Source organism: Serratia sp. BNK-10, assembly GCF_047456065.1.
GTDB lineage: Bacteria > Pseudomonadota > Gammaproteobacteria > Enterobacterales > Enterobacteriaceae > Serratia > Serratia ureilytica.
Genome location: NZ_CP179894.1, coordinates 4,882,527 through 4,938,748 on the forward strand (window position 1 = coordinate 4,882,527; position 56,222 = coordinate 4,938,748).

The 56,222-nt window shown below is 58.1% G+C and carries 55 protein-coding genes and 1 pseudogene (2 of these 56 cut by a window edge); 37 read left to right on the forward strand and 19 right to left on the reverse strand.

What is annotated here, in order from left to right:
* Both rbsD and kup read right to left on the reverse strand, forming a co-directional pair.
* Positions 1–116, reverse strand: partial view of a D-ribose pyranase gene (gene rbsD / locus ACMGG9_RS23435; protein ID WP_033645162.1) — the 5' end (the start) only. Its footprint begins 304 nt before the window's first position; the window shows 116 of its 420 coding nt (coding positions 1–116); the start codon lies at positions 114–116; its stop codon lies off the left edge, out of view.
* Positions 117–286: 170 nt separating this feature from the next.
* A complete protein-coding gene (gene kup, locus ACMGG9_RS23440; protein WP_213587979.1) occupies positions 287–2,155 on the reverse strand; it encodes a low affinity potassium transporter Kup in 1,869 nt (622 codons plus the stop codon).
* Positions 2,156–2,438: 283 nt separating this feature from the next.
* Here kup and ravA point away from each other — a divergent pair, with 283 nt between their 5' ends.
* On the forward strand, positions 2,439–3,947 hold the full coding sequence (gene ravA, locus ACMGG9_RS23445; protein WP_414161752.1) for an ATPase RavA: 1,509 nt from the start codon (positions 2,439–2,441) through the stop codon (positions 3,945–3,947).
* A gap of 2 nt (positions 3,948–3,949) precedes the next feature.
* Positions 3,950–5,413: an ATPase RavA stimulator ViaA gene (gene viaA, locus ACMGG9_RS23450; RefSeq protein ID WP_108682227.1), complete on the forward strand. Its 1,464-nt coding sequence runs from the start codon at positions 3,950–3,952 to the stop codon at positions 5,411–5,413.
* 6 nt (positions 5,414–5,419) lie between these two features.
* On the opposite strand, the gene asnA is transcribed toward viaA, so the two are convergent.
* The gene (asnA, locus tag ACMGG9_RS23455) at positions 5,420–6,412 is read right to left on the reverse strand and encodes an aspartate--ammonia ligase (protein ID WP_033652329.1); all 993 of its coding nucleotides are present in this window, start codon (positions 6,410–6,412) and stop codon (positions 5,420–5,422) included.
* Positions 6,413–6,567: 155 nt separating this feature from the next.
* Between asnA and asnC the strand changes: the two genes are divergently transcribed.
* The 23 genes from asnC (at position 6,568) to ACMGG9_RS23570 (ending at position 29,196) form a co-directional block, all read left to right on the forward strand.
* Positions 6,568–7,029, forward strand: a complete 462-nt coding sequence (gene asnC, locus ACMGG9_RS23460) for a transcriptional regulator AsnC (RefSeq protein ID WP_004933786.1) — start codon at positions 6,568–6,570, stop codon at positions 7,027–7,029.
* 100 nt (positions 7,030–7,129) lie between these two features.
* On the forward strand, positions 7,130–7,570 hold the full coding sequence (gene mioC, locus ACMGG9_RS23465; protein WP_015379470.1) for an FMN-binding protein MioC: 441 nt from the start codon (positions 7,130–7,132) through the stop codon (positions 7,568–7,570).
* Between the two features lie 380 nt (positions 7,571–7,950).
* Complete coding sequence (gene mnmG / locus ACMGG9_RS23470) at positions 7,951–9,840, forward strand: tRNA uridine-5-carboxymethylaminomethyl(34) synthesis enzyme MnmG (protein ID WP_047573257.1); 1,890 nt, start codon at positions 7,951–7,953, stop codon at positions 9,838–9,840.
* Positions 9,841–9,978: 138 nt separating this feature from the next.
* On the forward strand, positions 9,979–10,599 hold the full coding sequence (rsmG, locus tag ACMGG9_RS23475; RefSeq protein ID WP_025304738.1) for a 16S rRNA (guanine(527)-N(7))-methyltransferase RsmG: 621 nt from the start codon (positions 9,979–9,981) through the stop codon (positions 10,597–10,599).
* Positions 10,600–11,238: 639 nt separating this feature from the next.
* A complete protein-coding gene (gene atpI, locus ACMGG9_RS23480) occupies positions 11,239–11,622 on the forward strand; it encodes a F0F1 ATP synthase subunit I (RefSeq protein WP_004933796.1) in 384 nt (127 codons plus the stop codon).
* A gap of 22 nt (positions 11,623–11,644) precedes the next feature.
* The gene (gene atpB, locus ACMGG9_RS23485; RefSeq protein ID WP_015376132.1) at positions 11,645–12,424 is read left to right on the forward strand and encodes a F0F1 ATP synthase subunit A; all 780 of its coding nucleotides are present in this window, start codon (positions 11,645–11,647) and stop codon (positions 12,422–12,424) included.
* A gap of 49 nt (positions 12,425–12,473) precedes the next feature.
* Complete coding sequence (gene atpE / locus ACMGG9_RS23490; RefSeq protein ID WP_004093904.1) at positions 12,474–12,713, forward strand: F0F1 ATP synthase subunit C; 240 nt, start codon at positions 12,474–12,476, stop codon at positions 12,711–12,713.
* A 57-nt stretch (positions 12,714–12,770) separates the two neighbouring features.
* Positions 12,771–13,241, forward strand: coding sequence for a F0F1 ATP synthase subunit B (gene atpF / locus ACMGG9_RS23495; RefSeq protein ID WP_004933804.1), 471 nt, complete (start codon positions 12,771–12,773; stop codon positions 13,239–13,241).
* A 14-nt stretch (positions 13,242–13,255) separates the two neighbouring features.
* On the forward strand, positions 13,256–13,789 hold the full coding sequence (atpH, locus tag ACMGG9_RS23500) for a F0F1 ATP synthase subunit delta (protein ID WP_025160298.1): 534 nt from the start codon (positions 13,256–13,258) through the stop codon (positions 13,787–13,789).
* A 12-nt stretch (positions 13,790–13,801) separates the two neighbouring features.
* A complete protein-coding gene (gene atpA, locus ACMGG9_RS23505) occupies positions 13,802–15,343 on the forward strand; it encodes a F0F1 ATP synthase subunit alpha (protein ID WP_033652328.1) in 1,542 nt (513 codons plus the stop codon).
* A 59-nt stretch (positions 15,344–15,402) separates the two neighbouring features.
* A complete protein-coding gene (gene atpG, locus ACMGG9_RS23510; protein WP_004933811.1) occupies positions 15,403–16,266 on the forward strand; it encodes a F0F1 ATP synthase subunit gamma in 864 nt (287 codons plus the stop codon).
* A gap of 32 nt (positions 16,267–16,298) precedes the next feature.
* On the forward strand, positions 16,299–17,681 hold the full coding sequence (atpD, locus tag ACMGG9_RS23515) for a F0F1 ATP synthase subunit beta (protein ID WP_004933813.1): 1,383 nt from the start codon (positions 16,299–16,301) through the stop codon (positions 17,679–17,681).
* Between the two features lie 20 nt (positions 17,682–17,701).
* Positions 17,702–18,121 carry a F0F1 ATP synthase subunit epsilon gene (locus tag ACMGG9_RS23520; RefSeq protein ID WP_004933814.1) on the forward strand — a complete coding sequence of 140 codons (420 nt, stop codon included), beginning with the start codon at positions 17,702–17,704 and terminating at the stop codon, positions 18,119–18,121.
* Positions 18,122–18,410: 289 nt separating this feature from the next.
* Positions 18,411–19,784, forward strand: a complete 1,374-nt coding sequence (gene glmU / locus ACMGG9_RS23525) for a bifunctional UDP-N-acetylglucosamine diphosphorylase/glucosamine-1-phosphate N-acetyltransferase GlmU (protein WP_147880977.1) — start codon at positions 18,411–18,413, stop codon at positions 19,782–19,784.
* A gap of 149 nt (positions 19,785–19,933) precedes the next feature.
* Positions 19,934–21,763, forward strand: coding sequence for a glutamine--fructose-6-phosphate transaminase (isomerizing) (gene glmS / locus ACMGG9_RS23530; protein WP_117188760.1), 1,830 nt, complete (start codon positions 19,934–19,936; stop codon positions 21,761–21,763).
* Positions 21,764–22,099: 336 nt separating this feature from the next.
* Positions 22,100–23,140 carry a phosphate ABC transporter substrate-binding protein PstS gene (pstS, locus tag ACMGG9_RS23535; protein WP_033645155.1) on the forward strand — a complete coding sequence of 347 codons (1,041 nt, stop codon included), beginning with the start codon at positions 22,100–22,102 and terminating at the stop codon, positions 23,138–23,140.
* Between the two features lie 91 nt (positions 23,141–23,231).
* The gene (gene pstC / locus ACMGG9_RS23540) at positions 23,232–24,188 is read left to right on the forward strand and encodes a phosphate ABC transporter permease PstC (RefSeq protein ID WP_004933822.1); all 957 of its coding nucleotides are present in this window, start codon (positions 23,232–23,234) and stop codon (positions 24,186–24,188) included.
* 1 nt (position 24,189) lies between these two features.
* The gene (gene pstA / locus ACMGG9_RS23545; protein ID WP_019455481.1) at positions 24,190–25,080 is read left to right on the forward strand and encodes a phosphate ABC transporter permease PstA; all 891 of its coding nucleotides are present in this window, start codon (positions 24,190–24,192) and stop codon (positions 25,078–25,080) included.
* 54 nt (positions 25,081–25,134) lie between these two features.
* Complete coding sequence (gene pstB, locus ACMGG9_RS23550) at positions 25,135–25,905, forward strand: phosphate ABC transporter ATP-binding protein PstB (RefSeq protein ID WP_016929614.1); 771 nt, start codon at positions 25,135–25,137, stop codon at positions 25,903–25,905.
* An 11-nt stretch (positions 25,906–25,916) separates the two neighbouring features.
* Positions 25,917–26,651 (forward strand): phosphate signaling complex protein PhoU, encoded by a 735-nt coding sequence (phoU, locus tag ACMGG9_RS23555; RefSeq protein ID WP_004933833.1) that lies wholly within the window; start codon positions 25,917–25,919, stop codon positions 26,649–26,651.
* Between the two features lie 168 nt (positions 26,652–26,819).
* Positions 26,820–27,659, forward strand: coding sequence for an ABC transporter substrate-binding protein (locus tag ACMGG9_RS23560; protein WP_025304747.1), 840 nt, complete (start codon positions 26,820–26,822; stop codon positions 27,657–27,659).
* A gap of 81 nt (positions 27,660–27,740) precedes the next feature.
* Positions 27,741–28,454 carry an amino acid ABC transporter permease gene (locus ACMGG9_RS23565; protein WP_033645154.1) on the forward strand — a complete coding sequence of 238 codons (714 nt, stop codon included), beginning with the start codon at positions 27,741–27,743 and terminating at the stop codon, positions 28,452–28,454.
* A 1-nt stretch (position 28,455) separates the two neighbouring features.
* Positions 28,456–29,196, forward strand: coding sequence for an amino acid ABC transporter permease (locus ACMGG9_RS23570; protein WP_033645153.1), 741 nt, complete (start codon positions 28,456–28,458; stop codon positions 29,194–29,196).
* Here the strand turns inward: ACMGG9_RS23570 and yieH are convergent.
* Positions 29,193–29,861: a 6-phosphogluconate phosphatase gene (gene yieH / locus ACMGG9_RS23575; protein ID WP_004933845.1), complete on the reverse strand. Its 669-nt coding sequence runs from the start codon at positions 29,859–29,861 to the stop codon at positions 29,193–29,195. The two genes, ACMGG9_RS23570 and yieH, sit on opposite strands and share 4 nt — an antisense overlap.
* Positions 29,862–29,907: 46 nt before the next feature.
* Positions 29,908–30,312, reverse strand: a complete 405-nt coding sequence (locus ACMGG9_RS23580) for an NUDIX hydrolase (RefSeq protein WP_033645151.1) — start codon at positions 30,310–30,312, stop codon at positions 29,908–29,910.
* A gap of 235 nt (positions 30,313–30,547) precedes the next feature.
* On the opposite strand from ACMGG9_RS23580, the gene ACMGG9_RS23585 reads away from it, so the two are divergent.
* Positions 30,548–31,885, forward strand: a complete 1,338-nt coding sequence (locus ACMGG9_RS23585) for an NCS2 family permease (RefSeq protein ID WP_033652325.1) — start codon at positions 30,548–30,550, stop codon at positions 31,883–31,885.
* A gap of 35 nt (positions 31,886–31,920) precedes the next feature.
* Here ACMGG9_RS23585 and ACMGG9_RS23590 read toward each other — a convergent pair whose 3' ends face one another.
* The 4 genes and pseudogenes from ACMGG9_RS23590 to ACMGG9_RS23605 all read right to left on the reverse strand — a co-directional run bounded on the left by ACMGG9_RS23590 (position 31,921) and on the right by ACMGG9_RS23605 (position 34,880).
* A complete protein-coding gene (locus ACMGG9_RS23590; protein ID WP_033645149.1) occupies positions 31,921–32,973 on the reverse strand; it encodes a hypothetical protein in 1,053 nt (350 codons plus the stop codon).
* Positions 32,974–33,049: 76 nt separating this feature from the next.
* Entirely contained in the window at positions 33,050–33,616 is a 567-nt protein-coding gene (locus ACMGG9_RS23595; RefSeq protein WP_033645148.1) for an NADPH-dependent FMN reductase, read from the reverse strand.
* 161 nt (positions 33,617–33,777) lie between these two features.
* Complete coding sequence (locus tag ACMGG9_RS23600) at positions 33,778–34,503, reverse strand: 4'-phosphopantetheinyl transferase family protein (protein ID WP_033645147.1); 726 nt, start codon at positions 34,501–34,503, stop codon at positions 33,778–33,780.
* Between the two features lie 275 nt (positions 34,504–34,778).
* Positions 34,779–34,880, reverse strand: a pseudogene (locus ACMGG9_RS23605).
* Positions 34,881–35,072: 192 nt separating this feature from the next.
* Here ACMGG9_RS23605 and ACMGG9_RS23610 point away from each other — a divergent pair.
* Positions 35,073–35,966, forward strand: coding sequence for a hypothetical protein (locus ACMGG9_RS23610; protein ID WP_047026000.1), 894 nt, complete (start codon positions 35,073–35,075; stop codon positions 35,964–35,966).
* 25 nt (positions 35,967–35,991) lie between these two features.
* On the opposite strand, the gene ACMGG9_RS23615 is transcribed toward ACMGG9_RS23610, so the two are convergent.
* The gene (locus ACMGG9_RS23615) at positions 35,992–36,138 is read right to left on the reverse strand and encodes a hypothetical protein (protein ID WP_226772979.1); all 147 of its coding nucleotides are present in this window, start codon (positions 36,136–36,138) and stop codon (positions 35,992–35,994) included.
* On the opposite strand from ACMGG9_RS23615, the gene ACMGG9_RS23620 reads away from it, so the two are divergent.
* Positions 36,137–37,144 (forward strand): threonine/serine transporter, encoded by a 1,008-nt coding sequence (locus tag ACMGG9_RS23620; protein ID WP_414161753.1) that lies wholly within the window; start codon positions 36,137–36,139, stop codon positions 37,142–37,144. The genes ACMGG9_RS23615 and ACMGG9_RS23620 overlap by 2 nt on opposite strands.
* Positions 37,145–37,154: 10 nt before the next feature.
* Here ACMGG9_RS23620 and ACMGG9_RS23625 read toward each other — a convergent pair whose 3' ends face one another.
* The 6 genes from ACMGG9_RS23625 to rpmH all read right to left on the reverse strand — a co-directional run bounded on the left by ACMGG9_RS23625 (position 37,155) and on the right by rpmH (position 41,942).
* Positions 37,155–37,955: an MBL fold metallo-hydrolase gene (locus ACMGG9_RS23625; protein ID WP_016929603.1), complete on the reverse strand. Its 801-nt coding sequence runs from the start codon at positions 37,953–37,955 to the stop codon at positions 37,155–37,157.
* Between the two features lie 147 nt (positions 37,956–38,102).
* On the reverse strand, positions 38,103–39,467 hold the full coding sequence (mnmE, locus tag ACMGG9_RS23630; protein WP_197752432.1) for a tRNA uridine-5-carboxymethylaminomethyl(34) synthesis GTPase MnmE: 1,365 nt from the start codon (positions 39,465–39,467) through the stop codon (positions 38,103–38,105).
* A gap of 96 nt (positions 39,468–39,563) precedes the next feature.
* On the reverse strand, positions 39,564–41,201 hold the full coding sequence (yidC, locus tag ACMGG9_RS23635) for a membrane protein insertase YidC (RefSeq protein WP_033645144.1): 1,638 nt from the start codon (positions 41,199–41,201) through the stop codon (positions 39,564–39,566).
* A 2-nt stretch (positions 41,202–41,203) separates the two neighbouring features.
* Complete coding sequence (gene yidD / locus ACMGG9_RS23640) at positions 41,204–41,461, reverse strand: membrane protein insertion efficiency factor YidD (RefSeq protein ID WP_004933881.1); 258 nt, start codon at positions 41,459–41,461, stop codon at positions 41,204–41,206.
* On the reverse strand, positions 41,425–41,784 hold the full coding sequence (rnpA, locus tag ACMGG9_RS23645; protein ID WP_004933883.1) for a ribonuclease P protein component: 360 nt from the start codon (positions 41,782–41,784) through the stop codon (positions 41,425–41,427). Before rnpA ends, yidD begins: the two co-directional genes overlap by 37 nt.
* Positions 41,785–41,801: 17 nt before the next feature.
* On the reverse strand, positions 41,802–41,942 hold the full coding sequence (rpmH, locus tag ACMGG9_RS23650; protein WP_000831330.1) for a 50S ribosomal protein L34: 141 nt from the start codon (positions 41,940–41,942) through the stop codon (positions 41,802–41,804).
* Positions 41,943–42,624: 682 nt separating this feature from the next.
* Here rpmH and dnaA point away from each other — a divergent pair.
* From dnaA to yidA, 5 genes are all read left to right on the forward strand, one after another.
* A complete protein-coding gene (gene dnaA / locus ACMGG9_RS23655; RefSeq protein WP_004933889.1) occupies positions 42,625–44,019 on the forward strand; it encodes a chromosomal replication initiator protein DnaA in 1,395 nt (464 codons plus the stop codon).
* 4 nt (positions 44,020–44,023) lie between these two features.
* On the forward strand, positions 44,024–45,124 hold the full coding sequence (gene dnaN, locus ACMGG9_RS23660; RefSeq protein WP_004933892.1) for a DNA polymerase III subunit beta: 1,101 nt from the start codon (positions 44,024–44,026) through the stop codon (positions 45,122–45,124).
* Between the two features lie 45 nt (positions 45,125–45,169).
* Positions 45,170–46,255: a DNA replication/repair protein RecF gene (gene recF / locus ACMGG9_RS23665; protein ID WP_004933895.1), complete on the forward strand. Its 1,086-nt coding sequence runs from the start codon at positions 45,170–45,172 to the stop codon at positions 46,253–46,255.
* An 18-nt stretch (positions 46,256–46,273) separates the two neighbouring features.
* The gene (gene gyrB / locus ACMGG9_RS23670) at positions 46,274–48,688 is read left to right on the forward strand and encodes a DNA topoisomerase (ATP-hydrolyzing) subunit B (RefSeq protein ID WP_004933898.1); all 2,415 of its coding nucleotides are present in this window, start codon (positions 46,274–46,276) and stop codon (positions 48,686–48,688) included.
* Between the two features lie 124 nt (positions 48,689–48,812).
* Positions 48,813–49,628 (forward strand): sugar-phosphatase, encoded by an 816-nt coding sequence (gene yidA / locus ACMGG9_RS23675; RefSeq protein WP_047025996.1) that lies wholly within the window; start codon positions 48,813–48,815, stop codon positions 49,626–49,628.
* A 25-nt stretch (positions 49,629–49,653) separates the two neighbouring features.
* On the opposite strand, the gene ACMGG9_RS23680 is transcribed toward yidA, so the two are convergent.
* Positions 49,654–50,595: an ornithine cyclodeaminase family protein gene (locus ACMGG9_RS23680; RefSeq protein WP_172755523.1), complete on the reverse strand. Its 942-nt coding sequence runs from the start codon at positions 50,593–50,595 to the stop codon at positions 49,654–49,656.
* Complete coding sequence (locus ACMGG9_RS23685; protein WP_042783385.1) at positions 50,582–51,550, reverse strand: threonine/serine dehydratase; 969 nt, start codon at positions 51,548–51,550, stop codon at positions 50,582–50,584. Before ACMGG9_RS23685 ends, ACMGG9_RS23680 begins: the two co-directional genes overlap by 14 nt.
* A gap of 462 nt (positions 51,551–52,012) precedes the next feature.
* Here ACMGG9_RS23685 and ACMGG9_RS23690 point away from each other — a divergent pair, with 462 nt between their 5' ends.
* Entirely contained in the window at positions 52,013–53,293 is a 1,281-nt protein-coding gene (locus ACMGG9_RS23690; RefSeq protein ID WP_033645140.1) for a DUF3748 domain-containing protein, read from the forward strand.
* Positions 53,294–53,323: 30 nt separating this feature from the next.
* Here ACMGG9_RS23690 and ACMGG9_RS23695 read toward each other — a convergent pair whose 3' ends face one another.
* Positions 53,324–53,671: a YceK/YidQ family lipoprotein gene (locus ACMGG9_RS23695; protein ID WP_016929593.1), complete on the reverse strand. Its 348-nt coding sequence runs from the start codon at positions 53,669–53,671 to the stop codon at positions 53,324–53,326.
* A gap of 309 nt (positions 53,672–53,980) precedes the next feature.
* On the opposite strand from ACMGG9_RS23695, the gene ibpA reads away from it, so the two are divergent.
* The 3 genes from ibpA to ACMGG9_RS23710 all read left to right on the forward strand — a co-directional run.
* The gene (gene ibpA / locus ACMGG9_RS23700; RefSeq protein ID WP_004933919.1) at positions 53,981–54,394 is read left to right on the forward strand and encodes a small heat shock chaperone IbpA; all 414 of its coding nucleotides are present in this window, start codon (positions 53,981–53,983) and stop codon (positions 54,392–54,394) included.
* A 106-nt stretch (positions 54,395–54,500) separates the two neighbouring features.
* Positions 54,501–54,929 (forward strand): small heat shock chaperone IbpB, encoded by a 429-nt coding sequence (gene ibpB / locus ACMGG9_RS23705; RefSeq protein ID WP_004933922.1) that lies wholly within the window; start codon positions 54,501–54,503, stop codon positions 54,927–54,929.
* A 167-nt stretch (positions 54,930–55,096) separates the two neighbouring features.
* A protein-coding gene (locus ACMGG9_RS23710; protein WP_033652317.1) for a putative transporter crosses the window boundary here: on the forward strand, positions 55,097–56,222 show its 5' portion. The gene runs 533 nt beyond the window's last position; the window shows 1,126 of its 1,659 coding nt (coding positions 1–1,126); it begins with the start codon at positions 55,097–55,099; its stop codon lies off the right edge, out of view.

The window sequence follows — 56,222 nt, forward strand, 5'->3', positions numbered from 1 at the left end:
CGCTGCGTCGCCGCCGGTATCGGCAAACCCGCATCGCACAAGGTGAGCTGATCGGTATGCCCCAGCCGGGCAATCACGGCAGACACGTCGGAATTCAGTAATACGCCTTTTTTCATCTTCTCACTCCGCTAGCGAAACGTTTCGCTCTCTGGAGGAGTGTAAAAAAACGGCAGGGGAAGGCAACCCGGACAATGCAGAAGTGTGATCGTCATCGAAACGTTTCGTTCGCGCACGGAGAAAGCGCAAACAAAAGGGGCTCAGCCTAGCTGAGCCCCTGTCAGGCGGGTTAGATCTCGACCTGCGTGCCGAGCTCGATGACCCGGTTCGGCGGGATTTCGAACTGATCCGGCGCGCGCAGCGCATTGCGGCTCAGAGCAACGAACAGTTTGCCGCGCAGGTAGAGGTACCATGGCCGCTTGGTGAGGATCAGCGATTCATGGGACATGAAGAACGACGTCTCCGACATGCGGCACGGCAACCCTTCCAGCCCGCAGCGGTGGAACACTTCCTCCACGTTCGGCGTTTCGCGCCAGCCGTAGCTGGCCACCACCCGCCAGAAGGTCGGCGACAGCTGCTCGATGGTCACCCGGCGCACGTTGTGCACGTAAGGCGCATCCTCGGTGCGCAGCGTCAGCAGCACCACGCGTTCATGCAGCACTTTGTTGTGCTTCAGGTTATGCAGCAGCGCAAAAGGAATGACGTTGGTGGCGCGCGACAAGAAGACCGCGGTGCCCGGCACCCGTACCGGCGGCGATTTCTCCAGCGAGGCGATCATCGCCTCCAGCGAGTTGCCGTGCTCATGCAGACGGCGCAACAGGCGGAAACGCTCGCTCTTCCAGGTAGTCATAATGATGAACATCACCAGCGCCAGGGTCAGCGGCAGCCAGCCGCCGGAGAACAGCTTCAGGGCGTTGGCGGAGAACATCGGCACGTCGATGATCAGCAAGATGGTCACGATGCCGATCGCCAGGAAGCGGTTCCAGTGCCAGTTATTAATCGCCACCGAAGTGACCAGAATGCTGGTCAGCACCATGGTGCCGGTGACGGCGATGCCGTACGCCGCCGCCAGGTTGCTGGAGTGCTCGAAACCTATGATCACCAGCACCACCGAGATATACAGCGTCCAGTTGATCACCGGAATGTAGATCTGGCCGGATTCCATTTCCGAGGTGTGAATGATGCGCATCGGCGACAAATACCCCAGGCGCACCGCCTGGCGAGTCAGCGAGAAGACGCCGGAAATCACCGCCTGCGAGGCGATGACCGTTGCCAGGGTTGCCAGAATCAGCAGCGGGATCAGCGCCCAGTCGGGCGCCAGCAGGAAGAATGGGTTTTTGATCGCTTCAGGGTTTTTCAGCAGCAACGCCCCCTGGCCGAAGTAGTTGAGCACCAGCGAAGGCAGCACCACGGTGAACCAGGCCAGGCGGATCGGGAACTTGCCGAAGTGCCCCATGTCGGCATACAGCGCCTCAACGCCGGTGATCGACAGCACCACCGCCCCCAGCGCGAAGAACGACACCTTCTTATATTCCACAAAGAAGTTGAGCGCCCATTTGGGATTCAGCGCCTGCAGCACTTCCGGGTTCGAAATGATGCTGCGCGCGCCCAGCACCGCCAACACGATGAACCACAACAGCATTACCGGGGCGAACAACTTGCCGACGCTGCCGGTGCCGTGTTTTTGGATAACGAACAGCAGGGTCAGCACCAGAATCGAGAGCGGCACGATATAGGCGTCGAGCGCAGGCGCGGCGATTTCCAACCCCTCTATCGCCGACATCACCGAGATCGCCGGGGTGATCACCACCTCGCCATAGAAGAAGCTGCCGCCGATCAGGCCCAGTATCACCAGCACTGCGGTGGTGCGCGCCGAGGTATTGCGCCCGGCCAGCGACATCAGCGTCAAAATGCCGCCTTCGCCGGCGTTGTCCGCCCGCATCACGTAGGTGAGATATTTGAGGGAAACTATCACGATCAGCATCCAGAAAATCAGCGACAGGAAGCCGAAAACCACGTCTGGACGAACATCGAAGCCGTAATGGCCGGAGAAACACTCTCTCAACGTATAGAGAGGACTGGTGCCGATATCACCGTAGACCACGCCGATGGCAGCCAGGGTTACCGCCGATAGGGACTGCTTATGCTCTGCGCTCATAATTCGTTTCTTTATCAGAACATCCGTTAGCGATGCATCCGCATCAGGCAAAATACGGGCTCAAAGATCCGTCACGCCCACCAGAAAGCCGCACAGTATGCACCATTTATACGGCTTGCCTACCCTTATATCAGAGCCGAAAAATAAACAAAATGTGAACCGGATATCCGACTCAACTGAGAAAATTTTTACTAATCAATAAGCTATACCATTAAAAATAATGGTGGTTTATCATCGAATTATCGACCAAGATTGGCTAACTCTCGGACAATACGACGATTATATGACGCCATCATCCCTTCTGGCAGAACGAATTTCCCGCCTCAGCAGCGCGCTGGAGAGCGGCCTTTATGAGCGGCAAGAGGCGATCCGCCTGTGCCTGCTGGCGGCGCTGAGCGGCGAAAGCGTATTCTTGCTCGGCCCGCCCGGCATCGCCAAGAGCCTGATCGCGCGCCGGCTGAAGTTTGCCTTCCGCAACGCCCGCTCTTTTGAATACCTGATGACGCGCTTTTCCACGCCGGAAGAGGTCTTCGGCCCGCTCTCGATTCAGGCGCTGAAAGATGAAGGGCGCTATCAACGCCTGACCGCCGGCTATCTGCCGGAAGCGGAGATCGTGTTTCTGGACGAGATCTGGAAGGCCGGCCCGGCGATCCTCAACACCCTGCTGACGGCGATCAATGAACGGCGTTTTCGCAACGGCAACAGCGAAGAACCGATCCCGCTGCGCCTGCTGGTCACCGCTTCCAACGAACTGCCCGAAGCGGACAGCAGCCTCGAAGCCCTGTATGACCGCATGCTGATTCGCCTGTGGCTGGACAAGGTGCAGGATAAACAGAATTTCCGCTCGCTGCTGGTCAACCGCCAGAGCGAAAGCCAAAACCCGGTGCCGGCGGCGCTGAGCGTCAGCGACGAAGAGTTTCTGCAGTGGCAGCCGCAGATCGATAAGGTCGCGCTGCCGGAAGCCTGCTTTGAGCTGATTTTCCAACTGCGCCAGCGGCTGGACGCGCTGGAACAGGCGCCGTACGTCTCCGATCGGCGCTGGAAGAAAGCCCTGCGCCTGCTGCAGGCCTGCGCCTTCTTCAGCGGGCGCGACGCCATCGCCCCGCTCGATCTGATGCTGTTGAAAGACTGCCTGTGGCACGATCTCACCTCGCTGAAGCTGCTGCAACAGCAGATCGATCAACTGCTGACCGAATCGGCCTATCAGCAGCAGTCGATGTTGATCCAACTGCAACAGATCCATACCCGCTGGATGCAGGACCAGCAGCAACAAAGCGACCGACAGGCCATCAGCCTGGTGAAAAAAGGCGGGATGTTCAGCCGCAAACCGCAATACGCACCGGCCACACCGTTCGCCGGCGGCACCCTCACCCTGCTGCTGCAAAAACCGCTGCAGCTGCATGACATTCAGGTCAATCATCTGAGCATCGAAAGCAGCGCGCTGGACACCTGGCTGCAAAAAGGCGGCGACGTGCGCGCCAAGTTGAACGGCATCGGCTTCGCGCAGCCGATCGATTTGGACGTCGATGACCAACTGCACCTGACGGTGTTGGACGTCAGCCGCCAGCCGTCGCTGCTGGCGCTGCCGGGCAAACAGGCTACCGCTACGCCGCAGGCGCTGCTGGATGAAATGGACGCATTGGCCCAGCGCCTGGAGGAACAGCGCCGCGCCTTCAGCCAACATCAGCCCTGCCTGTTCACGTCCGCCGCCGGTCTGGCCAAGATCGAAGCCAGTCTGCTGCAGGTCGCGGAACAGGTTAAACAGCAACAGCAGCAAATGCGCGGCCAGTAACCATGCTCAGTCTGGAGACGCTCGATCTGCTGCTGGCGATCACCGAAGGCGAGATGATCGAGGAGATGATCGTCGGCATGCTGGCCGCGCCGCAGCTGTCGGTATTCTTTAAAAAGTTTCCGGCCCTACGGCGGGCGCTGGATCGCGATCTGCCGCGCTGGAAGCTGCAGCTAAAGGAGCGTTTGCAGGAGGCCATGGTGCCGCCGGCGCTGGCACAGGAATTTTACCGCTACCAACAGTGCCAGTTGGAGAACAATACCCAGTTCTATCACAACCTCAACGACACGATGGAGCTGCTGCGCCAGCTGGTTTCCCCGTTTTATGAACAGGCGCGCGCGCTGGTGGACGCCGCCGATCTGCCCAATCATCCGTTGGACGACAGTTTTCAAACGCTGTTTCTGCAGCGCTGGCGCATCAGCCTGACGCTACAGGCCACCATGTTGCACCACCAGCTGCTGGAACAAGAGCGCGAGCAGCTGATGGCGGAACTGCAGGAACGCCTGGCGCTGAGCGGCGCGCTGGAACCGCTGCTGTCGGAAAACGACACCGCCGCCGGCAGGCTGTGGGACATGAGCAAAGGCCAGCTGCAGCGCGGCGATTACCAGCGGCTGGTGGAGTACGGCAACTTTTTGCAGCAGCAGCCGGAGCTGAAAAAGCTGGCGCAGCAGCTGGGCCGCAGCTATCAGGCCAAGGCGGTGCCGCAACAGGACGCGCAGCCGGAGCCGTTCAGGGTCATGGTGCAGGTGCCGGCCACGCTGCCGGAAGAAGTGAGCGGCATTCATCAAAGCGACGACATTCTGCGCCTGCTGCCGCCGGAGCTGGCGACGCTGGGGATTGAAGAGCTGGAATTCGAGTTTTATCGCCGCCTGCTGGAAAAGCGACTGCTGAGCTACCGCCTGCAGGGCGACGTCTGGCAGGAACAGATCCTGATCCGTCAGGTCATCCACCAGCAGCAGGATCAGCAGCCGCGCGGGCCGTTTATCGTCTGCGTGGACACCTCAGGATCGATGGGCGGCTTCAACGAACAGTGCGCCAAGGCGTTCTGTCTGGCGCTGCTGCGCATTGCGCTGGCGGACAACCGCCGCTGCTACATCATGCTGTTCGCCAACCAGATCGTACATTACGAACTCACCGCCGCCAGCGGCATTGAGCAGGCAGTGCGTTTTCTCGGCCAGCAGTTTCGCGGCGGCACCGATCTGGCGGCCTGCCTGAACGCCACCGTCACCAAAATGGCGGAGAGCGGCTGGTTCGATGCCGATGCGGTGATCATTTCTGATTTTATCGCCCAGCGGTTGCCGGAGGAGGTAATAAAGAAGGTGAAACAGCAGCAGCAAAGCCACCAGCAGCGTTTCCACGCGGTGGCGATGTCCGCCTACGGCAAACCCGGCATCATGCGCATCTTCGATCACATCTGGCGCTTCGATACCGGGTTGAAAAGCCGGTTGATGCGCCGCTGGCGGCGCTAGGCAGAATCAGAGCAGGCCTTCAACCGCGCCGCGCACTTCCGGTGACCACACGCCGCACTGCACCTGGCCGATATGCGACAGCTGCAACAGCAACATCACCAAACGCGACTGACCGATGCCGCCGCCGATGGTCTGCGGCATATCGCCGCGCAGCAACGACTGATGCCATTCCAGCTTCATGCGATCTTCATCGCCGGTCAGCGCCAGCTGATGTTTCAGCGCCGTGGCGTCGACGCGGATGCCCATGGAAGAAAGCTCGAAAGCGTCCTGCAGCACCGGGTTCCACACCACGATATCGCCGTTCAGGCCCGCCAGGCCATCCGCCGTCGGCGTGGTCCAGTCATCATAATCCGGCGCACGCACATCGTGCGATTTGCCGTGCGACAGCTTGCCGCCGATGCCGATCAGGAACACCGCGCCCAATTCTTTGGCGATCGCCCGCTCACGCCCTTTGGCGTCCAGATCCGGATAGCGCTGCAGCAGGGTTTCGCTGTGCACGAAGTGGATCTGTTCCGGCAGGAACGGGGTCAGGCCATGCTCACGGCTGACTTCCGCTTCCGTCGCCTTGATCGCGGCGTAAATGCTGCGCACGGTACTTTTCAGATAGTCCAGACCGCGCTCACCGTCGCCCATCACCCGCTCCCAGTCCCACTGATCGACGTACACCGAGTGGATTGGCGTCAGGCGGTCTTCATCCGGGCGCAGCGCCTTCATATGGGTATACAGGCCTTCGCCGGCACCGAAATCGTAGCTGCCCAGGGTTTTGCGTTTCCATTTCGCCAGTGAGTGCACCACTTCGAAGGTGGCGTCCGGCAAAGTTTTGACTTTGACCTGCACCGCTTTCTCGCTGCCGGAGAGGTTATCCTGCGTGCCGTCGCCCAGGCGGCTAAGGATCGGGGCCTGCACTTCGATCAGACCGAGCTGCTGTTCCAGCTGGCGGGAGAAGAAGGATTTGACCTGGCTGATTTGTTGTTGTTTTTGGATAAACTGTTTTTTCATTGCCGTATCTCTTGTAAACCTGTCTCTGTTGCCATCGATTAAGCAACAAAACGATACGCCAATTCAATATCCGTTAATCAATATTGCCTTTTCACTTTTAATCGTTCATTTTTACCCGGACTGAATTCAACAATCGTTAATTAATGGGGGATTAAATGGCGGAAATTTATCAGATCGATAATCTCGATCGCGGCATCCTCAACGCCCTGATGGACAATGCGCGCACACCGTACGCCGAACTGGCAAAAAACTTCGCCGTCAGCCCCGGCACCATTCACGTGCGGGTGGAGAAGATGAAACAGGCCGGGATCATCACCGGCGCGCGTATCGACGTCAGTCCCAAACAGCTGGGCTACGACGTGTGCTGCTTTATCGGCATCATATTAAAGAGCGCCAAGGACTACCCTTCGGCACTGAAGAAGCTGGAAAGCCTGGAGGAAGTGGTGGAAGCCTATTACACCACCGGCCATTACAGCGTCTTTATTAAAGTGATGTGCCGCTCGATCGACGCGTTGCAACAGGTACTTATCAACAAGATCCAGACCATCGACGAGATCCAGTCCACCGAAACGCTGATCTCGCTGCAGAACCCCATTATGCGCACCATCGTGCCGTAACCCGCCAAATTGCATACCCACATTATCCACAGGTAGATCCCAGCCGATTCACAGCGTACAATGCAGCCACTTTGAGTGAGAAGGTTGGGATCGTTGGTTCATGGCAGACATTACTCTAATCAGTGGCAGTACGCTTGGCAGCGCCGAATACGTGGCTGAACATTTGGCTGAAAAGCTGGAAGACGCCGGCTTCTCTACCGAGATGCTGCACGGCCCTGAACTGGATGAACTGCCGTTGAACGGCCGCTGGCTGGTGGTCTCTTCCACGCACGGTGCCGGCGAACTACCGGATAACCTTCAGCCGCTGTTGGAACAGATCGCTGAGCAGCAGCCGGATCTTTCCGAGGTGCAGTTCGGCGCCGTCGGTTTAGGCAGTTCGGAATATGACACCTTCTGCGGTGCGATCAAACAGATCGACGATCTATTGATCGCCAGAGGCGCTAAAAGGATCGGCGATCGTCTCGAGATCGACGTGACCGAGCATGAAATTCCCGAGGATCCGGCCGAGGAATGGGTAAAAAACTGGATTAATTTACTCTAATTCGTCTAAAGATCGCGCGAACGATTGTGGATAACTAAGCTTAAAAGCAGGGTAAAAGCCGTAGTTATCCCAATAACAACCGTAGTGCGCTTTTTGTCCTGTGCATAACAAGCCTTTTAGATCCCAGCTTATCTGCGTCGGGATCACCGATCATTCACAGCAAACGATCCTCCTTAATCTGCTGATCTTCATCGTGAATAGTCACTTATCCACAGAGGATCGCGATCCTAATAAGAGATCTAATAAAGAGATCTTTAAATAAAAAAGATCTTCTTTTAATTACCGACGATCCTGACCACTTGGTCGATCGTCTAAACTTGAGTAGAATCCCCGACCCCAGGGCAAATACGATCGTTCGCAATACGGCGAGGTGCAGTTCCATGTTTTATCCAGATCAATTTGACGTCATCATCATCGGTGGTGGCCATGCAGGTACCGAGGCCGCCATGGCCGCGGCGCGCATGGGACGTCAGACTTTATTATTGACACACAATATCGACACGCTGGGACAGATGTCCTGTAACCCGGCGATTGGCGGTATTGGTAAAGGGCATCTGGTTAAGGAAATTGATGCGCTCGGCGGCCTGATGGCGACAGCGATCGACCATGCCGGCATCCAGTTTAGGATACTAAACGCCAGCAAAGGCCCTGCCGTTCGCGCCACTCGCGCTCAGGCGGATCGCGTGTTGTATCGCCAGGCTATCCGTACCGCGTTGGAGAACCAGCCCAATCTGATGATCTTCCAACAGCCGGTTGAGGATCTGATCGTCGAAAACGATCGCGTCGTGGGCGCCGTCACCCAAATGGGCCTGAAATTCCGCGCCAAAGCGGTGGTATTGACCGTAGGCACCTTCCTGGACGGCAAGATCCATATCGGCCTGGAAAATTACAGCGGCGGCCGCGCCGGGGATCCGCCTTCGATCTCGCTGTCTCAGCGTTTGCGTGAACTGCCGCTGCGCGTCAACCGCTTGAAAACCGGGACACCGCCACGCATCGACGCCCGCACTATCGATTTCAGCGTACTGGCGCCGCAACACGGCGATACGCCGGTGCCGGTATTCTCGTTCCTGGGCGATGCCAGCCAGCATCCGGAACAAATGGCGTGCTATATCACCCATACCAATGAAAAAACCCATGACGTGATCCGCAATAACCTCGATCGCAGCCCGATGTATGCCGGGATCATCGAAGGGATCGGCCCACGTTACTGCCCGTCGATCGAAGACAAGGTCATGCGTTTTGCCGATCGCAACGCGCACCAGATCTTCCTCGAGCCGGAAGGGCTGACCAGCAATGAGATTTACCCTAACGGGATCTCCACCAGCCTGCCGTTCGACGTGCAGATGCAGATCGTCCGTTCGATGGAAGGGATGCAAAACGCGCGTATTATTCGCCCTGGTTATGCTATCGAGTACGATTTCTTCGATCCGCGCGACCTGAAACCGACGCTGGAAAGCAAATTCATTCAGGGGCTGTTCTTTGCCGGCCAGATCAACGGCACCACCGGGTATGAAGAAGCCGCCGCACAGGGGCTGCTGGCCGGTCTGAACGCCGGTCGCTTCGCTGCCGAACAAGAAGGCTGGGCGCCACGTCGCGATCAGGCTTATCTCGGCGTGCTGGTGGACGACCTCAGCACCCTCGGCACCAAAGAACCGTACCGCATGTTTACCTCACGCGCCGAGTATCGTCTGATGCTGCGCGAAGACAACGCCGATCTCCGCCTGACGGAAAAAGGCCGTGAACTCGGCCTGGTGGACGACGTGCGTTGGGCGCGCTACAGCGAGAAGCTGGAGCGGATCGAACGTGAACGTCAGCGCCTGCGCGACATCTGGATGCACCCGCACGCCGAGAACGTCGAACAGGTCAATGCGTTGCTGAAAGCGCCGCTGTCACGCGAAGCAAACGGCGAAGAGCTGCTGCGCCGTCCGGAAATGGACTACGCGCTATTGACCGCTACCGAGGCCTTCGCGCCGCCGTTGGACGATGTACAAGCCGCCGAGCAGGTTGAGATCCAGGTCAAATACGAAGGCTACATCGCTCGCCAGCAGGAAGAGATCGAAAAACAGCAGCGCAACGAGAACACCGTGTTGCCGTTGGATCTCGACTACCGTCAGGTTTCGGGGTTGTCGAACGAAGTGATCGCCAAACTGAACGATCACAAACCGAACTCCATCGGCCAGGCTTCACGCATCTCCGGCATTACGCCGGCGGCGATCTCGATTTTGCTGATTTGGCTGAAAAAGCAGGGGCTGCTGCGCCGCAGCGCATAAATCCCGCATCCAGGCGGCCGTTTGCTCAACCCGTAGCCAAACGGCCGCTGACATCACCTGCGCGCTGAATTATCATAGGCGCCTCATTGCGCCAGCTAACCATCCGCTGGTCGTTCAGCGCCTGCCAGAGGATCCGTTGTGCAAAAAAAATTAGACTCGCTGCTCGCGGCAGCAGGCATTGAGCTGCCCGATCAGCAGAAACAGCAGTTGCTGGGCTATGTCGGCATGCTGGATAAGTGGAATAAGGCTTATAACCTCACGTCGGTGCGCGATCCGCAGCAAATGCTGGTGCGCCACATCCTCGACAGCATCGTGGTCAACCCGCATCTGCAGGGATCGCGTTTTATCGATGTCGGCACCGGCCCCGGTTTACCGGGCATTCCGCTGGCGATCGTGCGTCCGGATGCGCATTTCACGCTGCTCGACAGCCTGGGCAAGCGCGTGCGTTTCCTGCGCCAGGTGCAGCATGAACTGGGCCTGAACAATATCGAGCCGGTTCAGAGCCGCGTTGAAGCGTTTCCGGCCGAGCCGCCGTTCGACGGCGTGATCAGCCGGGCGTTCGCTTCGCTGCAGGATATGCTGTCCTGGTGCCATCACCTGCCGGCGAAAGGGCAGGGGCGTTTTTACGCATTGAAAGGCGTGCGCCCGGATGAAGAATTGGCGCACCTGCCGGAGGGCGTTAGCCTGGAGTCTATCGTGCGGTTGCAGGTGCCTGAACTGGAAGGCGAACGCCATCTGGTGGTGCTTAAGGCAAACTGAGTTTGTTTTTGATCAAACAAGCGTGAATTAACGGTAGTACGGCGTGTAAAGGTAAGCAGGCTAATTAGTTGGTCGCTTTTTTTAGTTAATTTACTTTCTATTAACACAAAAAGCGCGGCTAATTAGCGACAATAGAGTAATTGCAATTAGAAATAGTCACGTTAGCAATCATGTGCGAAAGAGTGGCCTTTGCTGCTAATGTTAATTGGCTGTTGGAATATTGCCCCGTTGCTTGTCAATAAAAGGTTTTCATCGGGTATACGGATTGTTTTTGAACAGTTAACTGATAATGTTTTGATTTATATAATCTTTTGATCGCTCAAATTGCTAAAGACGGTTTGATTGTCCATCGGCTATAAATCAGTGAAGGGCATTATTGTGATCGGCTTCGCGTTTCTAAACGCAACGCTGGAATAATCAGACAATTAAATGCGCCCTATTATTCCGACCGTTTTCTTGTGAAAATAGGCTGGAATAGGGAAATTTAAATAATTGTTCACCTTTTCGCTACTTATCGATTGAATTCGTTGGTATGCCCCGTATAATTTGCTCGTTTTTTGCTGCTTGACTCAGGACAGCAAAAACAGTTGTATACGTCACTCAGCATACCCCCTCTGGGGTACGGAGAGAACAAACGTCATGTCTGTGTCCCTATACAGCGGGAAAGTCGCACGCAAACTGCTGTTTTTGCAGTTAATGACTTTTGTTCTGATCAGCGTTGCTTTCTGGCTGAAAAGCCCGGAATGGAGCGCTTCGGCGTTGGCAGGCGGTCTCGCCGCCTGGTTGCCGAGTGCAATGTTTATGCTGTTTGCCTTGCGCCATCAGGCGCAAACGCCGGCGCCCGGTAGGGTTGCCTGGTCGTTCGCCATCGGCGAGGGGCTAAAGGTCGTGATCACCATCGTTTTGCTGATCGTGGCGCTGGGGGTGTTCAAGGCGGAGTTTATACCGCTTGGCCTGACCTATTTAGCGGTGTTAGTGGTGCAGATAGTGGCACCGGCCGTGATTAACAGTTACCGAACTTAACTAAATAAGGGTAAGAGGCATCATGTCTGCAGGAGAAGTCTTGACTCCACAGGAGTATATCGGTCACCACCTGACGCAGCTTCAGGTCGGGACTGGGTTCTGGTCGATCAACATCGACTCGATGTTTTTCTCCGTCGTCCTCGGGGCGCTTTTCCTGGTGATCTTCCGCAAAGTGGCCAAAAACGCCACCAGCGGCGTGCCGGGTAAACTGCAAACCGCCGTGGAGCTGGTAGTCGGTTTCGTCGACAGCAGCGTGCGCGACATGTACCACGGCAAGAGCAAGGTGATTGCGCCGCTGGCGCTGACCGTGTTCGTCTGGGTGTTCCTGATGAACCTGATGGACTTGCTGCCCATCGACTTCCTGCCTTACGTTGGCGAACACATCCTCGGCCTGCCTGCGCTGCGCGTAGTGCCTACCGCCGATGTGAACGTCACGCTGTCGATGGCGCTGGGCGTGTTTATCCTGATTCTGTTCTATAGCATCAAAATGAAAGGCGTTGGCGGGTTCGTTAAAGAGTTGACCATGCAGCCGTTCAACCACCCTGTATTCATTCCTATCAACCTGATTCTTGAAGGTGTCAGCCTGCTGTCCAAACCTGTTTCACTGGGTCTGCGACTGTTCGGCAACATGTATGCGGGTGAGTTGATCTTCATCCTGATTGCCGGCCTGTTGCCGTGGTGGTCACAGTGGGTCCTGAGCTTGCCTTGGGCTATCTTCCACATCCTGATCATTACGCTTCAAGCCTTTATTTTCATGGTTCTGACGATCGTCTATCTGTCGATGGCATCTGAAGAGCACTGATTTTCTTAAAACACTTGCACTTTTAAACTGAAACAAACTGGAGACTGTCATGGAAAACCTGAGTATGGATCTGCTGTACATGGCTGCCGCTGTGATGATGGGTTTAGCGGCAATCGGTGCTGCGATCGGTATCGGCATCCTGGGTGGTAAATTCTTGGAAGGCGCTGCTCGTCAGCCTGACCTGATTCCTCTGCTGCGTACACAGTTCTTTATCGTTATGGGTCTGGTCGACGCCATCCCGATGATCGCTGTAGGTCTGGGTCTGTACGTGATGTTCGCCGTCGCGTAAGTAGAGTAACCCTCTACGACGTAACCAAACTATTAACATTTAAAGAGGCATTGTGCTGTGAATCTTAACGCAACAATCCTCGGCCAGGCCATCGCGTTCGTTCTGTTTGTCTGGTTCTGCATGAAGTACGTATGGCCGCCGATCATGGCTGCCATCGAGAAACGTCAGAAAGAAATTGCTGACGGCCTCGCTTCTGCAGAGCGTGCCAAAAAAGATCTGGACTTAGCGCAAGCCAATGCGACCGACCAGCTGAAAACTGCCAAAGCAGAAGCTCAGGTGATCATCGAGCAAGCGAACAAACGCAAAGCTCAGATCATGGATGAAGCGAAAGCCGAAGCCGAGCAGGAACGTAACAAAATCGTGGCGCAGGCTCAGGCTGAGATCGAAGCCGAACGTAAGCGCGCTCGTGAAGAGTTGCGTAAGCAAGTCGCGATGCTGGCAATTGCCGGCGCCGAGAAGATCATCGAACGTTCCGTGGATGAAGCTGCTAACAGCGACATCGTTGATAAACTGGTCGCTGAACTGTAAGGAGGGAGGGGCTGATGTCTGAATTTGTAACTGTAGCTCGCCCCTACGCCAAAGCAGCTTTTGACTTTGCCGTTGAGCACCAAAGCGTAGAGCGCTGGCAGGACATGCTGGCGTTTGCGGCTGAAGTCACTCGCAATGAACAGATTTCTGAACTGCTGTCTGGCGCGGTTGCGCCAGAAACGCTGTCCAAGACGTTCATCGCGGTTTGTGGCGATCGGCTCGACGAACATGGCCAGAACTTTATCCGTGTAATGGCCGAAAATGGACGTTTACTGGTTCTTCCTGCCGTGCTGCAGCAGTTCATCGAACTGCGCGCCTCGCTGGAATCCACCGTCGAAGTCGAAGTGCTCTCTGCGAGCGCGCTGAGCGACGAACAGCAGGCGAAAATCGCCGCTGCGATGGAAAAACGTCTGTCACGCAAAGTTAAGCTGAATTGCAAAATTGACAAGTCTGTACTGGCCGGCATCGTTGTTCGCGCCGGCGATATGGTGATTGATGGCAGCGTTCGCGGTCGTCTTGAACGCCTGACAGACGTCTTGCAGTCTTAAGGGGACTGGAGCATGCAACTGAATTCCACCGAAATCAGCGAACTGATCAAGCAGCGCATTGCTCAGTTCAATGTAGTGAGCGAAGCTCACAATGAAGGTACTATCGTTTCCGTCAGCGACGGGATCATCCGCGTACACGGCCTGGCCGAAGTTATGCAGGGCGAAATGATCGCGCTGCCTGGCAACCGTTACGCAATCGCATTGAACCTGGAGCGCGACTCCGTTGGTGCCGTGGTCATGGGTCCGTACGCGGATCTGGCCGAAGGCATGAAGGTTAAATGCACCGGCCGTATCCTGGAAGTTCCAGTCGGTCGTGGTCTGCTGGGCCGCGTCGTTAACACCCTGGGCGCGCCAATCGACGGCAAAGGCCCGATTGAAAACGACGGTTTCTCTCCGGTAGAAGCTATCGCCCCAGGCGTTATCGAGCGTCAGTCCGTTGATCAGCCGGTTCAGACTGGCTACAAATCCGTTGACGCCATGATTCCAATCGGCCGCGGCCAGCGTGAGCTGGTGATCGGTGACCGTCAGACCGGTAAAACCGCGCTGGCGATCGATGCGATCATCAACCAACGCGACTCCGGCATCAAATGCGTTTACGTGGCTATCGGCCAGAAAGCGTCCACCATCGCTAACGTGGTGCGCAAACTGGAAGAGCACGGCGCACTGGCCAACACCATCGTGGTGGTGGCGACCGCTTCCGAATCCGCTGCACTGCAATACCTGGCGCCATACGCCGGTTGCGCAATGGGCGAATACTTCCGTGACCGCGGTGAAGATGCGCTGATCGTGTACGATGACCTGTCCAAACAGGCCGTTGCTTACCGCCAGATTTCCCTGCTGCTTCGTCGTCCGCCAGGTCGTGAAGCTTACCCAGGCGACGTATTCTACCTGCACTCCCGCTTGCTGGAGCGTGCAGCGCGCGTTAACGCCGAGTACGTTGAAGCCTTCACCAAAGGTGAAGTTAAAGGTAAAACCGGTTCACTGACCGCTCTGCCGATCATTGAAACCCAGGCGGGTGACGTTTCCGCGTTCGTTCCGACCAACGTAATCTCGATTACCGATGGTCAGATCTTCCTGGAATCCAACCTGTTCAACTCAGGTATTCGTCCGGCAGTTAACCCGGGTATCTCCGTATCCCGTGTTGGTGGCGCCGCGCAGACCAAGATCATGAAGAAACTGTCCGGTGGTATCCGTACCGCCCTGGCGCAGTATCGTGAACTGGCTGCGTTCTCCCAGTTCGCCTCCGATCTGGACGACGCGACCCGCAAACAGCTGAGCCACGGTCAGAAAGTGACCGAGCTGCTGAAACAGAAACAGTATGCGCCGATGTCGGTTGCACAACAGTCTCTGGTGCTGTTTGCCGCAGAACGCGGTTACCTGAACGACGTCGAAGTCGCCAAAGTGGTGAGCTTCGAAGCCGCGCTGGTGGCCTATGCGGACCGCGAGCACGCCGAACTGCTGAACCACATCAACCAAACTGGCAACTTCAATGATGAGATCGAGGGCAAGTTGAAAGACGTCCTCGAGACCTTCAAGAAAACCCAGTCCTGGTAACGCCGAACGGTCCTGCTGTTGAAAGACAGCAGGCCGTCTGGCACTGAGGAGAAGCAGAGATGGCCGGCGCAAAAGAGATACGTAGTAAGATCGCTAGCGTGCAAAACACGCAAAAGATCACTAAAGCGATGGAAATGGTCGCCGCCTCCAAAATGCGTAAATCGCAGGATCGCATGGCGGCCAGCCGTCCTTATGCAGAGACCATGCGCAAAGTGATTGGTCACCTTGCGTTAGGGAATCTGGAGTACAAGCACCCGTACCTGGATGAGCGTGACGTTAAGCGCGTTGGGTATCTGGTGGTGTCTACTGACCGTGGTCTCTGCGGCGGCTTGAACATCAACCTGTTCAAAAAGCTGCTGGCGGAGATGAAAGCCTGGTCCGAAAAAGGCGTCGAAACCGATTTGGCGCTGATTGGCTCTAAAGCGGCCTCTTTCTTTGGTTCCGTGGGCGGCAACGTGGTTGCCCAGGTGACCGGCATGGGGGATAAACCTTCCCTGTCGGATCTGATCGGGCCGGTGAAAGTGATGCTGCAGGCCTACGACGAAGGTCGTTTGGACAAGCTGTACATTGTCAGCAACAAATTTGTTAATACGATGTCCCAAGAGCCGCAAGTGCTTCAGCTGCTGCCGTTACCGCCAGCCGATGACGAAGAGCTGAAGAAAACGCCTTGGGATTACCTGTATGAACCGGATCCAAAAGTGCTGCTTGATACCTTGCTGCGCCGCTATGTGGAGTCGCAGGTTTATCAGGGCGTCGTGGAAAACCTGGCCAGCGAGCAGGCCGCACGAATGGTCGCGATGAAAGCCGCAACCGATAACGGCGGTAGCCTGATCAAAGAGCTGCAGTTGGTATACAACAAGGCGCGTCAGGCCAGCATCACTCAGGAACTCACCGAGATCGTTTCGGGAGCCTCCGCGGTTTAAGCTAGGTTTACGAATTACGTAGAGGATTCAAGATGGCTACTGGAAAGATTATCCAGGTAATCGGCGCCGTGGTGGACGTCGAGTTCCCTCAGGATGCCGTACCAAAAGTGTACGATGCCCTTGAGGTAGAAAACGGCACCGAAAAACTGGTGTTGGAAGTTCAGCAACAGCTGGGCGGTGGCGTGGTTCGCTGTATCGCAATGGGGACCTCCGACGGTCTGCGTCGCGGTCTGAAAGTGAACAACCTGGACCACCCGATTGAAGTGCCGGTGGGTAAAGCTACCCTGGGTCGTATCATGAACGTATTGGGTCAACCCATCGACATGAAAGGCGACATCGGCGAAGAAGAGCGTTGGGCGATTCACCGCGCGGCGCCAAGCTACGAAGAGCTGTCCAGCTCTCAGGAACTGCTGGAAACCGGTATCAAGGTAATGGACCTGATTTGTCCATTCGCCAAGGGCGGTAAAGTCGGTCTGTTCGGCGGTGCGGGCGTAGGTAAAACCGTAAACATGATGGAGCTGATCCGTAACATCGCGATCGAGCACTCCGGTTATTCCGTGTTTGCGGGCGTGGGCGAGCGTACTCGTGAGGGTAACGACTTCTACCACGAAATGACCGACTCCAACGTTCTGGACAAAGTATCCCTGGTTTACGGCCAGATGAACGAGCCACCAGGTAACCGTCTGCGCGTTGCGCTGACCGGTCTGACCATGGCGGAGAAATTCCGTGACGAAGGCCGTGACGTTCTGCTGTTCGTTGACAACATCTACCGTTATACCCTGGCCGGTACCGAAGTGTCCGCACTTCTGGGCCGTATGCCATCCGCGGTAGGTTATCAGCCGACGCTGGCGGAAGAGATGGGCGTTCTGCAAGAACGTATCACCTCGACCAAGACCGGTTCCATCACTTCCGTACAGGCCGTTTACGTTCCTGCGGATGACTTGACTGACCCGTCTCCAGCCACCACCTTTGCGCACTTGGACGCAACCGTGGTACTGAGCCGTAACATCGCTTCTCTGGGTATCTACCCGGCCGTTGACCCGCTGGATTCCACCAGCCGTCAGCTGGATCCGCTGGTCGTTGGCCAGGAGCACTACGACGTAGCGCGTGGCGTGCAGTCCATTCTGCAGCGCTACCAGGAACTGAAAGATATCATCGCGATCCTGGGTATGGACGAGCTGTCTGAAGAAGACAAACTGGTCGTATCCCGTGCGCGTAAGATCCAACGCTTCCTGTCTCAGCCGTTCTTCGTGGCAGAAGTCTTCACCGGTTCTCCGGGCAAGTTCGTATCGCTGAAAGACACCATCCGTGGTTTCAAAGGCATTATGGACGGCGACTATGACCACCTGCCGGAGCAGGCGTTCTACATGGTTGGCACCATTGAAGAAGCAGTGGAAAAAGCCAAGAAACTGTAACGCCTTGAGAGGAGGGTGATATGGCTATGACTTACCATCTGGATGTAGTCAGCGCGGAAAAACAGATGTTTTCCGGCCTGGTGCAGAAGATCCAGGTGACAGGCAGCGAAGGTGAACTGGGGATCTTCCCTGGCCATGCGCCGCTGCTGACTGCCATCAAGCCTGGCATGGTGCGTATTGTTAAGCAGCACGGTGAAGAAGAGTTCATTTACCTGTCCGGCGGCATCCTCGAGGTGCAGCCGAGCGTGGTTACCGTGCTGGCGGACACTGCTATCCGTGGTACTGACCTCGACGAAGCGAGAGCGTTGGAAGCTAAGCGTAAAGCTGAAGAACACATTCGCAGCTCTCATGGCGATGTCGACTATGCTCAGGCATCCGCTGAACTGGCGAAAGCGATCGCAAAACTGCGCGTTATCGAGCTCACCAGAAAAGCGATGTAATGTTTGGGTGCAGAGCACCCAACTTTAAGAAAGCGGCCTATAGGGTCGCTTTTTTTTACTTTAAAATAAGCATTTCAGCCCGGCGTACAGAGTGGTGTATAACCCCTGATATCGGGAAAGAAACGTCGCCGATCGCCGACAGTTTTTTCGTCCCAGCGTCGAATTGGCCGCGATAGCGGCAGGCCAAGGCCCACGCGGCCTGCGCCGGGTTCGTGCAGAGAAATATGTAGTAATATCGCCGCTAAACGGTTTTACTTTCGTCTATCAAAATGGAGTTATCAGGTTGCTTATGTCGAACAGCGCAATGAGCGTGGTTATCCTCGCCGCGGGCAAGGGAACACGCATGTATTCCGATCTTCCCAAGGTCTTACATCCGTTGGCCGGCAAGCCGATGGTGCAACACGTCATTGATGCCGCGATGAAACTGGGCGCGCAACATGTACACCTGGTATACGGCCACGGCGGCGATCTGCTGAAAAGCACGCTGACCAAGGGCGCGCTGAACTGGGTGCTGCAGGCCGAGCAATTGGGTACCGGCCATGCGATGCAGCAGGCGGCGCCGCATTTTGCCGACGATGAAGACGTATTGATGCTGTATGGCGACGTGCCGTTGATCTCCGTGGATACGCTGCAGCGCCTGTTGGCGGCCAAGCCGCAGGGCGGCATCGGCCTGCTGACGGTCAAGCTGGACGACCCGAGCGGCTATGGCCGCATCGTGCGCGAGCAGGGTGACGTGGTGGGCATCGTCGAACACAAGGACGCCAGCGAAGCGCAGCGTCAGATCAATGAGATCAATACCGGCATCCTGGTGGCGAATGGGCGCGATCTGAAGCGCTGGCTGGGGATGTTGAACAACGACAACGCTCAGGGCGAGTTTTACATCACCGATATCATTGCGTTGGCGCATGCCGACGGCAAGAAAATCGAAGCCGTGCACCCGTCGCGTTTGAGCGAAGTGGAAGGCGTGAACAACCGTCTGCAGCTGGCGACCCTGGAGCGCGTGTTCCAGTCGGAACAGTCTGAAAAACTGCTGCTGGCCGGCGTAATGCTGTTGGATCCGGCGCGTTTCGACCTGCGCGGTGAACTTGTTCACGGCCGCGACATCACTATTGATGCGAATGTGATTATCGAAGGTCACGTCAAGCTGGGCGACCGGGTGAAAATCGGCGCCGGCTGCGTGCTGAAAAACTGCGTGATCGGTGATGACTGCGAGATCAGCCCTTACAGCGTACTGGAAGACAGCGTGCTGGAAGCCGACTGCACCGTGGGGCCGTTCGCCCGCCTGCGCCCTGGCGCGGAGCTGGCAACAGGGGCCCACGTCGGTAACTTCGTGGAAATGAAAAAGGCGCGTTTGGGCAAAGGCTCCAAGGCCGGTCACCTCAGCTACCTGGGCGATGCCGACATTGGCGATGACGTGAATATCGGCGCCGGCACAATCACCTGCAATTACGATGGCGCCAACAAGCACAAGACGCTGATCGGTGATGGCGTGTTCGTCGGTTCCGATACTCAGCTGGTGGCGCCGGTGTCGGTCGGCAAAGGCTCCACCATTGCCGCCGGTACCACGGTGACGCGAGATATCGCCGAAAACGAACTGGTCCTGAGCCGCGTCAAGCAGGTGCACATTCAGGGCTGGCAGCGCCCGGTGAAGAAGAAGCCATAGTGTGTTTTGCGTTGGGCTCTATTCACGAGCCCAATACAAAACATAATAACCCCACCATCTACAGGCTCGGGGACGCACGGTAAAACCGGCAAAAATCAGGTCAAGGCATCGAAAACGTCCACGAAGGACGTTCATTAGGAATACAACTGATGTGTGGAATTGTAGGCGCAGTAGCGCAACGTGATATCGCAGAAATTCTGTTGGAAGGTTTACGCCGTCTCGAGTACCGCGGTTATGACTCCGCCGGTCTGGCGGTGGTCGACTCGCAGGGTAACGTCAGTCGCCTGCGCCGCGTAGGCAAGGTGCAAAAACTGGCCGAAGCGGCGGAGCAGACCGATCTGCACGGCGGCACCGGCATCGCTCACACCCGTTGGGCAACGCACGGTGAACCGACCGAGGCGAACGCGCACCCGCATGTTTCCGACTACATTACCGTGGTGCATAACGGCATCATCGAAAACCACGAGCCGCTGCGCGAACTGCTGATCGAACGCGGTTACCGCTTCAACTCTGAAACCGACACCGAAGTGATCGCGCACCTGGTGCACTGGGAACAGCTGCAGGGCGGTACGCTGCTCGACGTGGTTCAGCGCGTGATCCCACAGCTGCGCGGCGCTTACGGCACCGTGGTGATGGACAGCCGCGATCCGAGCGTATTGGTCGCGGCGCGCTCCGGCAGCCCGCTGGTTATCGGCCGCGGCGTCGGGGAAAACTTCATCGCTTCCGATCAGCTGGCGTTGCTGCCGGTCACCCGCCGCTTCATCTTCCTGGAAGAAGGCGATGTGGTGGAGGTGACTCGCCGCACCGTCAACATCTTCGACAAACAGGGTAACGCCATCGAGCGCCCTGAGATCGAGTCCCAGGTGCAGTATGACGCCGGCGACAAGGGCGCTTACCGCCACTACATGCAAAAAGAGATTTACGAACAGCCGCTGGCGCTGAAAAACACCCTGGAAGGGCGTTTCAGTCATGGCCAAATCAACCTGAGCGAGCTGGGCCCGCACGCCGACGAGCTGCTGGCCAAGGTGCAGCACGTGCAGATCATCGCCTGCGGGACGTCTTACCACTCCGGGATGGTGGCGCGTTACTGGTTCGAAGCGCTGGCCGGCGTGCCGTGCGATGTCGAGATCGCGTCCGAATTCCGTTACCGCAAATCGGCGGTGCGTCCGGGCAGCCTGATCATCACCCTGTCGCAGTCCGGCGAAACCGCCGACACGTTAGCGGCGCTGCGTCTGTCCAAAGAGCTGGGTTATCTCGGTTCGCTGGCCGTTTGTAACGTTGCGGGGTCTTCGCTGGTGCGCGAATCCGATTTGGCGTTGATGACCAAAGCGGGCACGGAAATCGGCGTTGCTTCGACCAAAGCCTTTACCACGCAGCTCACCGTGTTGTTGATGCTGGTGGCGCGCCTGGGCCGTCTGAAAGGCATGGCGGAAAGCGTGGAGCAGGAGATTGTGCACGGCCTGCAGGCGCTGCCGGCGCGTATTGAGCAGATGCTGTCGATGGATAAAGAAATCGAAGCGCTGGCGGAAGGTTTCTCGGACAAACATCATGCGCTGTTCCTCGGCCGCGGCGATCAGTACCCGATCGCCATGGAAGGGGCACTGAAGCTGAAAGAGATCTCCTATATTCACGCTGAAGCCTATGCGGCGGGTGAGTTGAAACACGGCCCGCTGGCGCTGATCGACGCCGATATGCCAGTGATCGTGGTGGCGCCGAACAACGAACTGCTGGAAAAGCTGAAGTCCAACATTGAAGAAGTGCGCGCGCGCGGCGGTCAGCTGTACGTGTTCGCCGATCAGGACGCCGGCTTCGTCAGCAGCGAAGGCATGACCATCATTCCTCTGCCGCACGTTGAGGAAATCGTGGCGCCGATCTTCTACACCGTGCCGTTGCAGCTGCTGTCTTACCATGTGGCGCTGATCAAGGGCACCGACGTTGACCAGCCGCGCAACCTGGCGAAGTCTGTCACCGTAGAGTAATTTGCCGCAGGTAAACTGCAAAAGCCGGCCTTCGCGCCGGCTTTTTTCATGAGCGACCTTAAAGATGACAGCGCGACCGATTCGGCGATAAACATTGTCATATTCAAGCGGATAGGCCGTGCCCAAACGGTTTTTTTGTTGTTTGGCAATTGCGCTATTTTTGATTTAATTTATTGATTTTTAAATAAACAAACCCCATTCAAATGCACTGTAATATAACTGTCATATTGCGTACATTTTTCTGTCACCAAACTGTCCTATTTTCCCTCCTGCAGCAATACTTACTCTGATTAAAACGACTCGACGTCGATTTTAAGTATCCCATTAGGAGGGATTATGAAACTGATGCGTACCACCGTCGCCAGTATTGTGGCAGCGACCTTCTCCCTGACCGCCGTGTCCGCGTTCGCTGCTGCCAGCCTGACCGGTGCAGGTGCGACATTCCCCGCTCCGGTTTACGCCAAGTGGGCAGATTCTTATCAGAAAGAAACCGGCAACAAAGTTAACTATCAGGGCATCGGCTCCTCTGGCGGCGTGAAGCAAATCGTGGCCAACACCGTTGACTTTGGCGCTTCCGACGCCCCGCTGTCTGACGACAAACTGGCGGCCGATGGCCTGTTCCAGTTCCCGACCGTGATCGGCGGCGTGGTGCTGGCTGTGAATATCCCGGGCATCAAATCCGGCGAACTGACGCTGGACGGTAAAACCCTGGGCGATATCTACCTGGGCAACGTCAAAAAGTGGAACGATCCGGCTATCACCAAGCTGAACCCAGGCGTGAAATTGCCTGACCAGAACATCGCCGTGGTGCGTCGCGCCGACGGTTCCGGCACCTCGTTCGTGTTCACCAGCTACCTGTCCAAGGTGAACGCGCAGTGGAAAGAGAAGATCGGCGCCGGTTCTACCGTTAACTGGCCGACCGGTCTGGGCGGCAAAGGCAACGACGGCATCGCCGCCTTCGTTCAGCGTCTGCCTGGCTCTATCGGCTACGTAGAATACGCTTACGCTAAGCAGAACAACCTGGCTTACACCAAGCTGGTGTCCGCCGACGGCAAACCGGTCAGCCCGACCGAAGAGAGCTTCAGCAACGCCGCCAAGGGTGCGGATTGGAGCAAAACCTTCGCTCAGGATCTGACTGACCAGAAAGGCGACAACGTGTGGCCAATCACCTCCACCACCTTCATCCTGGTGCATAAAGAGCAGAAAAACCCTGCTCAGGGCGCCGAAGTGCTGAAGTTCTTCGACTGGGCCTACAAAACTGGCGGCAAGCAGGCTAACGAACTGGATTACGCCACCCTGCCGAAAGAAGTGGTTGAGCAGGTGCGTGCGGCCTGGAAAACCAACGTAAAAGACAGTTCAGGTAAAGCGCTGTACTAACAACGCAGGGGCGCGGGTTCGCCGCGCCCCACACAGTTCTTCAGGCTCCGATCCCGGTTGGGGCTGCCAGGGTTCAAACAGAGAGTAATCTATGGCTGAGTACAAGCCGACCATCAAAGCACCGGGCAAAAACGGTGACATCATTTTCAGCGCGCTGGTGAGACTGGCTGCGCTGATTACCCTATTGTTGCTGGGCGGCATCATCGTTTCGCTGATCTTCGCCTCCTGGCCAAGCATGCAGAAATTTGGCTTCGCCTTCCTGTGGACCAAAGAGTGGGATGCGCCGGCGGAGCAGTTCGGCGCGCTGGTGCCTATCTACGGCACCGTGGTCACCTCGCTCATTGCGCTGATTATCGCCGTGCCGGTGAGTTTCGGCATCGCGCTGTTCCTGACCGAACTGGCGCCGAACTGGTTGAAGCGGCCGCTGGGCATCGCCATTGAGCTGCTGGCGGCCATCCCGAGCATCGTCTACGGCATGTGGGGCCTGTTCGTGTTCGCCCCGCTGTTCGCCGAATATTTCCAGACGCCGGTGGGCGAAGTGCTGTCGGGCATTCCTATCGTCGGCGAGCTGTTCTCCGGCCCGGCCTTCGGCATCGGCATTCTGGCCGCCGGGGTTATCCTGGCTATCATGATCATTCCTTACATCGCCGCGGTGATGCGTGACGTGTTCGAACAGACGCCGGTAATGATGAAAGAGTCGGCCTACGGCATCGGCTGCACCACCTGGGAAGTCATCTGGCGCATCGTGCTGCCGTTCACCAAAAACGGCGTCATCGGCGGCGTGATGCTGGGTCTGGGCCGAGCGCTGGGGGAGACCATGGCGGTAACCTTTATCATCGGCAACACCTACCAGCTCGACAGCGCTTCGCTGTATATGCCGGGCAACAGCATCACCTCGGCGCTGGCCAACGAATTCGCCGAAGCCGAGTCCGGCGTGCACACCGCCGCACTGATGGAGCTGGGCCTGATTCTGTTTGTTATCACCTTTATCGTGCTGGCGCTGTCGAAACTGATGATCATGCGTCTGGCCAAGAATGAGGGGCGTTAACATGGCGACGATGGATATGCAAAACGCAGTCGTTCTGGCGGAAAGCCGCCGCAAAATGCAGGCCTGGCGCCGGCAGAAAAACCGCCTCGCGCTGTTCTTGTCGATGGCGACCATGGCGTTCGGGCTGTTCTGGCTGATCTGGATCCTTATCGCCACCGTGACCAAAGGCTTCGACGGCATGTCGCTGGCGCTGTTCACCGAGATGACCCCGCCGCCGAACACCGCGGGCGGCGGCTTGGCCAACGCCATCGCCGGCAGCGGCCTGTTGATCCTGTGGGCGACCATTTTCGGCACGCCGCTGGGCATCATGGCCGGTATTTACCTGGCGGAATACGGACGTAAATCCTGGTTGGCGGAAGTGATCCGCTTTATCAACGATATTCTGTTGTCCGCACCGTCGATCGTGGTGGGCCTGTTCGTTTACACCATTGTGGTGGCGAAGATGGAACACTTCTCCGGTTGGGCCGGCATCGTGGCACTGGCGCTGCTGCAGGTGCCGATCGTCATTCGCACCACCGAGAACATGCTGAAGCTGGTGCCGGATACGCTGCGCGAGGCCGCTTATGCGCTGGGCACGCCGAAATGGCGCATGATTTCTGCCATCACGCTGAAGGCGTCGGTGTCCGGCATCATCACCGGCGTGCTGCTGGCGATTGCGCGCATTGCGGGGGAAACGGCGCCGCTGCTGTTCACCTCGCTGTCGAACCAGTTCTGGAGCACCGACCTGATGCAGCCGATCGCCAACCTGCCGGTGACCATCTTCAAATTCGCCATGAGCCCGTTCGCCGAATGGCAACAGCTGGCCTGGGCCGGGGTGCTGTTGATCACCCTGTGCGTACTGTTACTGAATATCCTGGCGCGCGTGATTTTCGCCAAGAAAAAGCATTCATAAAATTTTGAGCGCCGCTTTGGCGGCGCTGATGAAAAGAGAGAAGTCTTGATGAGTATGGTTACTGACGCTTCCAGCAGCAAAATTCAGGTACGCGATCTGAACTTCTACTACGGCAAATTCCATGCGCTGAAGAACATCACGCTGGATATCGCCAAGAATAAGGTCACCGCGTTTATCGGCCCATCCGGCTGTGGCAAGTCCACCCTGCTGCGCACCTTCAACAAGATGTACCAGCTGTACCCGGAACAGCGAGCGGAAGGCGGCATTCTGCTGGACGGCCAGAACATCCTGACCGACAACTCGGATATCGCGCTGCTGCGCGCCAAGGTCGGCATGGTGTTCCAGAAGCCGACGCCGTTCCCGATGTCGATTTACGACAACATCGCCTTCGGCGTTCGCCTGTTTGAAAAGCTGTCGCGCGCTGATATGGACGAACGCGTGCAGTGGGCGCTGACCAAAGCGGCGCTGTGGAACGAAACCAAGGACAAGCTGCACCAGAGCGGCTACAGCCTCTCCGGCGGCCAGCAGCAGCGTCTGTGCATCGCCCGCGGCATCGCCATTCGTCCGGAAGTGTTGTTGCTGGATGAGCCTTGCTCGGCGCTGGATCCGATCTCCACCGGCAAGATTGAAGAGCTGATCAGCGAGCTGAAGGCTGATTACACCGTGGTGATCGTGACGCACAACATGCAGCAGGCGGCGCGCTGCTCCGACTCTACCGCATTTATGTATCTGGGCGAGCTGATCGAGTTCAGTGATACTGATAACCTGTTCACTGCGCCGCAGAAAAAGCAGACTGAAGACTACATCACTGGCCGTTATGGTTGATAGGAAGCATCATGGATAACCTGAATTTAAACAAACACATTTCCGGCCAGTTCAACGCAGAGCTCGAGCATATCCGCACCCAGGTGCTGACCATGGGCGGGCTGGTGGAGCAGCAGCTGACCGACGCCATCACCGCGATGCACAATCAGGATGGCGAGCTGGCCAAGCGCGTGATCGAAGGCGACGCCAAGGTCAACATGATGGAAGTGGCGATCGACGAAGCCTGCGTGCGCATTATCGCCAAGCGCCAGCCGACCGCCAGCGATCTGCGTCTGGTGATGGCGATCATCAAAACCATTTCCGAGCTGGAACGCATCGGTGACGTGGCGGACAAGATCTGCCGCACCGCGCTGGAGAAGTTCTCGCACCAGCACCAGCCGCTGCTGGTCAGCCTGGAGTCGCTGGGGCGCCACACCGTGCAGATGCTGCACGACGTGCTGGACGCGTTCGCGCGCATGGATCTGGACGAAGCGATCCGTATTTACCGTGAAGATAAAAAGGTCGACCAGGAATACGAAGGCATCGTACGTCAGCTGATGACCTACATGATGGAAGATTCGCGCACCATTCCGAGCGTGCTGACCGCGCTGTTCTGCGCCCGTTCTATCGAGCGTATCGGCGATCGCTGCCAGAACATCTGCGAATTTATCTTCTATTTCGTCAAAGGACAGGATTTCCGTCATTTGGGCGGCGACGCCCTGGAAAAGCTACTGTCTCCGGGCGGTAAAGACGAAAAAGACGACTAACCCTTTCCGGGTAATATCCTTCCAAGGCGCGGTTTCCCGCGCCTTTATTCCATCTTAAGCGCGTAAAGATAAAAAGGTTATAAATATAGCTTTTTATATTATTTCCTGACCTATGTGGCGCTTGCTAGCTTATCCGCCAGCAGGACATCAACCACTTAGGAGCTTTCTATGAAACATCGCGCTTTGGCCTTAACGTTGTTAGCCAGTCTGACCGGTTTCGCCGCCGGCGCCGCGCACGCGGACAAACTTGACGATATCAAGCAAGCCGGCGTGGTGCGCATCGCGGTGTTCGACAGCAACCCGCCGTTCGGCTACATCGATCCGCAGAGCAAGAAGCTGGTGGGCTACGATGTGGATGTCGCCGACGCGATCGGCAAAGCGCTGGGGGTGAAAGTGGAGCTGCGCGCCACCAACCCGGCCAACCGCATTCCGCTGCTGGTGTCGAAGAAGGTTGACCTGATTGCCGCCAACTTCACCATTACCGACGAGCGCGCCAAGGAAGTGAACTTCAGCGTGCCGTACTTCGCCACTGGCCAGAAATTCATCGCCCGCAAAGGCGTGTTGAAAACGCCGGAAGACATCAAGAAGCTGCGCATCGGCGCGGATAAGGGCACGGTGCAGGAAATCACCCTGCGCGAGCGTTTCCCAACGGCGAAAGTGATCTCCTACGATGATACCCCGCTGGCGTTCGTGGCGCTGCGTAACGGCAACGTGCAGGCGATCACTCAGGACGACGCCAAGCTGGTCGGCCTGCTCGGCAACCTGCCGGCGGCGCAAAAGGCGGAGTTTGAAATTTCGCCGTTCAGCCTGACCAAAGAGTATCAGGGCGTGGGCATTCCCAAGGGTGAAGATCGCCTGACCGCCGCGGTGAACGAGACGCTGATCAAGCTGGAAAAAGACGGCGAAGCGGTTAAGATTTACGATCGCTGGTTCGGGCCGGAAACCAAATCCGCTCAACCGCGCGGCGATTTCAAAATCGCGCCTTTGGATCAGCAACCAAAAGCCTGACTTAACCGCTTGCGGTGAGATAGGCACGGAGGGGCGCAGCTTGCTGCGCCCCTGATGCATTCTGCAAGACAAGGATTGAACATGAACCTGGACTGGCTGCTGGCGCCGCAATATCTGAGCTGGCTGTGGCACGGTTTTCTGCTGACGCTGTGGCTTTCCGCCTGTGCGGGGCTGGCGGCTACGCTGCTGGGCTTTGTGCTGGCAGCGATGCGCGACAGCAGCCTGCGGCCGTTGCGTTGGCTGGCGATGGGGTACAGCTCGCTGTTTCGCAATACGCCGCTGCTGGTGCAGCTGTTCTTCTGGTACTTCGCCGCCGGGCAGATCCTGCCGTCCGCCGCCATGCAGTGGCTGAACAGCGCCCATCAGGTTGGCCCGCTTGAGTGGCCGTCGTTCGAGTTTCTCGCCGGTTTCTTCGGCCTGACGCTGTACTCCACCGCCTTTATCGCCGAAGAGATCCGCTCCGGCATTCGCGGCGTCGCCGGCGGGCAGAAATATGCCGCTCAGGCGCTGGGGCTGACCGGCTGGCAGGCGATGCGCTATGTGGTGCTGCCGCAGGCGCTGAAAATCGCGCTGCCGCCGCTGCTGGGCCAATACATGAACGTGATCAAGAACTCGTCGTTGACCATGGCGATCGGCGTGGCCGAACTCTCTTACGCCTCGCGTCAGGTCGAAACCGAAACCCTGCGCACTTTCCAGGCGTTCGGCGTGGCGACGGTACTGTATATCGCCATCATCGCGCTGCTGGAAGGCTGGGGCATGTGGCGACAACAGCGTAAACCGCTGGGAGGGCATTGAGATGGATTTCAGCGTGATTCACGACAACCTGGGCTACCTGCTGTGGGGCACCTGGCCGGATGGGCCGCTGGGCGGCGCGGCGCTGACGTTGGCGATCAGTCTGATGGCCGGGGTCGCCTCGGCGGTGCTCGGCACCCTGCTCGGCGTGGCGCTGGCGATGTCGCGCGGCATCGCCGCCGGGCTGCTGGCGGCGGTGTTGGGCTTTTTCCGCGCCATTCCGGTCATCATGCTGATCTTCTGGACCTATTTCCTGTTGCCGATGGTGTTTGGCGTCGAGATCCCGGAAATCACCACCGTCGTGTGCGCGCTGGCGCTGATCGCCTCGGCCTATCTGGCCCATGCGGTGAAAGCCGGCATCGCCGCGATCGGCCCCGGCCAGTGGCAGGCCGGGCTTTCTCTGGGGCTGACCCGCTGGCAGACGCTGCGCATGATCGTGCTGCCGCAGGCGCTGCGCATGATGGTGCCGTCGTTCATCAACCAGTGGATTTCTCTGATCAAAGACACCTCGTTGGCTTATATCGTCGGCGTTGGCGAACTGACCTTCTTGGCGACCCAGGTCAACAACCGCAGCATGGTCTACCCGATGGAAGTCTTCCTGTTCGTGGCGCTGGTCTATTTCGTGTTCTGCCTGGCGCTCGATCTGCTGGCCAACGCGGTCAACCGCCGTTTCGGCGCGCAAACCCGCGGCCTGAAGCGCTCCTGGCGCTGGTGGCGCAACAAGCCGCCGTTGCCGGCCAGTTAATCGGCCGTCAGTCGCCAACCGCGTTCGCGCCACAGCGCGGGCAATTGAGCCAGGTCGTCAAACGTTGTCACCAGCGGGTGGTCGATCGGCGGGTTATGCGGATCGGCGCAGAAGTAAAAGACCGGGATGCCGGCATTGATGCCGGCCTGCGCGCCGGCGGGCGAATCGTCCACCAGGATGCAGCGCGTCACCGGCACCTGCATCTGTTCGGCGGCGTGAAACACGATCGCCGGGTCCGGCTTCCAGCGCTGAATGTCATAGCCGCTGAACAACCGGTCATCAAAATAAGGCAGCATGCCGGTCAGGCCGAGCGAGTGCTGCATCTTGCTGACCGGCCCGTTGGAGACGGTGCAGACTGGCACCGTCACCTGCGCCAGCAGCTCGCGGGCGCCGGCAATCTGTTGCAGTTCGCTGTCGAACAGCCGCGCCACTTCTTGCCGATACAGCGGCTCCAGCGTCTCTTTTGCCAGGTCAGTGCCCTGCTCGGCGTTGACCCGATCGATGATCTCGTACAGCTTCACCCCTTTGTATTTCTTGAATACCTCTTCCAGCGACAGATGAATGCCGTAGCGGGCGAACATATGGACATAGGCTTTGCTGCACAGCACTTCGCTGTCCACCAGCGTGCCGTCGCAGTCGAACAAAATGCAGTCAATCTGATTCATGCGGGACAGGTTCCTTCGGGTTAACGCCGCTGAGGCCGCTCAGCGATCACTTGATCAGGCTACGCGCCTTGAGATCGTGCAAAATCAGCGCGGCGACGTGTGAACACTGCGGCAGATCGCGGCTGTCGCACCACTTCAGCTCGGCGATTTCGGCGGCCGGCTGCAACTGCCCGGTAAAGTCGGCCTGGTAGCAACGAATGCGCACCTGAGTGCCGTCCTGCTTGCCGTCCGCCGGGCCGGTGAACTCGCCGTAAAACGCGATGGATTGCGGCTGCAGCGCAACGGTCAGCTCTTCGTCGATTTCGCGGCACAGCGCCTGCTCATCGGTTTCACCCGCTTCACGCTTTCCGCCCGGTACATAAAACAGCGTCTTGTTGTGCGAGCGCACCAGCGCCACTTTGTCATCTTTCAGCGCGATCAACGCGAGCTTATCGATAAAGGTCGAAGACATGCGGGTTCCTGTTTTTTTAGCGGGTAGGGTAAGAGATGCGATAGGCCATTTTATCGGCCGTGTCGGCAAACGGCAACGCGGCGGGCTGTGATGGAGAATGAATGCCTGTAAATACAAGCCGTTGACGCGTTTAGCCGTAAAGACGGCGAAAAAAACCTGTGACCGGCGTCAAAAGCCCCATTTTTTGTTATAGGATAGCCGGCGACTGTCCATTCCCATTTTCGGAATTCTGATAATGACCAAACCAGTATCTGGCCTTGACGCTGAGCAAGGCTTGCTTGGGCGCGTGTTTAAACTCAAGCAACATGGCACGACGGCGCGTACGGAAACGATTGCCGGTATCACCACTTTCCTCACCATGGTGTATATCGTGTTCGTTAACCCGCAAATTTTGGGCGCGGCGGGCATGGATACCCAGGCGGTATTTGTCACCACCTGTTTGATCGCCGCCTTCGGCAGCATCCTTATGGGCCTGCTGGCGAACCTGCCGGTGGCGTTGGCGCCGGCGATGGGCCTGAACGCCTTCTTCGCCTTCGTGGTGGTCGGCGCGATGGGCATCTCCTGGCAGGTGGGCATGGGCGCCATCTTCTGGGGCGCGGTCGGCCTGCTGCTGCTGACCATTTTCCGCATTCGCTACTGGATGATCGCCAACATTCCGGTCAGCCTGCGGGTCGGCATCACCAGCGGCATCGGTCTGTTCATCGGCATGATGGGGCTGAAAAACGCCGGCATCGTGGTGGCCAACCCGGACACGCTGGTGACCATTGGCAGCCTGACCTCGCACAATGTGCTGCTGGGGGCGCTTGGCTTCTTCATCATCGCCGTGCTCTCTTCGCGCAACTTCCACGCGGCTGTGCTGGTATCGATCGTGGTCACTACCCTGATCGGCTGGATGCTGGGCGACGTGAAATACGGCGGCCTGTTCTCCTTGCCGCCGAGCATCACCTCGGTAGTGGGCCAGGTCGACGTGGCCGGCGCGCTGAACATCGGGCTGGCCGGGGTCATCTTCTCGTTTATGCTGGTGAACCTGTTCGACTCCTCCGGCACCCTGATCGGCGTTACCGATAAAGCCGGTTTGACCGACAATCAGGGCAAGTTCCCGCGCATGAAGCAGGCGCTGTACGTTGACAGCATCAGCTCGGTGGCCGGCTCGCTGGCGGGCACTTCTTCCGTAACCGCTTACATCGAAAGCTCATCCGGCGTCGCCGTGGGCGGCCGCACCGGTTTGACGGCGGTGGTCACCGGCCTGCTGTTCCTGCTGGTGATCTTCCTGTCGCCGCTGGCGGGTATGGTGCCGGCGTATGCCGCTGCCGGCGCGCTGATCTACGTCGGCGTGCTGATGACCTCCAGCCTGGCGCGGGTGAAATGGGACGATCTGACCGAAGCGGTACCGGCGTTTGTCACCGCGGTGATGATGCCGTTCAGCTTCTCGATCACCGAAGGCATTGCGCTCGGCTTTATCTCCTACTGCGTGATGAAGCTCGGCACCGGCCGCTGGCGTGAAATCAGCCCGTGCGTGGTGGTCGTGGCGCTGCTGTTCGTGCTGAAGATCGTTTTCGTCGACGGCCATTGACAGCCAAAGGGCCGACGTCCGTCGGCCCTGAAACCCTAGACTCCCGGCGTTGCATCCGGCGCCCGATCCAGCACCCATTGCAATGGCCGCCTGAAGCGCGCCTGCCAACTGCCGGCGGCATCCTCCCCTTGGGCGAAGTGCAGCGTCTGAACCTGATTATCCTCTCCGAACAGATTGGCGAAGTGCAATGCCAGCGCCTGCTCGCTGAAGTTCTGCCGATCGTAATACGCCATCACGATTTTCTTTTTCGCCGCCAGCGACTGCTGGGCCGGCTTGATCTCGCCGTTGGGGGCGATCAATAGCGCGCCGGCGTAAAACTGCGGGTACTTCGCGATCAGATTGGCGGCGTGCAGCGCACCCTGGCCGCGAGCGCTGAGATAAATCCGTTGGGGGTTCAGCTTTAACTGTGGAGCCAGCTGTTGCACCGTACGCTGAAGGGCGGCCTGGGTGCTCTCGTCGCTGTAATTCGACCAGCGGAAGCTGTTTTCCGACAACATCTGCGTGCCGTTGATCTCGATATAGGCCACGCCCATTTCGCCGAACAGCAGCCGTTCCTCGGGGCTGATGGCGGCGGCCTTGCCGTAGGTATGCAGGAAGATCACCGTTGGCCAACCTTCGGGCGGCGCTTCGCCGTCCGGTATCGCGTAGCTGGCTTTGCCTTCATAGCGGCGGGCGTGCTGCAGATAGCGCGCTTTGGTGGCGGCCAGAATGGATTGGTAGGTGGCGGAGTGCTGGATGCTGTTGAAGGCGTCGTCCTCCAGCAGATTGTAGTAGTACCACAGGCCGCGATCGGCGCTCAGCTGCAGATAGCGCTCCGCCAGCTCGGTTTGCCCTTTCTCCGCCGACGATACCGCCAGCTGGTAGGGGGCCCAGACGTTGCGGCCGTCTTCGCGCATCAGCGTCAGGTACAGCGACATGGCGCCCAGCTTTTTATCTTCCTGGTTTTGCGCGGATCGCGACAGTTGGGCGTTAAGCGCACTGTGCGCAGGCAGCTCCAGCGGCTCTTCACCGGCGGGATAACGCATGTCTGCGGCGAAAGCGGGACTGGTGATGGAAACGAAAAATAACGCTAAAATGAAAAAATACATGATGCTATGGCTTTAATTTCAATAAATTGGCGGACTTCATGTCCTGTTGCGGCGCCCTGCGGGCGCCGCGAGACCGTCATTCCACGCGGCGAATGAAATCGCTGAACGCGGACAGCTGGCCGGTCAGGAAATCCAACGTTCCCTGATCGCTCAGTTCGCCGGCCTGTTCATCGACCTTGTTCTGGATCACGCCGCCCATAAACTCGGGCTTGTTCATCACCATCGCATCCAGGAACACCAGGATCTGGCGCAGGTGGTACTGGCAGCGCGCGCCGCCGATGGGCCCCATCGAGCTGGTTTGAATGGCCACCGGCTTGCCGGCCAGCGGTTGATTCGGCAAGCGAGACAACCAATCGATGGCGTTTTTCAACCCGCCGGGCACGGAATAGTTGTATTCGGGGGTGACGATGATCACGCCGTCGGCCTGGCGGATCTGCTCTGCTATCGCTTCGACCGCGGCAGGGAAACCCTCACCCTGTTGCATGTCGGCGTCGTACAGCGGGATATCGCGGATGGAAGGCAGCGCTTCAATGGTGACGCCCTGCGGAGCCAGGCCTGGCAGAGCGCGGGCCACCATGGCGTTGTAGGAGCCTTTGCGCAGGCTGCCGAGCAGAGTGACGATTTTTAAGGCTTGGTCTGACATGATGATTCTCCCTTTCGAATGAGCAGATTCAGCGGACAACATGGGCGAATAGTAGGCTAAAGCTCGGGTCGAGAATAGGCGATTGCTCAACATTTAGCTGTTTTTACAAATTACGGCAGAAATTCGTGCGGTAAAAACGGCTTTATCCGCCTTGCGCCACGTTAACCGGGCGTCTTCAGGCCCGTCAGTTTGACGAAGCGCGAGGACGCCGCCGGGCTGCGTGGCGAGATTTCCCCGTCTTTGTGCAGGCCGCGGCGTTCTTCGTAGCGCCAGCACAGCAGGCGATCCAGCCCGGGACTGCCGGCGCAGGCCCAGCTTAGGTATTCATCGGCGTCGCTCATCACCTGAACGTCCGGCGTGGCGCTGGAGCGCAGGTGCCCTGAGAACGGATGCAGACGCAGCGTAGACTGGCCGCTGTTGCCCAGGCCGGAAATTTTCAGCACGCTTTGCCGGATGCTCCACAGCTGAGTTTCCGCCTCCAGCCGATCGTCCTGCGCGCCGATCCAGGCACTTTCCGCCGGCGTCTGATGCGCGTGTTGCAGCGCGCTTTGCCGGGTGCCGCGCGCCCGCATCACTTCGATATCCAGTCCGACTTTGCCTTCGTCGCTGAGCAGCACGCCCACGGTGTTGCTGGCGTAGGCGAGGCTAAAATCGGGCAGCTGATGATCGGCGAAGCAGGGGCGGCCGGTCGGGGTGGTGGCTATAGGGGGAAGCGTCGGCAGGCCGTACAGGTAAAACATCATTTCGGCGAGCAGAATGCGCCCTTGCAGGTAACGCGTGCGGCGCTTAACGGAAAAGGTGCGGGTGGCGGCTATCACTTCGTCGGAGAGTCTCTGGGTATCCAGGACAGCGGAGGCCGGGGTCCATCGGGCAAAATGACACGCCATTGTTCACTCCATGACAGAGGGTCGCTAAGAACGCAGGGGTGTTAGATTAAGACTAAGTTGAGGATTTATCATCAAAAAACACTATGCGGATTATCCGATTTGTTGGCTTTTGCGCTGTGCAGGAGGGGATGGGGGCATGCAAGGCGAAGGTTATTCAGACCTCAAATCGCGTTGCGTAACGGGGTCGTGCATAAAATTAATCAGTTCCGAAGCCAGCCGCTTTCGAATCGACGGCGTCCAATGAACCCATAATATACCGCCTGATAAGAAAAAGTTGGCGGAGAGAGCAGGATTCGAACCTACGACACGATGACTCGTGTGGATTTAAGAAACGGTTAGTTTCTTAAATCTGGCTTAAACCACTCGCCCACCTCTCCGCATTCGTTTGTTGGAAACATAAAACCACATAATAAAAATGGTTAAAATAACCTGAACTTGAAAATGTGAGCAAACCCACAAAAACCCTATTTATTGTGGGTGTTTGTTAATTATCAGAGTCAGGTCACTAAATTTACATTAGCTATTGTTATAAAAAGTTGGCGTCATTGGCTACGAATAGGGAAGAGGGTATGCCAGATCTCGAATTAATGCCGCTGCAAAGCGCCGATTTTTATAAGACAGCTGAACGTGTTGTTTTTAAAGAATATAAATGTAACTGCAAAAAAGGTTGGAAGGGTGAAGATCGCTTTATCGTCTACAAAGCCGATCAGAATGGGATCGTTGAGGTTATCAACAATGAGGTTTCAAATAACAACGTTGAAGACCTTATCGCGCTGGCATCGTCTTTTTTGACGGATAAGGTGGTGATTTCCGGCGGGCATACCGTGGTTAATTTGGACGATCGTTTTTCTGTCAGCAGTGAAGTGGAAAAGTCCGCGCGCTTCTGCATCGACTACATTGCCGAATCCACCAGACGGCTCAGTGTTCAGCCTGACTTCTTGATGGAAATAAATGATTTCTATATGGAAAAAAGCGATGGCAGCGAGATAGACGGCGCTAACGAATTCAGGAAGATGGCGACATCGCCGTACATTATTCCGGAAAAAATAAACGCCTACATTCTGGCGTCGAATCAACGTCATGGCATTGATATCAATGCATTTTATGTCAGTGAAAAAAACATGGCGGATCGCTTTAAACGCCACATTAAAAACCGTATGGATAAAGAGGCGTATTTTCAGCGCCAAGACGGAGATGTGAAGATGACGGTGGGTGAACACACGTTCGATATCATCAAGGAAAATAAACCGACCTGCGCGGCGGGAAATGCTGCGACGTTCAGGGCTATTCGGTATCGCATTTCCTCCAATAAAATCTTTGATAATTACACGTCGCATATTGGCGTTTTTCCGCTGTGTTCACGCGTCAACGTGCTTAATGGCTATCGTGCGGCCGCGACTTTTTACGATAACTTCACTTTGCCTTCTTTACTGGTCTTCTTCGGCAAATCCTGTTTCGAATGACATTTTTGTGCCAGCTGGCTATGCGTCACGCATAGCCGTGATGGTCGAGCATCATCATGAAAATCTCACACCTGTATTGGCCTGTCACTTTCTTCTCCACGGCATTTGGCGCCGGGATTTTCTTTTTGCCACAGGCGGTGGGGCCGGGCGTGCTGGGGATGAAAGTGTTCATGCTGTTTATCGTTATCACCATGTCGGTATCGATGATGGCGCACTATCTTTTTTTCAAATTCATCATTTCGCACCCGGAGAAAGATTTCCTGGCGGCATCATCGACATTTATCGGCGAGCGGGCAGCGGCAATCGTCTGTGTGCTGTTTATTTTGTCGATGATTATTATCGTGCTGATAAATTTCATCACCTTGGTCAACGTCGTCGCGTCTTTTTTCCACAACGGATTCTGGGTCAGGGGCGGCATTTCGCTGTTGCTGAGTGCCGCGCTGTCGGCGGCATGGTTGGCGTTTAGTCAGCGAATCGAGCACCTGATTTCCAGAATGGCACTGGTTTCTATCGTACTGGTGGCGATCCTGGCGGTGTTTTTCCTGTTACAACCTGCGGGGGGGCAGCAGGCGGTGCAGGCGCCGCCTGGCATTTCATTGCAGACGTGGCTGCTGCTGCCGATTTTTCTTTTTACATTTAACTTTACCCCGTGCATCCAGCGCTTTGCGAAAAGCGCCGTACGACCGCAGGCGCGCAGTATTCTGTTTGGCAAGGTACTGATCATGGCGTTTATCGTCATGATCGTTATCGCCATCAGCCGTTTGCTGACGCTGGATGACATCTCAATCATTAACAGCCGCAATGTGGATGCGCTGTTTTATACCGCCGGTTTGACCGGCAACGCCACGGCGTGGTTAGGCGCTGCCCTGTTGCTGTGTTTACTGACCGGCGGCGCCTATATCGGCACGTTGACCGGCGTGATCGATGGCATTACGTCCTTCGGCGTGGCGGGCAAAAAGAGAATCATCGCAGGGAATATCGTTGTCTGTACGTTTATTGGCGCGATCAACCCGAGCATTATCAAGATCATCTCGGGCTGGTCGATACCCGTTATCGTGATGACCGTCTTTTTCATCCCATCACTGTATTTTTTGCTACGGGGCGACGGCAGGCAAAAGGGGATCGGCGTCGTCGTGCTGGGCTGCGGGATCGCGGTAATCGCAACGTTGTTGGTGTAAAGCTGCACGCTTAATCCAGAACCAGCCTATCGCCGGTGGCCGGCGCGATCCCTTCCGGCAGCCATAGCCGGCCCCAGGCGCCGGTACAGTGGCAGCCCATAATCTTTTCCGGCTGATGCTGGCGCAAAAAACGGCGGACGCGCCAGAGCGTGCGCGGGGAAGCGCAGCGCAGATGAAAACCGCCGATCAAGGCGTGGATCCTGTCGATTCCGGTGATTTGCTGGCAATGGCGCACGATATTCACGATCCCGCGGTGCCCGCAGCCGGTCACGATCACCAGACCGCGATCCGATTTGTAAATCAGCACCCCTTCGTCAATAACGTAATCTACCGCTGCGTTCTCCCCGGCGATCACCCCGTAGGCGCGGGGTGCGGGCACCGCGATTTCGCCTGACCACATAAAGCGATCGCCGATCGCCAGCGGCTCTCGGCTGTATTGCATGCGGTGGCGCGAGTAGTCGATATCCAAAGAGAGCTTTTTGATTTTCCGAGTGTGGCCCAGCACCTTCAGCGCCGCATAGCGCTCATCGCCGACCTGCGGGTGGCAGATGATACGGCTGTTGTCTGGCAGCCAGGCGACGCCGCCGCAGTGGTCATAGTGGCCGTGGGAGAGCACCGTCGCGGTGATACGGGAGAGATCGACACCCATCAGCGCCGCATTGCGCAGAAAGCTGTCGTCGGGGCCGGTATCGAACAGTATGGACGTCGTATCATCCTCAATCAGCAGGCTTAACCCGGCCTTGGCCTGCAATAGCGGGTTGGCGCCGGCGGCGCGGCGGTTTTCCAGCAGTACCCTGAGGGTCAATGCCATGTTGACTCGTTCCTGAGAGAGATTCCTGACTGGCCAGTATAGCGCGGGACGCTGCGGCGGCTCTGTGAGCCGGCGCGCAGAGCGAGCGCGGGAAAGAAAAACGGCCGGAACAAGGGCTTGTCCCGGCCGTGAAGGCGTCTGGCGGTGTTACTTGCCGATACAGAAGCTGGAGAAAATGCGGCCCAGCAGATCGTCGGAGGTGAATTCGCCGGTGATTTCGCTCAGGGCCAGCTGCGCCTGGCGCAGTTCCTCGGCCAGCAGCTCCCCCGCGTAAGCGCTCACTAACTGTTCTTTGCCCTGTACCAGATGCTGCGCCGCCAGTTCCAGCGCCTGCAGGTGGCGACGGCGCGCCAGGAAGCCGCCTTCCATGTTGCTGGTGAAGCCCATGCTCTGTTTAAGATGATCGCGCAGCACATCGACGCCTTCGCCGGTGCGGGCCGACAGGCGAATAAGTGAGTGGTTATTCACTTCCGTCATACCCAGCGTTTCACCGGTGATGTCGGCTTTGTTGCGCACCACGGTGATCGGCAGCGTGTCCGGCAGGCGCGCCATAAATTCCGGCCAGATCTCCGCCGGCTCGGTGGCGGCGGTGGTGGTGCCGTCAACCATAAACAGCACTCTGTCGGCCTGTTCGATCTCGTTCCATGCACGTTCGATGCCGATGCGTTCCACTTCGTCGCTGGCGTCGCGCAGGCCGGCGGTGTCGATGATGTGCAGCGGCATGCCGTCGATATGGATGTGTTCGCGCAGAACGTCGCGGGTGGTGCCGGCGATATCGGTGACGATCGCCGCCTCGCGTCCTGCCAGCGCATTGAGCAGGCTCGATTTGCCGGCATTGGGGCGCCCGGCGATCACCACCTTCATCCCTTCGCGCAGCAGGCTGCCCTGGCGCGCTTCACCGCGCACGCTGTCCAGATCCGCCATCACGTCGTTGAGCTGCGCCTCGATTTTACCGTCGGACAGGAAGTCGATTTCCTCGTCCGGGAAGTCGATCGCCGCTTCCACATAGATTCGCAGGTGAGTGAGCGCTTCCACGAGCTGGTGGATGCGGGTGGAGAACGCGCCCTGCAGCGAGTTCATCGCCGAACGCGCCGCCTGCTCGGAGCTGGCGTCGATCAGATCGGCAATCGCTTCGGCCTGCGCCAGATCGAGTTTGTCGTTGAGAAACGCACGCTCGGAGAACTCGCCCGGCCGCGCGATGCGCACGTCGGGCAGCGCCAGCACACGCTTGAGCAGCAGATCGAGGATCACCGGCCCGCCGTGGCCCTGCAGTTCCAGCACGTCTTCGCCGGTAAAGGAGTTCGGCCCCGGGAACCACAGCGCGATGCCCTGATCGAGGGTGGCGCCCGTAGCGTCGCGGAACGGCAGATAGTCAGCGTAGCGCGGCTTCGGCAGCTTGCCGAGCAACGCCTGGGCGACGTCTTTGGCCTTGCTTCCGGAAATGCGCAGAATGCCGACGCCGCCGCGTCCCGGCGGGGTGGCTTGGGCTACGATGGTATCGGTGGTGCTCATAACGGTTCTCTCTGACGATTAAGATGCAAAAAGGCGGTCTAATGACCGCCTTTGGGGTGACTGCAAGGGTCGGCGCGCCGAACCCCTACAATACGCTTAGCTTTTTTTCTTGTCGCGGCTGTGCAGACCGCGTTTTTCCAGACCACGGTAAATCAGCTGCTGCTGCAGGATGGTCACCAGGTTGCTGACGATGTAGTACAGCACCAGACCGGACGGGAACCACAGGAAGAACACTGTGAAGATCACCGGCATGAAGGTCATGATTTTCTGCTGCATCGGGTCAGTCACGGTGGTCGGCGACATCTTCTGAATGAAGAACATCGTCACGCCCATCAGGATTGGCAGGATGTAGTACGGGTCTTGCGCCGACAGGTCATGGATCCACAGGGCGAACGGCGCGTGGCGCAGCTCGACCGAACCCATCAGCATGTAGTACAGCGCCAGGAAGATCGGCATCTGAATGATCAGCGGCAGGCAGCCGCCGAGCGGGTTCACTTTCTCCGCCTTGTACAGCGCCATCATCTCTTGGCTCATGCGCTGCTTGTCATCGCCGATGCGTTCGCGCATCGCCTGCAGCTTCGGCTGCAGCATGCGCATTTTCGCCATCGAGGTGTACTGCGCCTTGGTCAGCGGGTACATGATGCCGCGCACGATGAAGGTGATGATGATGATGGAGAAGCCCCAGTTGCCGATAAAGCCGTGGATGAACTTCAGCAGTTTGAACAGCGGCTGGGAGATGAACCACAGCCAGCCGTAATCCACGGTCAGATCCAGGTGCGGCGCCAGTTGGGCCATCTGGTCCTGCAGCTCCGGGCCGACCCACAGGGTCGCGTTCAGCTGCTGCTGAGCGCCAGGCTGCACCACGACCGGCGTAGATTTGAAGCCGATGGTGGACAGGTTGTCACCCGGTTTGGCGGTGTAGAAGGTGTTGTCACCCTTGGTCGCCGGTACCCACGCGGTGGCGAAGTACTGCTGCAGCATGGCGACCCAACCGTCTTTGGTGGTGACGCTCAGGTTTTCGTCTTTGTCGAACGCGTATTTCTGGTACTTGTCCTCGCTGGACGAGTACGCCGCGCCGCGGAAGGTGTGCAGCGCGAAGTTGCTGCTGCCGGTATCGCGGTGCTTAGGCAATTCGGTGGTCTGCTTCAGCTGGCCGAACAGGGTCAGCTCCAGCGGCGCCGCGCCTTTGTTGTCGATGCTGTAATCTACGCCGACCGCATAGTGGTTGCGTTTGAGCACGAAGGTCTTGGTGTAGACCGCGCCGTCTTTATCGGTGTAGGTCAGCGGGATGCGCAGCTCGTCCTGGCCTTCCGGCAGGGTGTAGCTGTCCTGCGCCGCTTGGTACAGCGGGCGTTCGCCGTTGGCCGGGTTGTCCGGGCCGTTTTTACCGGTCAGGCCGCTTTGCGCCTGATAGACGAACGACGGAGTGGTTTCCAGCAGTTGGAACGGAGTCGATGAACCCAGAGTTTCCGGGTAGGCCAACAGTTTAGCCTGCTCGATATCGCCACCACGGGTGTTGATGGTCAGTGACAGCACGTCGGTGTTCACGGTAATCAGCTTACCCTGACCACTGGCTGGCACGGCCTGGCTGGCGGCATCACCGGCTACTGCGTTCGAAGTCTGTTGCGTGGTCTGTGCGGCCGGCTGCGGAGCGTTGTCCGTTTGCCATGCCTGCCAGATCATGAAAGACACGAACAGCAGAGCGATGAGGAGAAGATTGCGTTGCGAATCCATCGTTAGTGTTCTCTGTTATCGTCGGTTTTTGGCGGCACCGGATCATCGCCACCTGGGTTCAAAGGGTGGCATTTTAATACGCGTTTCAATGCTAACCAACTGCCTTTTATCATGCCAAACCTGCTTAATGCCTCAATTGCGTAATGAGAGCATGTCGGCTGGAAGCGACAACGAGGCCCTAGCAGCGGACTGATGACGAGCTGATAGGCTCGCACCAGCCCGATCAGGATGCGGGAGCCTGGCGACAGTGGCGACGCCATAATTTATCCAAAGCTTCCGTCAGCGCGCGGTTATCCAAATCCGCTATCCCCTTTTTGGCCACCACGACAAAATCCATCGCCGGTAATTCGTGCTGGCGCAGGCGGAAGCTTTCGCGGGTTAGGCGTTTGATCCGATTACGCTCGTGCGCGCGTTTGACGTGTTTTTTGGCGACGGTAAGACCGATGCGGGGATGCCCCAGCTGGTTCAGGCGGCCGAGGATGGTGATTTGCGGCGTGCCAGCCCGTTGTGGCTGCTGGAAGACGAAAGTGAAATGAGTGGGAGTTAACAAACGTAACTCCCTGGGAAAAGCGAGCTTAACCACTCAGCGGGTTAGCTTTATTACTTAGAAACAGTCAGACGAGCACGGCCTTTCGCACGACGGCGGGCCAGAACTTGACGACCATTTTTGGTGGCCATACGAGCACGGAAACCGTGGCTACGGTTGCGCTTCAATACGGACGGTTGGAAAGTGCGTTTCATAGCGATTTCTACCTAAACTTAAAATAATTACTGATCAGTAAACGCGTTTGGCTACTCGGCGTGAAGATGACCGACGCCTCAATCGCAATACATAAAGAAGCGGGATTGTAATAATTGTACAGTCCTGAGTCAATTCGCATCGCGCCAGCCTACCTGGTTGTCTGCCAATAACGGAACAAAATCCGGTCTTGGCCCGTGGTCACCGCAGAATCCTGTCTGGCTAATGACGCACCATAAGGAACCAGGTATCACACGTAGGGCGAAGATTATACGGACTCGGGGTGAAATCGCAAGGATCCCCGTGAGATCCTTTGCGCGCGATCCCAGGATCCGACGTGGATAACAGGGTATAACCGGTTGACAATGTAAAAAACGCGGCGCAGCGGCCGGGATCTGCGTGGTCATTCGGCGCCGGCGGCGAAAAGATCGCCGCCGGCCGCGGCCTGTGGATAAAATGGATCTAATCTGTGAGGAAGGGGAGGATCTCTTGCGCGGATTGCGCTATGATCCGTCATTCCGATCGCGATCCCTCATGCCGGGATCGTGAGGGACACAAACCGTGAAAGGCGGTTCGCATCCCCCACAGGCAAACAGCCGATGCCGGGTATGTGTCAAAAATCATGAGTTATAAAAAAGTTGCCCGTTTCTTTTCTTTATTGATCTTGTTCGAGTGGAGTCCGCCGTGTCACTTTCGCTTTGGCAGCAGTGTCTTGCCCGATTGCAGGATGAGTTACCTGCCACAGAATTTAGTATGTGGATTCGCCCATTGCAGGCGGAACTGAGTGACAACACCCTGGCGCTGTACGCGCCTAACCGTTTTGTGCTGGATTGGGTTCGCGATAAGTACTTAAACAATATCAATGGTCTGCTGAATGATTTCTGCGGCACGGATGCGCCTTTGCTGCGTTTTGAAGTCGGCAGCAAGCCGATCACGCAGGTGATCAGCCAGACCGTGACCGCCAGCGTCAGCAGCGCCCCTGCGGCCCCGGCGGCGCGCACGGCCGCGCCTTCGCGCCCGAGCTGGGACAACGCGGCGGCGCAGCCCGAGCTCTCTTACCGCTCCAACGTCAACCCCAAACACACCTTCGACAACTTCGTCGAGGGTAAGTCAAACCAGCTGGCGCGCGCGGCGGCTCGCCAGGTGGCGGACAATCCGGGCGGCGCCTACAACCCTTTGTTCCTGTATGGCGGCACCGGCCTGGGTAAAACTCACCTGCTGCACGCGGTCGGCAACGGCATCATGGCGCGCAAGGCCAACGCCAAAGTGGTCTACATGCACTCGGAACGCTTCGTACAAGACATGGTCAAAGCGTTGCAGAACAATGCCATCGAAGAGTTTAAGCGCTACTACCGTTCGGTCGATGCGTTGCTGATCGATGACATCCAATTCTTCGCCAACAAGGAGCGTTCGCAGGAAGAGTTCTTCCATACCTTTAACGCCCTGTTGGAAGGCAATCAGCAGATCATCCTGACTTCGGATCGCTACCCTAAAGAGATCAACGGGGTGGAAGATCGTCTGAAGTCCCGCTTCGGCTGGGGGCTGACGGTGGCGATCGAGCCGCCGGAGCTGGAAACCCGCGTGGCGATCCTGATGAAAAAGGCCGACGAAAACGACATTCGCCTGCCGGGCGAAGTGGCGTTCTTCATCGCCAAACGCCTGCGTTCCAACGTGCGTGAGCTCGAAGGGGCGCTGAACCGCGTGATCGCCAACGCCAACTTTACCGGCCGGGCCATCACCATCGATTTCGTGCGCGAAGCGCTGCGCGATCTGCTGGCGCTGCAGGAAAAGCTGGTCACCATCGACAATATCCAAAAGACGGTGGCGGAGTATTACAAGATTAAAGTCGCGGATTTGCTGTCCAAGCGGCGTTCGCGATCCGTTGCCCGCCCGCGCCAGATGGCGATGGCGCTGGCGAAGGAACTCACCAACCACAGCCTGCCGGAAATCGGCGATGCGTTTGGTGGCCGCGACCATACCACGGTGTTGCACGCCTGCCGGAAGATCGAGCAGCTGCGTGAGGAAAGTCACGACATCAAAGAAGATTTCTCCAATTTAATCAGAACATTATCTTCATAGCGCTATGAAATTTATCGTTGAACGTGAGCATCTGCTAAAACCGCTGCAACAGGTGAGCAGCCCGCTGGGCGGCCGCCCGACCTTGCCGATCCTGGGCAACCTGCTGTTGCAGGTGACGGAAGGCTCCCTGCTGCTGACCGGCACCGATCTGGAGATGGAGATGGTGGCGCGCGTCGCCCTGTCCCAGCCGCACGAGCCGGGCGCGACCACCGTGCCCGCGCGCAAATTCTTTGATATCTGCCGTGGCCTGCCGGAAGGGGCGGAGATCGCCGTCACGCTGGAGAGCGAGCGCATGCTGGTGCGATCCGGCCGCAGCCGTTTCTCGCTGTCCACGCTGCCCGCGGCGGACTTCCCGAACCTGGACGACTGGCAGAGCGAGGTGGAATTCACCTTGCCGCAGGCGACGCTGAAGCGCCTGATCGAAGCCACTCAGTTCTCGATGGCCCATCAGGACGTGCGTTACTACCTGAACGGCATGCTGTTTGAAACCGAAGGCGAAGAGCTGCGCACCGTCGCGACCGACGGCCACCGCCTGGCGGTGTGCTCGATGCCGATCGGCCAGCAGCTGCCGTCGCATTCGGTGATCGTGCCGCGTAAAGGGGTGATGGAGCTGGTGCGCTTGCTGGACGGCGGCGATTCGCTGCTGCAGCTGCAGATCGGCAGCAACAACATTCGCGCCCACGTCGGCGATTTCATCTTCACGTCCAAGTTGGTTGACGGCCGTTTCCCGGACTATCGCCGCGTCTTGCCGAAGAACCCGGACAAAACGCTGGAAGCCGGCTGCGATCTGCTCAAGCAGGCGTTCGCCCGCGCGGCCATTCTCTCGAACGAGAAATTCCGCGGCGTGCGGCTGTACGTCAGCCAGAATCAGCTGAAGATCACCGCCAACAACCCGGAACAGGAAGAGGCGGAAGAGATCCTCGACGTCAGCTACGACGGCGCGGAGATGGAGATCGGCTTCAACGTCAGCTACGTGCTGGACGTGTTGAACGCGCTCAAGTGTGAAGACGTGCGCCTGCTGTTGACCGACTCGGTCTCCAGCGTGCAGATCGAAGACGGCGCCAGCCAGGCGGCGGCCTACGTTGTCATGCCAATGCGGTTGTAGTCTCGTTACCTTGAATTACAGCACCGTCATCGGTAAAGAGATTGCATGGCTCTGACGCGTTTATTGATTAAAGATTTCCGCAATATCGAGGCGGCGGATTTGGCGCTGGCGCCGGGATTCAACTTCCTGGTCGGCGCTAACGGCAGCGGCAAGACCAGCGTGCTGGAGGCGGTGTATACGCTCGGCCATGGCCGCGCCTTTCGCAGTCTGCAGGCCGGTCGGGTGATCCGCCACGACCAACCGGAGTTCGTGCTGCATGGCCGCATCGAAGGCGCGGAGCGCGAGCTATCGGTAGGATTGAGCAAGAGCCGTCAGGGTGACAGCAAAGTACGCATCGATGGCAGCGACGGCCACAAGGTGGCCGAGCTGGCGCAGCTGCTGCCCATGCAGCTGATCACCCCCGAAGGTTTTACCCTGCTGAACGGCGGGCCGAAATTTCGGCGCGCTTTCCTGGACTGGGGCTGTTTTCATAACGAACCCGGTTTTTTCACCGCCTGGAGCAACCTGAAACGGTTACTGAAGCAGCGCAATGCCGCGCTGCGCCAGGTGAGTCGCTATGCGCAGATCCGCGCCTGGGATCAGGAACTGATCCCGCTCGCGGAGCGCATCAGCGAATGGCGGGCGGAATACAGCGACGCGATCGCCGCGGATATCACCGCGACCTGCGCGCAGTTTCTGCCTGAATTCGCCCTGAGCTTCTCCTTCCAGCGCGGCTGGGACAAAGAGAGCGACTACGGCGAGCTGCTGGAGCGCCAGTTTGAGCGCGACAGGGCGTTGACCTATACCGCGGTGGGGCCGCATAAAGCGGACTTTCGCATTCGTGCCGACGGCACGCCGGTAGAGGATTTGTTATCGCGCGGTCAGCTTAAGCTGCTGATGTGCGCGTTGCGCTTGGCGCAGGGTGAGTTTCTCACCCGGCAGAGCGGGCGGCGTTGCCTGTATCTGATTGATGATTTTGCCTCCGAGCTGGACACCGGCCGTCGCCGGTTGCTGGCCGATCGCCTGAAAGCCACCCAGGCCCAGGTTTTTGTCAGCGCGGTCAGCGCTGAACAAGTGACCGACATGGCCGGTGAAAAGGGCAAGATGTTCCGCGTGGAACAGGGTAAAATAGAGGTTCAACCACAGGACTAAAATGAGCGAGAAACGTTGATGTCGAATTCTTATGACTCCTCAAGTATCAAGGTATTAAAAGGGCTGGATGCGGTGCGCAAGCGCCCGGGCATGTATATCGGCGATACCGATGACGGCACCGGTCTGCACCACATGGTATTCGAGGTTGTGGACAACGCTATCGACGAAGCGCTCGCGGGCCACTGTAGTGACATTCAGGTCACCATCCATGCCGACAACTCGGTATCGGTGCAGGATGACGGCCGCGGCATTCCGACCGGCATTCACCCGGAAGAAGGGGTTTCAGCCGCAGAGGTCATCATGACCGTGCTGCACGCCGGCGGTAAATTCGACGACAACTCCTATAAAGTTTCCGGCGGCCTGCACGGCGTGGGCGTCTCGGTGGTTAACGCCCTGTCGGAGAAACTGGAGCTGGTGATCCGCCGCGAAGGCAAAGTGCACGAACAAACTTACAGCCACGGCGAGCCGCAGGCGCCGCTGAACGTGGTGGGCGAAACCGAGCAGACCGGCACCATGGTGCGCTTCTGGCCGAGTCACCAAACTTTCACCAATGTGACCGAATTCGAGTACGACATTCTGGCCAAGCGTCTGCGCGAGCTGTCCTTCCTCAACTCCGGCGTGTCTATTCGCCTGAAGGACAAGCGCACCGACCGTGAAGACCACTTCCATTACGAAGGCGGCATCAAGGCGTTTGTCGAGTACCTGAACAAGAACAAAACCCCGATCCACCCGAACGTGTTCTACTTCTCCACCGTGAAAGACGACATCGGCGTGGAAGTGGCGCTGCAGTGGAACGACGGTTTCCAGGAAAACATCTACTGCTTCACCAACAACATTCCGCAGCGCGACGGCGGCACGCACCTGGTCGGTTTCCGTACCGCGATGACCCGTACGCTGAACAGCTACATGGAGAAGGAAGGTTACAGCAAGAAGGCCAAAGTCAGCGCCACCGGCGATGACGCGCGTGAAGGCCTGATCGCCGTGGTGTCGGTGAAGGTGCCGGATCCGAAGTTCTCTTCTCAGACCAAGGACAAGTTGGTCTCTTCCGAGGTGAAAACCGCGGTTGAAACGCTGATGAACGAGAAGCTGGTGGATTACCTGATGGAGAATCCGGGCGACGCGAAAATCGTGGTCGGCAAAATCATCGACGCGGCGCGCGCGCGCGAAGCGGCGCGTAAAGCGCGTGAGATGACCCGCCGCAAAGGCGCGCTGGATCTGGCCGGCCTGCCGGGCAAACTGGCGGACTGCCAGGAACGCGATCCGGCGCTGTCAGAACTGTACCTGGTGGAAGGGGACTCCGCGGGCGGCTCTGCCAAGCAGGGGCGCAACCGCAAGAATCAGGCTATCTTGCCGCTGAAGGGGAAAATCCTCAACGTCGAGAAAGCGCGTTTCGACAAAATGCTCTCTTCGCAGGAAGTGGCGACGCTGATCACCGCGCTGGGTTGCGGCATCGGCCGCGACGAGTACAGCCCGGACAAGCTGCGTTACCACAGCATCATCATCATGACCGATGCCGACGTCGACGGTTCGCACATCCGTACGCTGCTGTTGACCTTCTTCTACCGCCAGATGCCGGAAATCATCGAGCGTGGCCACGTGTTCATCGCACAGCCGCCGCTGTACAAGGTGAAGAAAGGCAAGCAGGAGCAGTACATCAAAGATGACGAGGCGATGGATCAGTATCAGATCGCCATCGCGATGGACGGCGCTACGCTGCACACCAATGCCAGCGCACCGGCGCTCGGCGGCGAGCAGTTGGAGAAACTGGTGGCCGAGCACTACGGCGTGCAGAAGCTGATTGGCCGCATGGAGCGCCGCTACCCGCGCGCGCTGCTGAACAGCCTGATCTACCAGCCGACGCTGAACGAAGGCGATCTCAGCGATGAAGCCAAGGTGAAAACCTGGATCGCGTCGCTGGTGCAGGCGCTGAACGACAAAGAGCAGCACGGCAGCAGCTATGACTTCGTGATCTTCGAGAACCGCGAGCGCCAGATGTTCGAGCCGGCGTTGCGCATCCGTACCCACGGCGTGGATACCGACTATAAGCTGGACTTCGACTTCATCCACGGCGGTGAATACCGCAAGATCTGCCAGCTGGGCGAGCAGCTGCGCGGGCTGATCGAAGAGGGCGCGTTCATCGAGCGCGGCGAACGCCGTCAGCCGGTAGACAGCTTCGAACAGGCGCTGGAGTGGCTGGTGAAAGAGTCGCGCCGCGGCCTGTCGGTACAGCGTTATAAAGGTCTGGGCGAGATGAACCCGGAGCAGCTGTGGGAAACCACCATGGATCCGGAAAGCCGCCGCATGCTGCGCGTGACCGTCAAGGACGCCATCGCTGCCGATCAGCTGTTCACCACGCTGATGGGCGATGCGGTTGAACCGCGTCGCGCCTTTATCGAAGAAAACGCCCTGAAAGCGGCGAACATCGATATCTGATGCGTTAATGGCTGTGAAAATCCGCGCCGGGCGACCCGCGCGGATTTTTTTTGGCCTTTTTTGGCGCTGACAGCCGAGGCTGAAACGCGTTAGCATGAATAAAAACCACTGGGAGAAGCGTTGAATGGCTATTGAACTGATTGCGATCGACATGGACGGCACGTTGCTGGATCCGCAGCATCAAATCACGCCGGCGGTAAAGCAGGCTATCGCGGCGGCGCGGCGCAAAGGGGTGCACGTGGTGCTGGCCACCGGGCGGCCTTATGTCGGCGTGCAGGATTATCTGCGCCAGTTGGACATTCAAGGCCCCGGCGATTTCTGTATCACCTATAACGGCGCGCTGGTGCTGCGTGCGGTCGACGGCGCCTGCATTCTGCAAGAAACGCTGGGCTTTGAGGATTATCTGCACTTTGAGCAGATGGCGCGCGAGTTCGGCGTTCACTTCCAGGCGTTTGATTTCGATACCCTGTATACCCCGAACAAGGATATCGGCAAGTACACCATACACGAAGCGGAAATGACCGGCATTCCGCTGAAATACCGCAGCGTGGAAGAGATGGATCGCCAAATGCGTTTCCCTAAAGTGATGATGATCGACGAGCCGGAGCTGTTGGACCGCGCTATCGCGCGCATCCCGGAAGAAACGCGCGCGCGTTACACCATCCTGAAAAGCGCGCCTTACTACCTTGAGATTTTGCACAAAAACGTCGATAAAGGCGCCGGGGTGAGAATGCTGGCCGAGCATCTCGGCGTGGCGCGGGAGAACATCATGACGTTGGGGGATCAGGCCAACGATACGGCGATGATAGAATATGCCGGCGTCGGCGTGGCGATGGGCAATGCCATTCCCGAGCTGAAAGCGGTGGCGCAGTTTGTCACCAGCGCCAATACCGAAGACGGCGTGGCACGCGCTATCGAGAAGTTCGTGCTCAACGCCTGATAGCGCGGGGCGCTGCGGCGCCCCTTTATACTTTCGCCAACACCCCTTTGGCGATCTGCAGATCCTGAATCGCCAGCCCGGTGAGATCGGCGATGGTGATGTGCTGCGGCTCGCGTCGTACCCGCCCTCCCTGCGCCAAGACGGCGCCAATTTCGACGATTGGCGTTGAAATCAGCCTTTTTTGCCGATAAGCCGTCGCGATCTCGCCATAGTCCGCACACTGCGCCAGGGCATCGACCAGCAGCGCGTCCGCGCGGGCCACCAGCTCGGTCGCCAGTTCCTGCTTGCCGGGCGTGTCGGCGCCCACGGCGGTGATGTGCGTACCGGGCCGAATATCCGCCGCCTGCAATATCGGTTCGCGGCTGGGCGTGGTAGTCACGATCAGCTGACAGTGCGCCGCCAGTTCCGCCGCATTCTGCGTAACCCGCACCCGAAAACCCTCGGCTTCGGCATCGCGCCGATACGCCGCCAGCGCCTGTTCGTCTCGCCCCCACACCCATACCTCGCGGCAATCGGTCACCGGTTTCAGGCATTGCAGCTGCAGCCGCGCCTGCAGGCCTGTGCCGACAATGCCGATCGCCTGAATATGCGGCGGCGCGCACAGCTCGGCGACGATGCGGCCGGCCAGGGCGGTGCGCAGCGCGGTCAGCCAACCTTCATCTTGCAGCAGCGCCTGCGGCTCACCGGTCTGGGCGGAGAACGCCATCATCAGCCCCTGATTGCTCGGCAGGCCGTGTTCGGCATTGCGATAGAAACCGGTAGAGATCTTGACCACGAACAGTTCGTCGCCTTCCAACCAGGCGGACTTGATGCAGCAGTCGCCGTCGGCCCGCTCGAACAGGAAATGCTGCACCGGCGGCTGTTGCACCCGCTGTTGCGAGTAGGCGATAAAACCCTGCTTCAGCAGCGGCGTTATGGTCTCGGCGTCGAACGCGGCGAGGATTTGCTGCCGATTAAGGATGTGCATCGGCGATGGCCTTGAGGTATTTCTCCAGCACGATGTTCTTGCCGCACAGCACCACCGCCACCTTTTTACCCTGGTATTCCGGCGCCAGTTTGATCGCCGCCGCCAGCGCCACGCCGGCCGCGCCTTCGATAATCCAACGATCGCTGGCGGCTATCCGGCGCATCGCGTGTTTAATCTCCGCCTCGCTGACCAGCACTTTGCGGTCGATCAGCTGTTGGCACAGCGGAAAGGTCACGGCGCCCGGCTCGACGCCGCCGGCGGTGCCGTCGGACAGGGTTTCTTGCTCTTCCACCGGGAAGATATGGCCCGCTTCCAGCGCGCTGTACAGGCTGGTGGCGTTTTCCGGCCAGCAGGCGATAAGCTGCGTGTTCGGCGACAGTTGCCGCAGAACGGTGCCGATGCCGGCGATATAACCCCCGCCGCCGACCGCCACGAACACGGCGTCCAGATCGGTGAGTTGTTCAACCAGCTCCATGCCGCAGGTGCCCTGGCCGGCGATCACCTGCTCGTCGTTATACGGCGAGATATAGGTTTTTCCCTGTTCGCGTGCGGCCTGTTCCCCCGCCAGTTCGGCGTTCAGCGCATCGCCCGGCACCAATTCCACGGTGCCGCCCAACGCGCGAATGGTGTCGAGCTTGATGCTCGCCGCCGTCTCCGGCGCATAAACCGTGACGCCAACGCCCATCAGTTGCCCCGCCAAAGCGACGGCCTGACCGTGGTTGCCGGTAGAGGCTGCGATCACGCCGCGCCGGCGTTGCTCGTTATCCAGCAGCCGCAGCTTGTTGCTGGCGCCGCGAAATTTAAAGGAACCGGTGTGCTGCAGGTGATCGCATTTCAAATACAGCTCGCAACCCAATTGCTGAGAAAGCAGCACGCTGCGCTCCAATGGCGTGACTCGCACCTGAGGGCGCAGTTGCTGATGGGCAGAAACAATGGCATCGAAAAGGGGGTTCATACCGGCTCCGGATTTTTTAGACTTAAAATCCAGTTTGTACTTTTTTGTATGGATTGTAAACCCCGTCGGGCAACCCGGCCAGAAAGCGGAAATGGCGGGGGTACGGCATCGCGTATGCGGTGAAAATAAACATTACTGGGCGTTTAGCGGCACAATTTTTTATTTATTTGCGTTAAGTAAGGTGCCGCTGTGGGCGTATTTAATGAGGAGAAGGATAATCAATAAAATAATGCTCGCTTCCTTTACTTATACCGTTTGGGCGTCGTTGAGTTTCCCCATCAGGAATGGGGCCGGCTAGCCGGGCGTTTATTTCCTGCCGGCGTCGTCGATAGGCTTAACGGATAAGTCTCATGGAAATTTCGACGCGGGAAAGCCCCCGGCTCGTCCTTGCCGGCCATATGAAACGCGGCTGCCGATCCGGTAAGATGGCCGTTCAGTGCCAGCATGCGCAGGAGAGCCGCCATGAGCCATCGGGAAAAACAACTGACTTTCGACCCACGCGGGCATCAGTTAACCAATATCAACGTCTGGACGCCGGACAGCCAATGGCTGGCTTATGACGTGCGCCCGCGCGGCGCCTCTTTCACCGGCCTGAGCATCGAGCGGGTTAACGTCGCCAGCGGCGCGGTGGAAGTGGTTTATCGCGCCCAGCACGGCGCACACGTCGGCGTGGTCACGGTCAGCCCCGATGCGCCGGCGCGTTACGTCTTCATCCACGGCCCGGAACACCCGGACAGCGCCTGGCAGTATGATTTTCATCACCGCCGCGGGGTGATCGTCAGCGAACCGGATCGCGAGTTGGCCATTACCCTCGACGCGCTGGATATCACGGCGCCCTACACGCCCGGCGCGCTGCGCGGCGGCAGCCATGTGCACGTTTTCAGCCCGGACGGCAGCCGCCTCAGCTTTACCTACAACGATCACGTGATGCATGAATGCGATCCGGCGCGCGATCTGCGCAACGTCGGCGTGGCCGTGCCGCTGCACGGGGTCAATCCGCCGAAACAGCATCCCCGTGAATATGACGGCAGCCACTATTGCGTGCTGGTTAGCGAGACCGTGCCGCAGCCGCAGCCGGGCAGCGATCAGATCAATCGCGCCTACGAAGAAGGCTGGATTGGCCGCGAAGGCTACCGTAAGGCCGACGGCAGTCGGCAACGTTGGGCGCTGGCGTTCATCGGCGATACGCTGTCCGCCGCCGGCGAGAAACTGCCGGAGGTGTTTATCGTCGATCTGCCGGAGAACGACGCCGACTACGCCAGGGCCGGCACGGTGCCGCTGCAGGGGACGGAAAGCGAGCTGCCGGCGCCGCCGCTTGGCGTCAGGCAGCGGCGGGTGACCTTTACCGGTGAACGCCGTTTTCCGGGCGTGGTCGGTGCGCCGCGCCATTGGCTGCGCAGCTCGCCGGACGGCAGCCAGATAGCTTTTCTGATGAAGGATGACGGCGGCGTGGTGCAACTGTGGACGGTGTCGCCGAACGGCGGTGAGCCGCGCCAGGTCAGCCGCGGCGAGCATGACATCCAGTCGGCGTTCAGCTGGCACCCGCAGGGCGGGACGATAGCCCTGGTGTGTGACAACAGCGTGATGCTGTGTGAGGTCGCCAGCGGCCGCCTGCAGCGTTTAACGCAGCGCAGCGTGCAGCCGCCGTCGGGGGATGCCGTGGTGTTTTCGCCGGATGGCAAGAAAGTGGCATTTATGCGCGAGATTGCCGGATTCAACCAGATCTTTGTGGTTGAGGCGTAAGGCGGGCCTGATGGCCCGCTGCGTGCGTGATTAGTGTGTGGCGGTGCTGTCGTTGCCCTCGCCGGGGTTGCCGGTTGCCGCCAGATTCTGTTGCTCGCTGCGCAGGATGCGCGCTTTTGGCGAGTCTGCGGTGGCGTCATTGCCTGAACGCAGATAGTCGTAAGGCAGCAGCACGGTATCCATCACTGCGGAGAACGGCAGATCCAGCGCCACCAGCGGCATCATCGCCCAGCTGGTGTTGTCGTCCTTCAGCATGTCCACGCTGGCGCGGGTGCCGGGATAGTAACCCTGATTCGGGCCGGTATGGCTCATCACGCTGGAGCAACCGCTGGTCGCCAACAACATGCAGCCCGTCGCTATCGCTTTCATCGTCGTCATTAATCCATCCTGCAGGGTTGCTGTGCCCCTAAATTAAGCTGATTTATAACATCCTGTTGCTGCTTTAAAAGAAGCAAAATCCCGCTCTGTGGCGGCTCTCTCACTTTAGTGTAAGTGGTAAAAAAACTTTCACCTAACCGAAAAGCGCTTTTTTTGATCCTCGCCCGTTGAATTGATGAAATCAACCCCCATTTTATCATCAGAGCCGGATTGAGAATTTGCCGTAAGGGAATTCTGGCTTAATTAGCCTGTCCAGAATGGAAGGCGTATTTATTTCAACCTCGCTGAAGTGCCTTAGGAGGCTGTTTTATGCGTAATTTCGATCTTTCTCCGCTATACCGTTCCGCCATTGGTTTCGATCGCCTGTTCAACGCGCTGGAGGCCGGCCAGAGCCAGGGCAACGGCGGTTATCCCCCTTATAATGTCGAGCTGGTGGACGAAAATCATTATCGCATCGCCATTGCGGTAGCCGGGTTTGCCGAGCAGGAGCTGGAGATCACCACGCAAGATAATCTGCTGATCGTGCGCGGTGCGCACAATAACGAACCGGCAGAAAAAACCTATTTATATCAGGGCATCGCTGAGCGTAATTTCGAGCGTAAATTCCAGCTGGCCGAACATATTCAAATTAAAGGCGCCAAACTGGAAAACGGTCTGCTGTATATCGATATGCAGCGCATCGTGCCGGAAACATTAAAACCGCGCCGTATCGAAATTAAATAATTCCGTTTTCGCCGGCAGGAACGCTGTCGGCAAATATGCAGTAATAATCCGCCTGCCGTCAGGGGGCTGAATAAACACATCTCGCTTAATGAAAGGAGTTGTTCCTATGCGTAATTACGATCTATCCCCGCTTCTGCGTCAATGGATTGGTTTTGATAAACTGGCCAGTTCCATGGGGGGCCAGGAACCCCAGGGGTTCCCGCCGTATAACATCGAGAAAAGCGATGACAATCACTACCGCATTTCTCTGGCGCTGGCCGGTTTCCGGCAGAGCGAACTGAATATCGAAGTGGAAGGGCCGCGGCTGACCGTCAGCGGTAAACCCACGCCGCCGGAAAAACAGGTCGAGTACCTGCATCAGGGGCTGGTGTGCAAAGAGTTCCAGCTGACCTTCACTCTGGCGGAACACCTGCAGGTGTCCGAGGCCAAATTTGAAAATGGCCTGTTGCACATCGATCTGGTGCGTCAGGTTCCGGAAGCCTTGCAGCCTCAGCGCATCGCCATCGGCGCGACGCCGGAGCTGGAAGCCAAATAACCGACTGAAAAACGGTCATCATCATGTGGGGGAGATCCAGACGGATCTCCCCCGTTGCGTTATGTGGCGCACGCCACAGTCCCCCCGTCTGCCCGATGCCATAATCCTTGTTAATTGTGTGTCTATGTCCGCAAATCCCCTATTCAACTTTGGCAAGGATGTGACCTATGAGCGATATCGCCCTGACCGTCAGCATGTTGGCGTTGGCGGCCGTCATTGGGCTGTGGATGGGGAACTGGAAGCTGTACGGTGTCGGGCTGGGGATTGGCGGCGTGCTGTTCGGCGGCATCCTGGTCGGCCACTTCGCCCAGAGCGGGCAAATCAGCCTGAACGGGGACATGCTGCACTTCATCCAGGAGTTTGGCCTGATCCTGTTCGTTTACACCATCGGCATTCAGGTTGGCCCCGGCTTCTTCTCTTCGCTGCGCGTCTCCGGTCTGCGGCTCAACGCCTTCGCGGTGCTGCTGGTGCTGACCGGCGGCGCAGTGGCGGCGGCGGTGCACAAGCTGTTCGACGTGCCGCTGCCGATCATCCTCGGCGTGTTCTCCGGCGCGGTCACCAACACGCCGGCGCTGGGCGCCGGTCAGCAAATCCTGACCGATCTCGGTTCCGATCCGGCATTGGTGGACGGCATGGGCATGGGTTACGCCATGGCCTATCCGTTCGGCATTTGCGGCATCCTGCTGGTGATGTGGCTGATCCGATTGGTTTTTCGCATCAACATCGAGCGCGAGGCGCAGGCGTTTGAAAGCAGCCTGGGCAATCAGCGCGAGCTGTTGCACGCCATGAACGTGGCGGTGCGTAACCCCAATCTGCAGGGCATGGCGATCAAAAGCGTGCCGCTGCTCAACGGTGAAGCGATCGTCTGTTCGCGCCTCAAACGCGGCGAGCTGTTGATGGTGCCGGCGCCGCATGAGCGGCTGGAGCTCGGCGACTATCTGCACCTGGTGGGCAAACGCGAAGATCTGGAGAACGCCCGGCTGGTGATCGGCGAAGAGGTCGACGCTTCGCTGTCCACGCGCGGCACTGCGCTGCAGGTAGTGAGGGCGGCGGTGACCAACGAGCAGGTGCTGGGGAAAAAAATCCGCGATCTGAACCTGAAGCAGAAGTATGACGTGGTGATTTCACGCCTCAACCGCGCCGGCGTGGAGCTGGTGGCCGGCAGCAACGTGACGCTGCAGTTTGGCGATATTCTCAACCTGGTCGGCCGGCCGGAGGCCATCGACGCGGTGACGGCAATCGTCGGCAACGCCCAACAAAAGCTGCAGCAGGTGCAGATGCTGCCGGTCTTTA

Coding starts and splice junctions, on each gene's coding strand:
- kup (WP_213587979.1), bottom strand. CDS start 2,155: ATGAGCGCAGAGCATAAGCAGTCCCTATCGGCGGTAACCCTGGCTGCC.
- ravA (WP_414161752.1), top strand. CDS start 2,439: ATGACGCCATCATCCCTTCTGGCAGAACGAATTTCCCGCCTCAGCAGC.
- viaA (WP_108682227.1), top strand. CDS start 3,950: ATGCTCAGTCTGGAGACGCTCGATCTGCTGCTGGCGATCACCGAAGGC.
- asnA (WP_033652329.1), bottom strand. CDS start 6,412: ATGAAAAAACAGTTTATCCAAAAACAACAACAAATCAGCCAGGTCAAA.
- asnC (WP_004933786.1), top strand. CDS start 6,568: ATGGCGGAAATTTATCAGATCGATAATCTCGATCGCGGCATCCTCAAC.
- mioC (WP_015379470.1), top strand. CDS start 7,130: ATGGCAGACATTACTCTAATCAGTGGCAGTACGCTTGGCAGCGCCGAA.
- mnmG (WP_047573257.1), top strand. CDS start 7,951: ATGTTTTATCCAGATCAATTTGACGTCATCATCATCGGTGGTGGCCAT.
- atpI (WP_004933796.1), top strand. CDS start 11,239: ATGTCTGTGTCCCTATACAGCGGGAAAGTCGCACGCAAACTGCTGTTT.
- atpB (WP_015376132.1), top strand. CDS start 11,645: ATGTCTGCAGGAGAAGTCTTGACTCCACAGGAGTATATCGGTCACCAC.
- atpE (WP_004093904.1), top strand. CDS start 12,474: ATGGAAAACCTGAGTATGGATCTGCTGTACATGGCTGCCGCTGTGATG.
- atpH (WP_025160298.1), top strand. CDS start 13,256: ATGTCTGAATTTGTAACTGTAGCTCGCCCCTACGCCAAAGCAGCTTTT.
- atpA (WP_033652328.1), top strand. CDS start 13,802: ATGCAACTGAATTCCACCGAAATCAGCGAACTGATCAAGCAGCGCATT.
- atpG (WP_004933811.1), top strand. CDS start 15,403: ATGGCCGGCGCAAAAGAGATACGTAGTAAGATCGCTAGCGTGCAAAAC.
- atpD (WP_004933813.1), top strand. CDS start 16,299: ATGGCTACTGGAAAGATTATCCAGGTAATCGGCGCCGTGGTGGACGTC.
- ACMGG9_RS23520 (WP_004933814.1), top strand. CDS start 17,702: ATGGCTATGACTTACCATCTGGATGTAGTCAGCGCGGAAAAACAGATG.
- glmU (WP_147880977.1), top strand. CDS start 18,411: ATGTCGAACAGCGCAATGAGCGTGGTTATCCTCGCCGCGGGCAAGGGA.
- glmS (WP_117188760.1), top strand. CDS start 19,934: ATGTGTGGAATTGTAGGCGCAGTAGCGCAACGTGATATCGCAGAAATT.
- pstS (WP_033645155.1), top strand. CDS start 22,100: ATGAAACTGATGCGTACCACCGTCGCCAGTATTGTGGCAGCGACCTTC.
- pstC (WP_004933822.1), top strand. CDS start 23,232: ATGGCTGAGTACAAGCCGACCATCAAAGCACCGGGCAAAAACGGTGAC.
- pstA (WP_019455481.1), top strand. CDS start 24,190: ATGGCGACGATGGATATGCAAAACGCAGTCGTTCTGGCGGAAAGCCGC.
- pstB (WP_016929614.1), top strand. CDS start 25,135: ATGGTTACTGACGCTTCCAGCAGCAAAATTCAGGTACGCGATCTGAAC.
- phoU (WP_004933833.1), top strand. CDS start 25,917: ATGGATAACCTGAATTTAAACAAACACATTTCCGGCCAGTTCAACGCA.
- ACMGG9_RS23560 (WP_025304747.1), top strand. CDS start 26,820: ATGAAACATCGCGCTTTGGCCTTAACGTTGTTAGCCAGTCTGACCGGT.
- ACMGG9_RS23565 (WP_033645154.1), top strand. CDS start 27,741: ATGAACCTGGACTGGCTGCTGGCGCCGCAATATCTGAGCTGGCTGTGG.
- ACMGG9_RS23570 (WP_033645153.1), top strand. CDS start 28,456: ATGGATTTCAGCGTGATTCACGACAACCTGGGCTACCTGCTGTGGGGC.
- yieH (WP_004933845.1), bottom strand. CDS start 29,861: ATGAATCAGATTGACTGCATTTTGTTCGACTGCGACGGCACGCTGGTG.
- ACMGG9_RS23580 (WP_033645151.1), bottom strand. CDS start 30,312: ATGTCTTCGACCTTTATCGATAAGCTCGCGTTGATCGCGCTGAAAGAT.
- ACMGG9_RS23585 (WP_033652325.1), top strand. CDS start 30,548: ATGACCAAACCAGTATCTGGCCTTGACGCTGAGCAAGGCTTGCTTGGG.
- ACMGG9_RS23590 (WP_033645149.1), bottom strand. CDS start 32,973: ATGTATTTTTTCATTTTAGCGTTATTTTTCGTTTCCATCACCAGTCCC.
- ACMGG9_RS23595 (WP_033645148.1), bottom strand. CDS start 33,616: ATGTCAGACCAAGCCTTAAAAATCGTCACTCTGCTCGGCAGCCTGCGC.
- ACMGG9_RS23600 (WP_033645147.1), bottom strand. CDS start 34,503: ATGGCGTGTCATTTTGCCCGATGGACCCCGGCCTCCGCTGTCCTGGAT.
- ACMGG9_RS23610 (WP_047026000.1), top strand. CDS start 35,073: ATGCCAGATCTCGAATTAATGCCGCTGCAAAGCGCCGATTTTTATAAG.
- ACMGG9_RS23620 (WP_414161753.1), top strand. CDS start 36,137: ATGCTGTTTATCGTTATCACCATGTCGGTATCGATGATGGCGCACTAT.
- ACMGG9_RS23615 (WP_226772979.1), bottom strand. CDS start 36,138: ATGAACACTTTCATCCCCAGCACGCCCGGCCCCACCGCCTGTGGCAAA.
- ACMGG9_RS23625 (WP_016929603.1), bottom strand. CDS start 37,955: ATGGCATTGACCCTCAGGGTACTGCTGGAAAACCGCCGCGCCGCCGGC.
- mnmE (WP_197752432.1), bottom strand. CDS start 39,467: ATGAGCACCACCGATACCATCGTAGCCCAAGCCACCCCGCCGGGACGC.
- yidC (WP_033645144.1), bottom strand. CDS start 41,201: ATGGATTCGCAACGCAATCTTCTCCTCATCGCTCTGCTGTTCGTGTCT.
- yidD (WP_004933881.1), bottom strand. CDS start 41,461: ATGGCGTCGCCACTGTCGCCAGGCTCCCGCATCCTGATCGGGCTGGTG.
- rpmH (WP_000831330.1), bottom strand. CDS start 41,942: ATGAAACGCACTTTCCAACCGTCCGTATTGAAGCGCAACCGTAGCCAC.
- dnaN (WP_004933892.1), top strand. CDS start 44,024: ATGAAATTTATCGTTGAACGTGAGCATCTGCTAAAACCGCTGCAACAG.
- recF (WP_004933895.1), top strand. CDS start 45,170: ATGGCTCTGACGCGTTTATTGATTAAAGATTTCCGCAATATCGAGGCG.
- gyrB (WP_004933898.1), top strand. CDS start 46,274: ATGTCGAATTCTTATGACTCCTCAAGTATCAAGGTATTAAAAGGGCTG.
- yidA (WP_047025996.1), top strand. CDS start 48,813: ATGGCTATTGAACTGATTGCGATCGACATGGACGGCACGTTGCTGGAT.
- ACMGG9_RS23680 (WP_172755523.1), bottom strand. CDS start 50,595: ATGCACATCCTTAATCGGCAGCAAATCCTCGCCGCGTTCGACGCCGAG.
- ACMGG9_RS23685 (WP_042783385.1), bottom strand. CDS start 51,550: ATGAACCCCCTTTTCGATGCCATTGTTTCTGCCCATCAGCAACTGCGC.
- ACMGG9_RS23690 (WP_033645140.1), top strand. CDS start 52,013: ATGAGCCATCGGGAAAAACAACTGACTTTCGACCCACGCGGGCATCAG.
- ACMGG9_RS23695 (WP_016929593.1), bottom strand. CDS start 53,671: ATGACGACGATGAAAGCGATAGCGACGGGCTGCATGTTGTTGGCGACC.
- ibpA (WP_004933919.1), top strand. CDS start 53,981: ATGCGTAATTTCGATCTTTCTCCGCTATACCGTTCCGCCATTGGTTTC.
- ibpB (WP_004933922.1), top strand. CDS start 54,501: ATGCGTAATTACGATCTATCCCCGCTTCTGCGTCAATGGATTGGTTTT.